Annotated in this window: 51 protein-coding genes, 4 tRNA genes and 2 pseudogenes (2 of these 57 running past the window's edge); 16 read left to right on the top strand and 41 right to left on the bottom strand. The window is 66.4% G+C overall.

The window, feature by feature from the left end; genetic code table 11:
- Positions 1–238 carry the beginning of a hypothetical protein gene (locus ACV7NQ_RS16630; RefSeq protein ID WP_463360498.1) on the bottom strand. 254 nt of this gene lie to the left of the window's left edge, so the window shows 238 of its 492 coding nt (coding positions 1–238); its start codon is at positions 236–238; the stop codon falls past the left edge of the window.
- 534 nt (positions 239–772) lie between these two features.
- On the opposite strand from ACV7NQ_RS16630, the gene ACV7NQ_RS16625 reads away from it, so the two are divergent.
- Complete coding sequence (locus ACV7NQ_RS16625) at positions 773–967, top strand: cupredoxin domain-containing protein (protein ID WP_463360497.1); 195 nt, start codon at positions 773–775, stop codon at positions 965–967.
- A gap of 125 nt (positions 968–1,092) precedes the next feature.
- On the opposite strand, the gene ACV7NQ_RS16620 is transcribed toward ACV7NQ_RS16625, so the two are convergent.
- Both ACV7NQ_RS16620 and ACV7NQ_RS16615 read right to left on the bottom strand, forming a co-directional pair.
- Positions 1,093–1,587: a DoxX family protein gene (locus ACV7NQ_RS16620; protein ID WP_463360496.1), complete on the bottom strand. Its 495-nt coding sequence runs from the start codon at positions 1,585–1,587 to the stop codon at positions 1,093–1,095.
- Complete coding sequence (locus tag ACV7NQ_RS16615) at positions 1,584–1,919, bottom strand: hypothetical protein (protein ID WP_463360495.1); 336 nt, start codon at positions 1,917–1,919, stop codon at positions 1,584–1,586. Before ACV7NQ_RS16615 ends, ACV7NQ_RS16620 begins: the two co-directional genes overlap by 4 nt.
- 488 nt (positions 1,920–2,407) lie before the next feature.
- Between ACV7NQ_RS16615 and ACV7NQ_RS16610 the strand changes: the two genes are divergently transcribed.
- Positions 2,408–2,581 (top strand): hypothetical protein, encoded by a 174-nt coding sequence (locus tag ACV7NQ_RS16610; protein ID WP_463360494.1) that lies wholly within the window; start codon positions 2,408–2,410, stop codon positions 2,579–2,581.
- Here the strand turns inward: ACV7NQ_RS16610 and ACV7NQ_RS16605 are convergent.
- From ACV7NQ_RS16605 to ACV7NQ_RS16595, 3 genes and pseudogenes are all read right to left on the bottom strand, one after another.
- Positions 2,578–3,276 (bottom strand): class F sortase, encoded by a 699-nt coding sequence (locus ACV7NQ_RS16605; RefSeq protein ID WP_463360493.1) that lies wholly within the window; start codon positions 3,274–3,276, stop codon positions 2,578–2,580. The two genes, ACV7NQ_RS16610 and ACV7NQ_RS16605, sit on opposite strands and share 4 nt — an antisense overlap.
- A 37-nt stretch (positions 3,277–3,313) precedes the next feature.
- On the bottom strand, positions 3,314–3,691 hold the full coding sequence (locus ACV7NQ_RS16600) for a hypothetical protein (RefSeq protein ID WP_463366109.1): 378 nt from the start codon (positions 3,689–3,691) through the stop codon (positions 3,314–3,316).
- 217 nt (positions 3,692–3,908) lie between these two features.
- Positions 3,909–4,367: pseudogene (locus ACV7NQ_RS16595) on the bottom strand (ice-binding family protein); the annotation flags it as partial.
- Positions 4,368–5,363: 996 nt separating this feature from the next.
- On the opposite strand from ACV7NQ_RS16595, the gene ACV7NQ_RS16590 reads away from it, so the two are divergent.
- On the top strand, positions 5,364–7,259 hold the full coding sequence (locus ACV7NQ_RS16590) for a cutinase family protein (RefSeq protein WP_463360492.1): 1,896 nt from the start codon (positions 5,364–5,366) through the stop codon (positions 7,257–7,259).
- A 607-nt stretch (positions 7,260–7,866) separates the two neighbouring features.
- On the opposite strand, the gene ACV7NQ_RS16585 is transcribed toward ACV7NQ_RS16590, so the two are convergent.
- Both ACV7NQ_RS16585 and ACV7NQ_RS16580 read right to left on the bottom strand, forming a co-directional pair.
- A complete protein-coding gene (locus ACV7NQ_RS16585; protein ID WP_463360491.1) occupies positions 7,867–8,043 on the bottom strand; it encodes a hypothetical protein in 177 nt (58 codons plus the stop codon).
- A gap of 726 nt (positions 8,044–8,769) precedes the next feature.
- A tRNA-Leu gene (locus ACV7NQ_RS16580) sits at positions 8,770–8,852 on the bottom strand.
- Positions 8,853–9,076: 224 nt separating this feature from the next.
- Between ACV7NQ_RS16580 and ACV7NQ_RS16575 the strand changes: the two genes are divergently transcribed.
- From ACV7NQ_RS16575 to ACV7NQ_RS16540, 8 genes are all read left to right on the top strand, one after another.
- Complete coding sequence (locus tag ACV7NQ_RS16575; RefSeq protein ID WP_463360490.1) at positions 9,077–10,498, top strand: DUF3662 and FHA domain-containing protein; 1,422 nt, start codon at positions 9,077–9,079, stop codon at positions 10,496–10,498.
- Between the two features lie 198 nt (positions 10,499–10,696).
- Positions 10,697–11,164, top strand: coding sequence for an FHA domain-containing protein FhaB/FipA (locus ACV7NQ_RS16570; RefSeq protein ID WP_364904974.1), 468 nt, complete (start codon positions 10,697–10,699; stop codon positions 11,162–11,164).
- Positions 11,161–12,657, top strand: a complete 1,497-nt coding sequence (locus tag ACV7NQ_RS16565; protein WP_463360489.1) for a PP2C family protein-serine/threonine phosphatase — start codon at positions 11,161–11,163, stop codon at positions 12,655–12,657. The genes ACV7NQ_RS16570 and ACV7NQ_RS16565 overlap by 4 nt, the downstream gene beginning before the upstream one ends.
- Positions 12,657–14,144 carry an FtsW/RodA/SpoVE family cell cycle protein gene (locus ACV7NQ_RS16560; RefSeq protein WP_463360488.1) on the top strand — a complete coding sequence of 496 codons (1,488 nt, stop codon included), beginning with the start codon at positions 12,657–12,659 and terminating at the stop codon, positions 14,142–14,144. Before ACV7NQ_RS16565 ends, ACV7NQ_RS16560 begins: the two co-directional genes overlap by 1 nt.
- On the top strand, positions 14,141–15,607 hold the full coding sequence (locus tag ACV7NQ_RS16555; RefSeq protein ID WP_463360487.1) for a peptidoglycan D,D-transpeptidase FtsI family protein: 1,467 nt from the start codon (positions 14,141–14,143) through the stop codon (positions 15,605–15,607). The genes ACV7NQ_RS16560 and ACV7NQ_RS16555 overlap by 4 nt, the downstream gene beginning before the upstream one ends.
- Positions 15,608–15,644: 37 nt before the next feature.
- Positions 15,645–17,165 (top strand): protein kinase domain-containing protein, encoded by a 1,521-nt coding sequence (locus tag ACV7NQ_RS16550; protein WP_463360486.1) that lies wholly within the window; start codon positions 15,645–15,647, stop codon positions 17,163–17,165.
- A complete protein-coding gene (gene pknB, locus ACV7NQ_RS16545) occupies positions 17,162–19,066 on the top strand; it encodes a Stk1 family PASTA domain-containing Ser/Thr kinase (protein ID WP_463360485.1) in 1,905 nt (634 codons plus the stop codon). The genes ACV7NQ_RS16550 and pknB overlap by 4 nt, the downstream gene beginning before the upstream one ends.
- Before the next feature lie 134 nt (positions 19,067–19,200).
- Entirely contained in the window at positions 19,201–19,620 is a 420-nt protein-coding gene (locus tag ACV7NQ_RS16540; protein WP_463360484.1) for a CBS domain-containing protein, read from the top strand.
- A gap of 7 nt (positions 19,621–19,627) precedes the next feature.
- On the opposite strand, the gene ACV7NQ_RS16535 is transcribed toward ACV7NQ_RS16540, so the two are convergent.
- From ACV7NQ_RS16535 to ACV7NQ_RS16525, 3 genes are read right to left on the bottom strand one after another with little or no spacing between them, the layout of a single operon-like run.
- Complete coding sequence (locus ACV7NQ_RS16535; RefSeq protein ID WP_463360483.1) at positions 19,628–20,086, bottom strand: deaminase; 459 nt, start codon at positions 20,084–20,086, stop codon at positions 19,628–19,630.
- Positions 20,076–20,786 (bottom strand): RibD family protein, encoded by a 711-nt coding sequence (locus tag ACV7NQ_RS16530; protein WP_463360482.1) that lies wholly within the window; start codon positions 20,784–20,786, stop codon positions 20,076–20,078. Before ACV7NQ_RS16530 ends, ACV7NQ_RS16535 begins: the two co-directional genes overlap by 11 nt.
- Positions 20,783–21,427 (bottom strand): aminodeoxychorismate/anthranilate synthase component II, encoded by a 645-nt coding sequence (locus ACV7NQ_RS16525; RefSeq protein ID WP_463365698.1) that lies wholly within the window; start codon positions 21,425–21,427, stop codon positions 20,783–20,785. Before ACV7NQ_RS16525 ends, ACV7NQ_RS16530 begins: the two co-directional genes overlap by 4 nt.
- Before the next feature lie 204 nt (positions 21,428–21,631).
- Between ACV7NQ_RS16525 and crgA the strand changes: the two genes are divergently transcribed.
- Together crgA and ACV7NQ_RS16515 are read left to right on the top strand one after the other, a co-directional pair.
- Complete coding sequence (gene crgA, locus ACV7NQ_RS16520; protein ID WP_463360481.1) at positions 21,632–21,895, top strand: cell division protein CrgA; 264 nt, start codon at positions 21,632–21,634, stop codon at positions 21,893–21,895.
- 63 nt (positions 21,896–21,958) lie between these two features.
- Entirely contained in the window at positions 21,959–22,468 is a 510-nt protein-coding gene (locus tag ACV7NQ_RS16515; protein ID WP_463360480.1) for a PH domain-containing protein, read from the top strand.
- A 62-nt stretch (positions 22,469–22,530) separates the two neighbouring features.
- Here the strand turns inward: ACV7NQ_RS16515 and ACV7NQ_RS16510 are convergent, their stop codons facing one another.
- Both ACV7NQ_RS16510 and ACV7NQ_RS16505 read right to left on the bottom strand, forming a co-directional pair.
- Complete coding sequence (locus ACV7NQ_RS16510) at positions 22,531–23,403, bottom strand: rhomboid family intramembrane serine protease (RefSeq protein ID WP_463360479.1); 873 nt, start codon at positions 23,401–23,403, stop codon at positions 22,531–22,533.
- A gap of 4 nt (positions 23,404–23,407) precedes the next feature.
- Positions 23,408–23,935, bottom strand: coding sequence for a peptidylprolyl isomerase (locus ACV7NQ_RS16505; protein ID WP_463360478.1), 528 nt, complete (start codon positions 23,933–23,935; stop codon positions 23,408–23,410).
- A gap of 96 nt (positions 23,936–24,031) precedes the next feature.
- Between ACV7NQ_RS16505 and ACV7NQ_RS16500 the strand changes: the two genes are divergently transcribed.
- Positions 24,032–24,244 carry a hypothetical protein gene (locus tag ACV7NQ_RS16500; protein ID WP_463360477.1) on the top strand — a complete coding sequence of 71 codons (213 nt, stop codon included), beginning with the start codon at positions 24,032–24,034 and terminating at the stop codon, positions 24,242–24,244.
- Between the two features lie 26 nt (positions 24,245–24,270).
- Here the strand turns inward: ACV7NQ_RS16500 and ACV7NQ_RS16495 are convergent, their stop codons facing one another.
- The 3 genes from ACV7NQ_RS16495 to ACV7NQ_RS16485 form a co-directional block, all read right to left on the bottom strand.
- Complete coding sequence (locus tag ACV7NQ_RS16495; RefSeq protein WP_463360476.1) at positions 24,271–25,125, bottom strand: ABC transporter permease; 855 nt, start codon at positions 25,123–25,125, stop codon at positions 24,271–24,273.
- The gene (locus tag ACV7NQ_RS16490) at positions 25,122–26,120 is read right to left on the bottom strand and encodes an ATP-binding cassette domain-containing protein (RefSeq protein ID WP_463360475.1); all 999 of its coding nucleotides are present in this window, start codon (positions 26,118–26,120) and stop codon (positions 25,122–25,124) included. The genes ACV7NQ_RS16495 and ACV7NQ_RS16490 overlap by 4 nt, the downstream gene beginning before the upstream one ends.
- A gap of 783 nt (positions 26,121–26,903) precedes the next feature.
- Entirely contained in the window at positions 26,904–27,683 is a 780-nt protein-coding gene (locus ACV7NQ_RS16485; RefSeq protein WP_463360474.1) for an acyl-CoA dehydrogenase middle domain-containing protein, read from the bottom strand.
- A gap of 323 nt (positions 27,684–28,006) precedes the next feature.
- On the opposite strand from ACV7NQ_RS16485, the gene ACV7NQ_RS16480 reads away from it, so the two are divergent.
- On the top strand, positions 28,007–28,705 hold the full coding sequence (locus tag ACV7NQ_RS16480) for a YoaK family protein (protein WP_463360473.1): 699 nt from the start codon (positions 28,007–28,009) through the stop codon (positions 28,703–28,705).
- A gap of 307 nt (positions 28,706–29,012) precedes the next feature.
- Here ACV7NQ_RS16480 and ACV7NQ_RS16475 read toward each other — a convergent pair.
- Positions 29,013–29,085 (bottom strand) — tRNA-Ala (locus ACV7NQ_RS16475).
- Positions 29,086–29,107: 22 nt separating this feature from the next.
- Positions 29,108–29,215, bottom strand: a complete 108-nt coding sequence (locus ACV7NQ_RS16470; RefSeq protein WP_463360472.1) for a DLW-39 family protein — start codon at positions 29,213–29,215, stop codon at positions 29,108–29,110.
- 263 nt (positions 29,216–29,478) lie between these two features.
- Between ACV7NQ_RS16470 and ACV7NQ_RS16465 the strand changes: the two are divergent.
- Positions 29,479–29,718 (top strand): annotated as a pseudogene (locus tag ACV7NQ_RS16465) (TetR/AcrR family transcriptional regulator); the annotation flags it as partial.
- Between the two features lie 462 nt (positions 29,719–30,180).
- On the opposite strand, the gene ACV7NQ_RS16460 reads toward ACV7NQ_RS16465, so the two are convergent.
- From ACV7NQ_RS16460 to ACV7NQ_RS16350, 23 genes are all read right to left on the bottom strand, one after another.
- Entirely contained in the window at positions 30,181–31,401 is a 1,221-nt protein-coding gene (locus ACV7NQ_RS16460; protein WP_463360471.1) for an acyl-CoA dehydrogenase family protein, read from the bottom strand.
- A 1-nt stretch (position 31,402) separates the two neighbouring features.
- A complete protein-coding gene (locus ACV7NQ_RS16455) occupies positions 31,403–32,464 on the bottom strand; it encodes a phosphotransferase family protein (RefSeq protein WP_463360470.1) in 1,062 nt (353 codons plus the stop codon).
- Positions 32,461–32,919, bottom strand: coding sequence for a MaoC family dehydratase (locus ACV7NQ_RS16450; RefSeq protein ID WP_463360469.1), 459 nt, complete (start codon positions 32,917–32,919; stop codon positions 32,461–32,463). The genes ACV7NQ_RS16455 and ACV7NQ_RS16450 overlap by 4 nt, the downstream gene beginning before the upstream one ends.
- 22 nt (positions 32,920–32,941) lie before the next feature.
- Positions 32,942–33,727: an SDR family oxidoreductase gene (locus tag ACV7NQ_RS16445; protein ID WP_463360468.1), complete on the bottom strand. Its 786-nt coding sequence runs from the start codon at positions 33,725–33,727 to the stop codon at positions 32,942–32,944.
- Positions 33,711–34,856: an acyl-CoA dehydrogenase family protein gene (locus ACV7NQ_RS16440; RefSeq protein WP_463360467.1), complete on the bottom strand. Its 1,146-nt coding sequence runs from the start codon at positions 34,854–34,856 to the stop codon at positions 33,711–33,713. The genes ACV7NQ_RS16445 and ACV7NQ_RS16440 overlap by 17 nt, the downstream gene beginning before the upstream one ends.
- Before the next feature lie 40 nt (positions 34,857–34,896).
- On the bottom strand, positions 34,897–35,694 hold the full coding sequence (locus ACV7NQ_RS16435) for an SDR family NAD(P)-dependent oxidoreductase (protein ID WP_463360466.1): 798 nt from the start codon (positions 35,692–35,694) through the stop codon (positions 34,897–34,899).
- The gene (locus tag ACV7NQ_RS16430) at positions 35,691–36,425 is read right to left on the bottom strand and encodes an SDR family NAD(P)-dependent oxidoreductase (RefSeq protein ID WP_463360465.1); all 735 of its coding nucleotides are present in this window, start codon (positions 36,423–36,425) and stop codon (positions 35,691–35,693) included. The genes ACV7NQ_RS16435 and ACV7NQ_RS16430 overlap by 4 nt, the downstream gene beginning before the upstream one ends.
- Positions 36,412–37,872 (bottom strand): enoyl-CoA hydratase-related protein, encoded by a 1,461-nt coding sequence (locus ACV7NQ_RS16425; RefSeq protein WP_463360464.1) that lies wholly within the window; start codon positions 37,870–37,872, stop codon positions 36,412–36,414. Before ACV7NQ_RS16425 ends, ACV7NQ_RS16430 begins: the two co-directional genes overlap by 14 nt.
- Positions 37,869–39,503 (bottom strand): AMP-binding protein, encoded by a 1,635-nt coding sequence (locus tag ACV7NQ_RS16420; RefSeq protein ID WP_463360463.1) that lies wholly within the window; start codon positions 39,501–39,503, stop codon positions 37,869–37,871. The genes ACV7NQ_RS16425 and ACV7NQ_RS16420 overlap by 4 nt, the downstream gene beginning before the upstream one ends.
- Positions 39,500–39,922 (bottom strand): Zn-ribbon domain-containing OB-fold protein, encoded by a 423-nt coding sequence (locus tag ACV7NQ_RS16415; protein WP_463360462.1) that lies wholly within the window; start codon positions 39,920–39,922, stop codon positions 39,500–39,502. Before ACV7NQ_RS16415 ends, ACV7NQ_RS16420 begins: the two co-directional genes overlap by 4 nt.
- Positions 39,919–41,109 (bottom strand): thiolase C-terminal domain-containing protein, encoded by a 1,191-nt coding sequence (locus tag ACV7NQ_RS16410; protein WP_463360461.1) that lies wholly within the window; start codon positions 41,107–41,109, stop codon positions 39,919–39,921. The genes ACV7NQ_RS16415 and ACV7NQ_RS16410 overlap by 4 nt, the downstream gene beginning before the upstream one ends.
- A gap of 72 nt (positions 41,110–41,181) precedes the next feature.
- Positions 41,182–42,351 carry an ABC transporter substrate-binding protein gene (locus ACV7NQ_RS16405; RefSeq protein WP_463360460.1) on the bottom strand — a complete coding sequence of 390 codons (1,170 nt, stop codon included), beginning with the start codon at positions 42,349–42,351 and terminating at the stop codon, positions 41,182–41,184.
- A gap of 4 nt (positions 42,352–42,355) precedes the next feature.
- Positions 42,356–43,117 carry an ABC transporter ATP-binding protein gene (locus ACV7NQ_RS16400; RefSeq protein WP_463360459.1) on the bottom strand — a complete coding sequence of 254 codons (762 nt, stop codon included), beginning with the start codon at positions 43,115–43,117 and terminating at the stop codon, positions 42,356–42,358.
- Positions 43,117–44,889, bottom strand: a complete 1,773-nt coding sequence (locus ACV7NQ_RS16395; RefSeq protein ID WP_463360458.1) for a branched-chain amino acid ABC transporter ATP-binding protein/permease — start codon at positions 44,887–44,889, stop codon at positions 43,117–43,119. Before ACV7NQ_RS16395 ends, ACV7NQ_RS16400 begins: the two co-directional genes overlap by 1 nt.
- Before the next feature lie 5 nt (positions 44,890–44,894).
- On the bottom strand, positions 44,895–45,755 hold the full coding sequence (locus tag ACV7NQ_RS16390; RefSeq protein ID WP_463360457.1) for a branched-chain amino acid ABC transporter permease: 861 nt from the start codon (positions 45,753–45,755) through the stop codon (positions 44,895–44,897).
- Entirely contained in the window at positions 45,752–46,144 is a 393-nt protein-coding gene (locus ACV7NQ_RS16385) for a hypothetical protein (protein ID WP_463360456.1), read from the bottom strand. Before ACV7NQ_RS16385 ends, ACV7NQ_RS16390 begins: the two co-directional genes overlap by 4 nt.
- Positions 46,145–46,787: 643 nt before the next feature.
- Entirely contained in the window at positions 46,788–47,030 is a 243-nt protein-coding gene (locus ACV7NQ_RS16380) for a transposase (RefSeq protein WP_463360455.1), read from the bottom strand.
- 222 nt (positions 47,031–47,252) lie between these two features.
- On the bottom strand, positions 47,253–48,644 hold the full coding sequence (locus ACV7NQ_RS16375) for an aminotransferase class I/II-fold pyridoxal phosphate-dependent enzyme (protein WP_463360454.1): 1,392 nt from the start codon (positions 48,642–48,644) through the stop codon (positions 47,253–47,255).
- The gene (locus tag ACV7NQ_RS16370) at positions 48,641–55,045 is read right to left on the bottom strand and encodes a type I polyketide synthase (protein ID WP_463360453.1); all 6,405 of its coding nucleotides are present in this window, start codon (positions 55,043–55,045) and stop codon (positions 48,641–48,643) included. The genes ACV7NQ_RS16375 and ACV7NQ_RS16370 overlap by 4 nt, the downstream gene beginning before the upstream one ends.
- Before the next feature lie 81 nt (positions 55,046–55,126).
- A complete protein-coding gene (locus tag ACV7NQ_RS16365) occupies positions 55,127–55,687 on the bottom strand; it encodes a GNAT family N-acetyltransferase (protein WP_463360452.1) in 561 nt (186 codons plus the stop codon).
- 820 nt (positions 55,688–56,507) lie between these two features.
- A tRNA-Ala gene (locus ACV7NQ_RS16360) sits at positions 56,508–56,580 on the bottom strand.
- Positions 56,581–57,295: 715 nt separating this feature from the next.
- Positions 57,296–57,369 (bottom strand) — tRNA-Ile (locus ACV7NQ_RS16355).
- A gap of 133 nt (positions 57,370–57,502) precedes the next feature.
- Positions 57,503–57,671: the 3' end of a DUF3566 domain-containing protein gene (locus tag ACV7NQ_RS16350; RefSeq protein WP_463360451.1), read on the bottom strand. The gene runs 896 nt beyond the window's last position; 169 of the gene's 1,065 nt are visible here — the last part of the coding sequence; its start codon lies beyond the right edge, outside the window; its stop codon occupies positions 57,503–57,505.

Raw genomic sequence — 57,671 nt, 5'->3', positions numbered from 1 at the left:
GGGCCTGTTGGGCCTGCTGGTTGGCCTGGCTGGCCTCGTTCTGTGCCACCTGCGCCTGGTGTTGAACCTGACGCGACTGCTGTTGCGACTGCCGGGCAAGACTCTGCGCCTGCTGAGCGTACTGACGAGCGCTCTGCGCTTCCTGCCGCGCCTCATCGATACGCAGCCGCATCATGTCGAGGTCACGCATGTCCTGGGCGCTGTCGCGCTTCACATCGGTGGCTGTTTCCTGTGCCATGTGAGTTCCCTCCAAAAAGTGGTTGATTGGGACGTACTCGCTTGACCGATCTCATTCTCACCCAAATACCAACAACACATAGCAACTTTGGCGCAAATAGTTGGAAATGTGCCCGAAACACGCCGATCCATCCTCCGGTACCCCGGATACCCCGTCGGGCCGCGGCGATTACCGGGTCGGCACAGCGCGATCAAGCTGACGCCGTCAGCCGGCCGAGCCGGGCGAATCTAGGCCCACTCGAGCTGGTCGGGGCAAGTTCCAACCGAATCCGTCTCGCTCGGCGACATCGCTCACCTGTGTGACCGCGTAGCGGCGACGGTCGTACTCCCACGGCTCCGACGATCGTCCACGTGGACATCCTCTAACACCTCTCGACGCGTGGTCTTGCGAAATCGCGGCTCCGACCTCGACGCACTAATATGCCGATGACAGCGCGCCGCTACTCTTCGGCTACCTGTTTGTAGCATAGCCACGCAGCGCGCTGTCGGCGGTGACGTCACCATTCGTGAACATCCCTCGCCCCGAAGGATTCTGGTGCCCTCGATACGAACAACCGCTGCCGAGATCGGCAGACAGGCCAGGCAGAACAGTTTCGAGCTCACCGACATCGCCGGAACACCAACAGCCGGACTGCTCAAAGACGTCGCGTTGCTCGGCTGCTACCAGACGATGGACATCGACTTCGTCGCCGACCAACCCGCTTTGTCACTGCCGCACTGTCATTCGTAACTCCACAAGGACTTCGGGTTCATGGCACTGTTCCACTGCACCTGATCAGCCACGGTTGGCGAGTAATAGCCCACCTTCGAACGTCACTGGGCATACCGCACCGTGGGGCTCCCCACGGAGCACCCTCACGACACCTCACGTATGCCGGGGTCTGCTGTGGCGCGATGGGCCATTCGTGCGTCGAGCGACCATGCACCGGGCCCGGTCAGCAGCAGGAAGATCAGTCCCAGCAGCATCGCGAAGTCGGTACGGGCATCGTGGGCCATACCCCAAAACCCTTGGACACCAAGGAAACCACCCGAGCGCAGCTCGGGGACCTTCGTGAGAATGATTGCGCCGCAGATGTCGATCAACAGCGGAATCGCCGCCAGCCGGGTCAACAGCCCGACGATGACGAGAGTCCCGCAGACGATCTCGACCACGCCGTCGAGGTTGGCGAAGAAGGTCGCTGCGGGAATCCCGATCCGGGTGAACCGCCCCGGCCCCAACTGGTTGGGATACAGGAATTTCTGGATCCCTTCGCTGAGGAACACCATTCCGACCAGCAGGCGGATACAGATCACCGCGGCTGGGCCGTCCGGTTTGAGTGCCTGGGCCCACGACCTTTTCTCGAACCTCACCAGAAACCGCCTTTCGGGATGGCTGCCGGATTGCCGGTCGTGTCATAGGAGTCGTGGCGGGCCTCGAGGGACACCACGAACATCGGCACCCCGCCCAGCAGCCGCCGCCAGATATGCGGCAAAGTATACGGCTCGGCCGCTTCCCGTTGAGCCTGTCTTCGATCACGTTGCCGTGGTCGCCGATCCGAGCAAGGGCGCGTAGCGCCGGCTGGAATGCCTGCTGGTAGTAGTTGCCAGTTACTCACCAGCCCCACCCTCACCAGTGCGGACAACGGCTCGTGCTTCGGCCAGTCGAGGTCGAGCAGCTCCACGGTCTCCAAGGGCACGTTCACCATCCGCACGCCCCGCTTGGCCTTCGGCGCCCCAACCTGAGTTGACCGGTAGTGTGTTCCACGCCTTCGTGATCCGCACCGCCCCGATGTCCCGATACACGTCACCAACGAGCAGGGCAGCGACTTCGCTGTGACGGGCATCGACGCCGGAGAGAATTCGGTCTGCGCATGCCAATACTCAGGCATCGCATCCAAGAACGCCGAGCAACTCCCCCGGTACATCCTCGATCAGGCCGACACGACGGCCGACCACACGCTTGACGTGTTCAGCTCCCGCATCACGGTGCCGGTGGAGCGGCGCATGACGTCGCTGAAATCGGTGAGCGATTACATCGACCGGGTGCCGGCGCTGACTGGGTTCGTGCATGGTGGCCGCGAGCGGTGTTCCCGGCGCGGGTACAGGCCCGCGCCGGTGATGCCCGCGCCCATTACGAGCCCGCGATCGCGACCATCGCGGTATCTGGCCGTCTCGGGATGCGTTGCGGGAGTTGGTGGTCCTGCATGAACTCGCCCATCACCTCCAACCGCCCGGCACCCCCGCACACGGACTCGAGTTCTGCCGCGTATTCCTCGACCTGCTCGGCGGCGTCATCGAACTGGAAGCGGCGTGGCTGCTGCACACCGCGTTGTTCGAATCCGGCGCCCGCACCCATTTAGGTTAGTTCTGACCTGTGGCTCCGACTGCCGGGGGTGTGATCGCGACCAGAGAAGTGTAGGCAACGACGTTGGAGAGGTAGCTGTGGGTTTCGGGATCGTATTCCCCTCCGCAGGTGACCAGTTGGAGGGCGACGTAGCCGTGCGATCCGTATACCTCCTGAGCCGGGAATTCGGTCTTCGGGTAGGTTTCCACCTTCGTGACACTGAATTGGGCGACGCTGCCGTCGGCCAAACTCACCTCCACCGAGTCTCCCTCGTGGAGCGACCCTAGCCGGTTGAACACCGCCGGGCCTTTGTCGGAGTCGACGTGCCCCAAGATCACGGCCGAACCCAGTTGGCCCGGAGACGGCCCGAACTTATACCACCCCGGCTTGTCGAAATCGGTGGGCACTTCGACTGTTTCGTCGGGATTGAGCCTGAGCGTGACGAGTGACTCGTCCACTCCTATCGTGGGGATCCGCAGCGCAACAGGCTCCGGGCCAGACGCCCCCCTGGAGGGCGTCGGCACGGTGCCTATCACAGATGGAGGTCCGAGCTGCGGACTCCCCGAAACTCGATTGCCGTGCAGGGCGAGGAAAACCGCAGCAATAAGCAGAGCAATGAGCACTAGGACTACTGCCAGTACCCGCCTGCGTCGTGCCCGGCCTATCGTTGCCTCGCAGCCCGGGTCTTCCGTTGCCTCGAGGCCCAGGTCGCTCATCCCTGCCGCCTGCGCAACCGTGCTCCCTGACCTAGCGCTACACCCGACCCGGCCAGGGCCAGTCCTGCGACGTATGGGAGGAGAACACTGCCATTGGCGTGGGGAGCAGTACCACCCGCACCCGTTTCCGGATACCCCTTGGGAATGATGTACCCGCCACCGCCAGGTCCGCCCTCACCGGGACCGCCCTGCTCACCTGGTCCACCCGGTCCACCCTGCTCACCCGGTCCACCCGGTCCACCGGGACCACCCTGCTCACCCGGTCCACCCGGTCCACCCCCACCTGGTCCACCCGGTCCACCCCATCCACCCGGAAGACCCGGTCCACCGGGACCACCCGGTCCACCCCCACCGGGACCACCGGGTACACCCGGTCCACCCCATCCACCCGGAAGACCCGGAATACCCCATCCACCCGGAGGACCAAGGGGGATCGGAATCGGAATCGGAATGGGAATCGGAACAATTGGGACGCCGTTGGCGGTGGTGGTTATCGGCGGCGCTGTCGTCGTCGTGGTCGGCGGCGCTGTCGTCGTGGTCGGCGGCGGTGAAATAGGGCAGTTGGTGGGTCGGGTGATCCTGTTGTCGTCCAGGGTGACCGCGCCGTTGCGTGCTAATACCCGTCCATCCACGGTGGCATTGGTTTGCACCGCGATCGAGGTCAACGCCATGATGGTTCCGACGAAGGTAGTCCTGACGCCCAGTGTCGCGGAGCTACCCACCTGCCAGAAGACGTTGCACATTGAGCCCCCGTTGATGACGCTGACGGTGCTGTCCGTTCCCGTGATCAACGTAGATCCCGCTTGGAAGATCCAGACCGCGTTGGGATCACCCTGCGCATCGAGGGTGACGGTCCCGGTCAGGCTCATGGCGGTAGGCGCGTTGTATACCCCCGCGACCAGAGTTAGGCCGGTCAGATCACCAACAGTGGCGTCCGGGGGCCTACCCGCGGCATCGTTATACGCAATAACCAGATCTGATTTCGCTTGGACCGCGACCGCGTCGGTCACGTGTTGCGTTCCGACCACAATTCCCGGCGGAAAGCCGGTGACCGAGGACCCCGGGAAGAGCCCTAGATCACCGGTGATCACCGAGGGGCCGGTATTGGTGACCGTCTGGCCCGCCAATATCGCGAAGGGCGCGGTCGTCCCTAACAAGACCGGGGGCGGCGGGACCGCTGACGCCACCCCATTGAATATCAGCAGGAATGTGGCGGTCACAACCGTCGCTACAGCCACGATCAATCGCCCGACCGGATGCGTCCGGGGCGAGTTGGACGGCCATGTCAATAGTTTCCCTTCGCCGTTGAACGGCAGACGTATCAATGTCACGGTCTGTCTTCGATCCAACTGGTAACAGTGGATGGGTCGGCCCGGTCGCGAATTACACACGACCCTCTGCCATTTCGAAAAGGTTGAATTCCAAACCTGAGCGAACCCCTGACAAGCCGATGCCAGAAATTAACCCATCCGGGTTCGAGCGGCCTACGAAGTACCTTCCGATGCCGATGTAACGGGCGCGAGCGATGCTCGCGCCAGTTGCTTGCTGCTGCAGCGGCGCGCGGTGTCACGGTCGAGTCTCGCCACGGAAGTATCAGCGGTTCGCAACAGTGCGCGATCCCTCCTCTGGCGGGCGACCACGCAAGCACCCTCGAGGCCTTCCTTGGGGGCACCACCAATCACCAAACAGGAAGAGGTTAAACAAACATGGGCGGTCTCCTCAGCGGTCTGCTGCCGGTCGTGGGCAACCTTCTCACCGGTGTCATCAGCGTTCTGGTCCACGCGCTGCTCTGACACGAATGCTTGGTTTGCGGCCCGACCCCCGACAGTCTCAAAACAGTCGGTCGGGGGTCGGGCCGCAAACAATTCACTACGCAGCAGCGATACAAAGATGATCAACCGAGAGGCTGTTCGAATGATCCTCCAGCCCGTAATCAACATCGTCACAGGACTTCTCACCGTCGCTGGAGACCTACTCCACGTTCTGAGCGGCGGCCTGCTCTAGGGGTTTATGACAACCGCAGCGGGATGAACGTGGAGTGCGGCAAGTCCAAGTGAACGCTCGAGTCGGTGAGAGGACGGATCGTTGTGTCGAGGAAGATAGCTCAAGCACTCGCCGTAACCGGAGTGTGTACCGTCATCGCAGCGACCGGCACCGTCGCCGCCCAACCGTCCACCGCTGCTCCGGAATTCGATCCGACCGACTGCCCGGCCCTGTACACCCTCGGTGTTCAGGGCACAGGGCAGTCCTCTCTCAGCGCATCGCCCACCGTCGACAGCGGCCTGCTGTCGGACGTTCTCGCGCCATTGCTGGCCAGCATTTCGCAGCCCGGAGCGATCGATCGCGCATACGTGCCCTATCCCGCGGCGTTCGGCGGGATCGTGCCAGGCGCTGCCACGCCGCCATACGCGCAATCGGTCTCCGCCGGACTCGACGAGCTGCGGAGCATGGCCCGCGCGATCAGCAACAAATGCGAGAACACTCGCCTGGCTTTGCTGGGGTATTCACAAGGGGCGCACGTTGTTTCGTTGTTCCTGCGAGAAGTAGGGCTCGGACACGGTGTGGTGGCACCGGACAAGATAGCCGGCGCCGCACTCTTCGGCGACCCGACCCGTGACCCGGGGGCGCCAGCGTTCCCCGGCGCGCCGGGACAGCTCACCCCCGCCCCCGCGCCCGGCACCGACCGAACAGCATTAGCGGGGCTGACACCAGTTGCACAGACGATGCCGGCGGGCGGTGGCATCGGACCGCAACAAGACATTGCCGCAGACTTCGGCGCGCTCACCGGACGCGTGGCCTCGTTATGCATTGCAGAAGACCTCACCTGCGACGCACCCACCGGCACACCGATACTGCACGCGTTGACGAACATCATCGGCCAGGCACTGCTGTCCCCCCTCCATCCATTCACCGCACTGTCCTCGATCATTCAAGCCGTTGTCGCGACAACCGTGAAGACGGCCGCCGCCGTGGCAAGCCATGACTTGGTCGGCAACACGCTCGGAACACTGACGCTGACGTCCGAAAGGACGTTGAGCCAGCGCCTTGCCGAAGCCTCGGACCCGCGGGTGCCGGTTTATGGTCCCGACGCGCAGGCGGCGTTGCTCAAAGTGGCTACCGTCGCGCTCAATATTTTGCTCGCCGTAGTAGGCGTAACACTCGAACCGAGCGAAGTCGCCGACATTCTCAGCGTCGGCGAGAATAGACCTTTGGACGGCATTGCCCTCCTCACGGAAAAAGTTACCGGCCCGCGATTCCCATCGGTGCCGATCGAACCCGCCCGGAACCTGGTGACACAAGCGTTCGACGCGGTCGCCTTTGCCGTCGCAGACAACGCCGCGCTCCTCGAACCCGCAACGTGGGTGAGATATCAGGATGTTGTCGCACGCCACGGCGCCTATGTATCGGAATCCGTCACCGAAACCGGCCAGACGCCTGCCCAGTTCGTCGCGGATTGGTTTGCAGCACTGGCCCGCAGTCTCGCCACCCCGAAAGACTCCGCCGCCGAGGCTACCGCTGCACCGAGTTCTCCCAGTCGGCCAATGGGTCCAGATCAAGCTGTAGCGCGAGGCGATGCATCTCCACCGGCGAACCAGGCCGGCGAACCAGCTACGGCCGAATCCGCGCCCGAGGCTGCTCCCGTACGGCACGCACTGCGGAAAGACGTGTCGGCTTTCGAGATATCTGTTCCCGCTGCCGTCGGGACGCTGTTGGCCTCCGCTAGAGACGGACAAGCCCTTAGCGACCGAGCCGACATCACTACGTGGGATTGCCTGTGGGTGCTCCTGACGTTCTTGGTTTCGCGTCGACTGCTTCGACATCGGCTCACCCCTGGCGATAACGCTGGTGCCCGATCCAGCTTTCTTGCCGGGTCCACGAACTCAGCCTCGAAGAGCGTCAGCTGGTATAAGTGCGCGCCGCCGATAGCCGCGGCAGTCGGAGCCGTGTCGATTATCGTGGTGTCGGTGCGCGATCTCCGGTAGAGAATGCTGTTCGCGAAGCAACGGTGTACTTCGTCGCCAGAGATACGCCTTTGACCGACCGCGCCCTGTGGCAGGGCTGGTCAGTGCGAAAGCCCGGCGGCCTGAGGAAGCGGCCGGTGGATTCATTTCATGTACCGGACCGACAAGTCACCATTTCGTATTCGGGATCGGCAGAGATGCCAGGCCCGCGGCAGCTGTCGACCTGGCTGAGCCCGACTGATGCCGCTAGCTACTAACCGGGCGGACGAACCGAGGAAGATGCGTCGGCGGTGCACCGTCGGCCTGGTTGGTGTCGATGCGGCGGTAGGTGACGTGAGCTGTGGCGTCGCCTTCGATCAAGGCTGGGCCGGTGCACCGTTCACGTGGGCGAGCCGCCCGCGCTCGGCGGCGCCGCCACCGCACCCGACCCGGTCGAGGGTGCCGAGCGTGGGGCATGAATTTCGAACAGGAAGACTCGGGCGAAGCCGGGTCTTCCTGGGTACACAGTTGTGCGCGATATGAAATCGAACCAAACGTCACCGATTCGTCGGGTGGCAATCCTGTTCTGCCGCACGGCCCGGGCGGATCTCACCGCGAGGGGGAAGCGAGCGTTGCCGCGCGAATTCCGTTAGCGTGCCAGGACGGTCGGCGGCGCGGACATGCCTTGGGCGGCACCGACCGCTGCACCGACGGTGGCGGCAGTGGCAGTGATCACCGTGTAAGCGAGGCCGGTGGCGAGCATCGGGCCCCACACGAGTCCGACCGGTGCGAACGGCAAGCCGACGACGAGGCCGACGGCCCCCATGACTGCTCCGACCACCGCGAGCGGGCTGACCACAGCCACGGCGCCGAATGCGGTGGAGCCGATAATGTCGGCGGCGATGCGGTCCGAGCGCGACGGTTCGAAGCCCGACGAATCCAGCGTTTGCGCTAGGCCCGCTTCCGCGCCCGCGACGGGGTCGTTGATCTGTTCGCCCTACTCAGGACTCAGCCAGTCCCGGCGGCCGATCACGACGGAACCGATGCGCACGCAGCGTGCCGACGGGTGCCTCGATCGGCGCCACCGCCGGAACAGGGGCGTTGGGCCGGGCAGGTGCAGGCGTTGTGGATCGACGGGCGTAAGCACGCCGGGGTCCGGGATCAGGGGAGGTGGTGGAGGTGTCGTTACGGCCAGTGGACGCGGGTCGTGCGGCCGGGTCACCGGGGGTGACGGCGTCGGGAGGCGCGCGGACCGTTGGGTCTCCCGGATGCGCAGCGCCTCGATGGCGCTGACCTTCTCGTTCCAGTCGGCGGACCGCTGGGCGGAGTCGAACCCATCGAAGGTCTCAAACGGTGGGCTTGTTCCCCGGACGGGAGGGCACCTTCCACACGGTCGAGCCGTCTTTGTGGGTGCACGGACAAGGAGTGGGAACGCAGCTCCAGGAAAGGGTGACTGCGCCGACATCCACTGGGGATGCAAGATGTTGACCGGAACGTTGACGGCTGGTCAGGAAGTTACGATGATTCTATCCCTGACCAGTCGCACTCGTTGTGGGCGAAGGGGGACTTGAACCCCCACGTCCCGAAGGACACTGGCACCTGAAGCCAGCGCGTCTGCCATTCCGCCACTCGCCCGAGCGACTGGGAGACAGTATCACGCACATCTGCGGGACACGAAATCGGCGCCGGGCGGCCATTGTGGGCGGGCTGGACACCATAGGGAACCTGCTGGGATTTCCAGGAGTTACAGGTGCGGACGATCGTGGATATCATGCAATGAACGTGGTCGATACGCGACACGCCATACTCGTGTGTCGTTGTTATGAATCAGAAGAGACGCTCACCGAAGGGAGGCCGAGATGGGCATCGTTTCACGGTTCGAGCGTCGCCTGCAGGGCGCCGTCGATGACGTGTTCGCCAGAGCCTTCGGTGGAGGCGTCATACCTCAGGAGGTGGAGGCGGCGCTGCAACGCGAAGCCGCCGATCACATCCAGGATCTGGGTAGCGGCCACCAGTTGGCGCCCAACAATTATGTGATCACCATCAACTCGGCCGACCACGAGCAACTCATCGCCGATCACGACCTCACGACACGGGCTTTTGCCAAACATCTACAGGACTACATCCGCGAGCAAGGCTGGCAGACCTACGGTGAAGTACACGTGGCATTCGCGGCATCACCTACGCTGCACACCGGACAGTTCAGGGCCAGCGGCCGGGTCGACCCCGACGTCGGTCGTCGAGCCACACCAGCTCACCGCCCCGAGCCCACGCCACAACGACCTGCAAACCCGCAACCAGGAGCTGGCCCCATGACGCAGAACTCAGGCTACGACCCAAGCCGTGAGCCCGCGGAGTCCGATCCACGCAACCGCGGGTACGCACCACCGCCCGCCGGGCGGGGCGGTCCGCAAAACGGTGCGTACCGCGAGGATTACGGCCGTGGTGGCGCGCCGTACGCCGGTGGCTCCGACTACCAGGCACCGGACTCACAGCAGGGTTACGGCGACTACCAGAACGGCTACGACTACCAGCAGGGTGGTCAAGGCGGCTACGGCCAACAGGGCTACCAGGAGCCCGGCTACGGCCAACAGGGCCAACAGGGCCAACAGGGCCAGCCGGGCTACGGCGATCGCGGCGGCTACGGCCAGCAGGGCGGCTACGCCGAGCAGGACTACGGCCAGCCCGGCTACCAGGAGCCCGGCTACGGCCAGCAAAGCTACGGCGAGCCGGGCTACGGCCAGGGCCAGCAGGGGTACGCCCAGCCCGCCTACGGCGAACCTGGGTACCAGGAACCCGGCTACGGTCAGCAGCAAGGCTATGGCCAGCAGGGGTACGCCCAGCCGGGGTACGGCGAGCCGGGCTACCAGGAACCGGGTTACGGCGAGCCGGGCTATGCCGCGCCCGCCGACCAGGGCGGCTACGGCCAGGCATACTCGCAACAGCCCGGCTACGCGGCGCCCGCGTACGGCGGTGGCGCACAGGCCGGTTCGGGCTACTCCGCCACCCTGCAGCTGGATGACGGCAGCGGCCGCACTTACCAGCTCCGGGAAGGCAGCAACATCATCGGCCGCGGCCAGGACGCCCACTTCCGGCTGCCCGACACGGGTGTCTCGCGCAGGCACATCGAGGTCCGCTGGGACGGCCAGACCGCGATGCTCTCGGATTTGGGTTCCACCAATGGCACGCTCGTCAACGGTTCCCCCGTGCAGGATTGGCAGCTCGCCGACGGAGATGTGATCCGCGCCGGGCATTCTGAGATTCTGATCCGTATCGTCTGATCCCGTAAGCTCGCGATGCAGGTCACGACATGGCCATCAGGGATTCTGCGGTCGTATCGTGATCGGAATCGGCAGACGGCCCTATGATGCTGCCAACACGCGCGGCACCAGACTCGGGGCCGGCAAGACCAGCAAGCCGGTGGGGCGAACCAGCGCCTACGGCGCCGACGTACACGGTCGAACAGGAGGTGGAATGCCGTGCAGGGATTGATCTTGCAATTGACCCGTGCGGGGTTCCTGCTGCTGTTGTGGCTGTTCGTGTGGGCGGTACTGCGGACCTTGCGCAGCGACATCTACGCGGCATCCGGCATACGGATCCAGCCCAGGGCCGCACGCGGTTCCGCGGTGCTGCCTTCCTTCAGCCGAGGCCAGAAGGGCGCCAAATATCTTGTGGTGACTCAAGGTTCACTCGCCGGCACCCGCATCTCGCTCAGCACCCAGCCAGTGCTGATCGGACGTGCGGATGACTCCACGCTGGTACTCACCGATGATTACGCCTCGACCAGGCATGCACGACTGTCCCCGCGCGGTGACGACTGGTACGTCGAAGACCTCGGCTCGACAAATGGCACCTATCTCGACCGCGCGAAAGTCACTACCGCAGTCCGAGTTCCACTCGGCACCCCCGTCCGTGTCGGCAAAACAGTGATCGAGCTGCGATCGTGACACTTGTTCTCCGCTACGCAGCGCGCAGCGACCGCGGTCTTGTCCGAGGCAACAACGAGGACTCCGTCTACGCAGGCGCACGGCTGCTCGCACTCGCCGACGGCATGGGTGGCCATGCCGCGGGCGAGGTGGCCTCCCAACTGATGATCGCGGCCCTAGCGCATCTCGACGACGACGAGCCAGGCGACGATCTGCTCGGCAAGCTCGACGCGGCCACCCATGAGGGCAACGCCGCGATCGCCGATCATGTCGAGGAAGAGCCCGAACTCGATGGCATGGGCACCACGCTCACCGCGATCCTATTCGCGGGCAAGAAACTCGGCCTCGTCCATATCGGCGACTCCCGCGCCTATCTGCTACGCGGTGGCGAGCTAGCTCAGATCACCAGGGACGACACGTTCGTGCAGTCACTGGTGGACGAGGGCCGGATCACCGCCGAGCAGGCGCACACCCACCCGCAGCGCTCACTGATCATGCGTGCCCTCACCGGCAACGAGATCGAGCCGACGCTGATCATGCGCGAGGCGCGTGCCGGGGATCGCTATCTGCTGTGCTCCGACGGCCTGTCGGATGTGGTCAGCGACGAGACGATCGCCAACACCATGCGCGAGGGCACGCAGGACGAATGTGCCGACCGGCTCATCGAACTCGCGTTGCGCAGCGGCGGACCGGACAACGTCACGGTCGTCGTCGCCGATGTCATCGATCTCGATTACGGGCAGAGCCATCCGATCGTGGCGGGCGCCGCCTCCGGTCAGGACGAGGACACCCCGCCGCCGAACACCGCGGCGGGACGCGCGGCCGCCATGCGTCCACCCCGCGCCGCCCCGCGCCGCGCCGCTCCCACCCTGCAGCCGCCGGCGAAGGGTAAGTCGCACAAGCTGCGCTGGATCCTGCTCGCGGTCGCGTTGGTGGTGGCGGTCTGTGTCGGACTTCTGGTCGGCTACAAGATGATTCGCAGCAACTACTACGTCGCCGCGGACAGCGCCCAAGTGGTGATCCTACGCGGGCTGCCCGGTTCGGTGCTCGGGTATTCGATCCACGAGGTCGATCTGGTCGGCTGTGTGAAGACCTCCGGTGAGCTGACCCTGGAGCAGCCCGGCAAGGACCTGCCCACCGGGTGCCGGGTGCTGAAGGCGGCCGACCTCAAGCCCACCGGGCGCACCCAGGTGGACAAGGGACTGCCGCCGACCTCGCTGGACAAGGCCAAGGACCAGATGAAGGTCCTCGCGCAGGACGAGCTGCTGCCGCCCTGCCCGGCACGTGAGCAGGCACCGCAGCCGGGGGTCGTCCCGCCTGCTGTGCCGCCGTCGGCGACCGGCACCCCCGCGCCGCCCACCGCCGACAACCCGCCGCCGGGCGGCGATCCGCATCCGGGTGAAGCCAGGGGTACCGACGTCAAGACGCCGACCAAGTCGGAGCCGACGGCGCCGACGGCGACCACGGCGCCGAACCCCCAGATCGCGGGGGAGACCTGCCGGGTGACGGACTGATGTCTGCACCGGCACCGCCGTCCGCTGGGGCCTTTCCCAGTCCCCCGGGCGGATTCGCTCCTGCGCCGCCGCCGTCCACCCGACGTAATACCGAACTGTTATTACTTGCCATCGCGGTGGTCATCACGACCGCATCCCTGTTTCTGGTTGAGGCCAGTCAGGAGCAGTCGATCACCTGGGAGATCGCCAAATACGGCCTGGCGTTCTTCGCCCTGTTCGGCGTGGCCCATCTGGCGGTGCGCCGCTTCGCGCCGTTCGCCGACCCACTATTACTACCGATCGTGGCCCTGCTCAACGGGCTCGGATTGGTGCTGATCCATCGGCTCGACCTCGCCGACGCACAGAGCGCCCAATACAACTCCGCGGCCGTCCCCTCCCCCGATGCCAACCAGCAGATCATGTGGACCGGTCTCGGGATGGTCGTGTTCATCGCGCTGCTCACCGTGCTTCGCGACTACCGCACGCTGGCCCGCTACAGCTACACCCTAGGCCTGATGGGCCTTGTCGCGCTGGCGATTCCGGCATTGCTGCCCAGCGCTTATTCGGAGACCAACGGTTCCAAGATCTGGGTCAGGTTGCCCGGATTCAGTGTGCAGCCAGGTGAATTCGCGAAGATCCTGCTCATCGTCTTTTTCGCCTCGGTGCTGGTGGCCAAGCGCGATCTGTTCACCGCCGCTGGTCGCCGTTTCCTCGGTATGGAGTTCCCTCGCGCCCGCGACCTCGGCCCGATACTGGTGGTCTGGATCGTCTGCATCGGCGTGCTCGTCTTCGAAAAGGACCTCGGCACTTCGCTGTTGATCTTCAGCACGGTGCTGGTGATGCTCTACATCGCCACCGAGCGGGTGGGCTGGCTGATCATCGGCGGCGGCCTGCTAGCGGTCGGGTACTTCTTCGCCTACCAGTCCTTCAGCCACGTGCGGGTGCGCACCCAGACGTGGCTGCATCCGTTCGCGGACTACAACAATACCGGCTACCAGATCTCGCAGTCGCTCTTCGGCCTGGCCACCGGCGGCCTGGCCGGGACCGGCCTCGGCAGCGGGCGACCCTCGCAGGTGCCCTTCGCCAAGACCGACTTCATCATCACCACCATCGGCGAGGAGCTCGGCCTGATCGGGCTGGCCGCGGTGCTGATGCTGTTCCTGGTGTTCATCGTGCGCGGCCTGCGCACCGCGCTCGCCGTGCGCGACAGCTTCGGCAAGCTGCTGGCCGCCGGGCTTTCGTTCACAATCGCGATCCAGCTGTTCGTCGTCGTCGGCGGCGTCACCAAACTCATTCCGCTGACCGGTCTCACCACCCCCTTCATGTCCTACGGCGGTTCGTCGCTGCTGGCCAACTACGCACTGCTGGCGTCGCTGATCAAGGTCTCCGACGCCGCCCGCGCCCCCGCGCCGATCCGCAAGAAAGAGCCCGCACCGATCGCGGATGCGCCGACGGAGATGCTGCGCAAATCTGAATCGGGCCGATCGGAAGTGGGGCCCCAGGAATGAACACACCCCTACGGCGGGTCGCGGTTGCGGTGATGTTGATGATCGTCGCCCTGCTGATCAATGCCACCTATGTACAGGTGATCAAGGCTGATGATTACCGCAACGATCCGCGCAACACCCGCGTGCTGCTCGACGAGTACGCGCGCCAGCGCGGGCAAATCTCCGCACGGGGCACGGTGCTTGCCAACTCGGTCGCCACCGCGGACCGCTACAAGTACCTGCGCCGCTACCCGACCGCTCCGGAGGCGTACGCACCGGCCACCGGCTTCTACTCGATGCAGTACGGCAGCACCGGCCTGGAGCGCGCCGAGGACTCGGTGCTCAACGGCTCCGACAGCCAGCTGTTCGGGCGCCGCCTGATCGACATGATCTCCGGTCGCGATCCGCGCGGCGGCAACGTGCTCACCACCCTCGATCCGGCCATGCAGCAGGTCGCCTACGACCAGCTGACCAGTAAGGGCTACACCGGCTCGGTGGTGGCAATCGAACCGAGCACCGGCAAGATCCTCACCATGGTCTCCACACCCAGCTACGATCCCAACTTGTTGTCCGGGCACGACGGTGCCAGCGGCACCAAGGAATGGGACATGCTGAGCACCGACCCGCGGCAGCCTTTGCTCAATCGTGCTGTCTCGCAGACCTATCCGCCGGGATCGACCTTCAAGGTGGTCGTCACGGCGGCCGCGCTGGCCAACGGGACCGCGACCCCGGAGGACCAGTTCACCGCCGCGCCAACCATCACGCTGCCCGGCACCACCACCACCCTGGAGAACTACAACGGCTCCCCCTGTGGCAGCGGTCCGACCGCGTCGCTCTACGACGCATTCCGGATGTCCTGCAACACCGCGTTCGTCGAGTTAGGACTCAAGGTCGGCGCCCCCAACCTCAAGGACGAGGCGGCCGCGTTCGGGATCGGCGCGCACCGCGGCATCCCGATGCCGGTCGCCGAAAGCACCGTCGGGACGATTCCCGACAACCCGGCGCTGGGCCAGAGCAGCATCGGACAGCGCGATGTGGCGCTTACCCCGTTGGACAACGCGGTCATCGCGGCGACCGTCGCCAACGGCGGTGTCCGGATGGAGCCGTACCTGGTCGATCAGTTGCAGGGACCGGATCTGAGCGAACTGTCCAAGACCAAGCCCGTCTCAGTAGGCCAGGCTGTCAGCGCCCAGGTAGCGTCGTCGCTGACAAACCTCATGATCGCGTCGGAGGACAACACCATCGGACACGGCCAATCCGGGTATCAGATCGCATCCAAGACCGGCACGGCCGAGCACGGCAGCAATCCGCGCAACACCCCGCCGCATGCCTGGTACATCGCTTTCGCTCCCGCGCAGAACCCGAAGATCGCGATTGCGGTCATCGTGGAGAACGGCGGAGACCGAGCGCTGGCCGCCACCGGTGGTTCGGTGGCCGCGCCCATTGCCCGCGCGGTGCTCGACGCCGGTTTGCGAGGGCGCTGAACGATATGAACGTGCGAGTGAATGTACGGGGACCCCGATGCTGAACAACGGCGCGATGATCGCCGACCGGTACCGCCTACAACGCCTGATCGCCACGGGCGGCATGGGTCAGGTCTGGGAGGCGCTCGACACCCGGCTCGACCGCAGGGTCGCGGTCAAGGTGCTCAAGTCGGAGTTCTCCGCCGACCCCACCTTCCGGCACCGGTTCCGCACCGAGGCGAAGACGACCGCGCAGCTGAATCACCCTGGTATCGCCGGGATTTACGACTACGGCGAGACCCTGGATCCCAGCGGTGGCGAAACCGCCTACCTGGTAATGGAACTGGTCCAGGGTGAGCCTCTCAATACGGTGCTGAACCGCCTCGGCCGACTCTCGGTCGTCCAGGGTCTGGACCTGCTCGAGCAAACCGGTCGCGCGCTGGAGGTCGCGCACCAGGCCGGCGTGGTGCACCGCGACGTGAAGCCGGGCAACATCCTGGTGACGCCGACCGGCCAAGTGAAGATCACCGACTTCGGCATCGCCAAGGCGGTCGACGCTTCTGCTGTGACCAAGACCGGCATGGTAATGGGCACGGCCCAGTACATCGCGCCGGAGCAGGCGGTCGGCGAGGACGCCACCGCGGCCAGTGACGTGTACTCCCTCGGCGTGGTCGGCTACGAGGCCCTCGCCGGGCAGCGGCCGTTCACCGGCGACGGCGCGATCACCGTCGCGATGAAGCATGTGCGCGAGGCCCCGCCGCCGATGCCCGCGGATCTGCCCGCCAACGTGCGCGAACTCATCGAAATCACGATGGGCAAGGAACCGGGGCGCCGCTATGCACGCGGCGGCGAGTTCGCCGACGCCGTTGCCGCGGTCCGCGCCGGGCGCAGGCCACCGCCACCGAGCAGCGCCGCTTCGGGCGGCGGACCAATGACGGCGGGTGCCACCCGGGTGCTACCGCCGGGTCCGACGGTGATGCTGCCATCCGGACAGCACAGTTACGACGATGGCCCGACGGTCCGGTACTCCACCCCCGCTGGCGGAGCTCTCGGCGCGGGGGCCGCACCCGCGACCGTCATGAGCACCAACGCCAACCGCGCCAACCCGCCGCCCGGTGATGGCAAGCGGTTCACCACAACTCAGAAGTGGCTGGCCGTTCTCGGCGTGGGCGCGCTACTGCTCGTCGGCGCCGTCCTCTGGCTGCTGTTCGGTGGCAATACCAATCCGGACACGGTCAAACCGCCGGCCACCTCGACAGTGGCGCCGACCACCGTGCTGCTGCCACCGACTCCGGTGGTCACCACCACGACGCCGAGGCCGGTTCCCCCGCCGCCGGTGGCGACCACCGAACCACCGACCACCACAACCGAACCACCGACCACCACAACCGAACCGCCGACGACGACTCCGTCGAGCACGACGACGCCGAGTAACACCAGGCCGCCGAGGACGACGGTGCCGACCACCACCGGCCGCGCGCGCATCCCGACGTTCGACCTACCATTTCCGGATGGTCCCGGTGCCCGAGGTCCCTCGTTCACCCCCGGCGCAGCCCCTCTTTCGCAAGGACAGCCATGACGACCCCGAAGAATCTCTCCTCCCGCTACGAGCTGGGCGAGATCATCGGGTTCGGCGGCATGTCCGAGGTCCACAAGGCGCGCGATCTGCGGTTGAGCCGTGACGTGGCGATCAAGGTGCTGCGCGCCGACCTGGCGCGCGACCCCACCTTCTATCTGCGTTTCAAGCGCGAGGCGCAGAACGCGGCCGCGCTGAACCATCCGGCGATCGTCGCGGTGTACGACACCGGTGAGGCCGAGGTGGACGGCGGCCCGCTGCCCTACATCGTGATGGAGTACGTCGATGGCGACACGCTGCGCGATATAGTGCGCAGCAAGGGCCCGATGGCGCCGCGCAGAGCGATGGAGGTCGTCGCCGATGTCTGTGCCGCGCTGGATTTCAGCCACAAGGCCGGGATCGTGCACCGGGACATGAAGCCTGCGAACATCATGATCAACCGCGCCGGCGCGGTGAAGGTGATGGACTTCGGCATCGCGCGCGCGATCGCCGACAGCTCCAACCCGATGACCCAGACCGCGGCCGTTATCGGTACCGCGCAATACCTTTCGCCCGAGCAGGCACGCGGCGAGACCGTCGACGCTCGCTCCGACGTCTACTCCGTCGGCTGCGTGCTGTTCGAAATCCTTACCGGCGAACCGCCTTTCACCGGTGATTCACCGGTCGCTGTGGCCTACCAGCATGTCCGGGAAGATCCGCGGCTGCCCTCGCATGTGCATTCCGGGGTGCCCCGCGAACTCGACTCGGTCATCCTCAAGGCGATGAGCAAGAATCCGGCTAACCGGTACCAGACCGCGGCCGAAATGCGCGCCGATCTGATTCGGGTGCTCGGCGGCCAGAAGCCCAGCGCGCCGATGGTGATGACCGACGAGGACCGCACCACCATCCTCGGCGCCAACGAACCCGCGCCGCGCACGTTCCGCACCGTCGAACGCAACGACGACACCGCCGAACAGGAACCCGCCGAACCCCCAAACCCGCGCCGCAACATCTACATCGCGATCGGCGCCGCCGCCGCGGTGGCGGTGGCATTCGCGCTGTTCTGGGTGCTGCTCGGGCCGGGAAGCAAACCGGATCAGATTGCGGTGCCAGATCTGTCGAACAAGTCGGCGCAGCAGGCGCAGGACGCGCTGCAGAATCTCGGCTTCACGGTGGCCAGCCAGCAGAAGCCGGACAACAAGGTCGCCATCGGCAATGTCATCGCCACCCAGCCGCTCGGCGGGTCACGGGTCGACAAGGGCAGCACCATCACCATGCAGGTGTCAACCGGCCCGGCGCAGGTGGTGGTGCCGCGGTTGGCCGGGCTCAGTCAGCAGCAGGCAGAGCAGAAGCTCAATTCCATAGGGCTGCAAGTGAGTCCCGATGTGCAACGCAAAGCGTCGAGCAGCGCCGAGAAGGACACGGTCACCGAACAGAACCCGTCACCAGGGGCGAAAATCGACGTGGACTCGCTCGTCACGATCACCGTTGGCACGGGCCCGGAAGCGGTACGAGTGCCCAACGTCATCGGGCAGACGATCGACGTCGCTCAGCCGAATATCGAAGGCATCGGCTTCAAGGTCGTCATTCAGGACACGCCGTCCTCGAAGCCCAAGGGCGAGGTGATCTCAACCAGCCCGGCCGGCGGCACTACCGCCGACAAGGGTTCGACGGTGACCGTGAATGTCTCCACCGGTGATCAGATCAGCATGCCGAGCCTCATCGGCCTGACCCCCAACCAGGCGCTGGAAAGGTTGCGTCAGAACGGCTGGACCGGCACCGCGAGTCAGATTACCCAGGCTACTCAGGGCACGTTCGACGCGGGCAATGTCGGCCGGATCCTCAGCCAGCAACCCTCCGTCGGCTCCTCGATCGCGAAAACCGGGGCGGTCACGATCAGTACCGGCGTGCTCGGCCCGCCCTGAGATCAAAGACGCTCAACTCGCCCGGATAACCCGAAAACACAGACCGGTCGGTGTTATCCGGGCGAGAATGAGGCTGCTTTCATCCCACCCAGCTGCTCCATCCACCTGCTAGCTGAGTACGAGGAGGTAGCCCCATGACCACTGCCAGGGACATCATGAAGCCCGGTGCCCAGTGGATCTCCAAGGACGAGACCGTCGGCAAGGCCGCCCGCGTGATGGCCGAACTCGGAGTCGGATCCCTGGTTATCGCCGATGACAACGAGCGTATGTGCGGGATCATCACCGATCGCGACATCGTGGTGAAGTGCATTGCCCAGGGCCGGCCCCCGGCCACCACCCCCGCCGAGGACCTCTGCGAATCGACGCCGCGCTGGGTCGACGCCGACGCCGATATCGACGAGGTGCTCGACGAAATGGAAAGCCATCGGATCAAGCGGATGCCGGTGATCGACGCCAAGCGTCTGGTCGGCATGATCAGCGAGGCAGACCTGGCCCGCCACCTCGACGACAACCAGCTCGGCGAATTCGTGACGGCGCTCTACGGCAGGCCCTGAGCGCCGGTTAAGACAGATCCAGATGCCGATTCGTCGACATGGCCGCCTCGGCCAGGTCGGACAGCTCGACCACCTCGACGCCGTGCTGCCGTAGCTTTTCCACACCGACGCAGTTGCTAACGAAGGTCGTGGGTTCCCGCCACGCGACGACGACGCGCGGAATCCCCGCTGCCAGGATCCGGTCGGTGCACGGCGGCCGCGTCGGGGTGGCGCGCTGCGAACAGGGCTCGAGGGTGCTGTAGATCGTCGCCCGCACCAGGCGGGGATCCTCCGCATCGAGCTTGTTCAGCGCGGACTCCTCGGCATGGACCTTCTCATCGGTCTCCCTGGAGTAGCCGCACGAAATCTCAACGCCGTCGACCGCGATGACAGCACCGACGGAGAAGGCGGTCGCGCTTGTCGGACACATCAGCGCCAGTTCTATTGCCCTACGCATGAATTCGCGGTCGGTGTCCTTACCGGCCATCAGCGCCGTCCTGTGCCGTATCGGTGGTTGCTTTCGGCAGGTAGATGAGCAGGGCGATATCGCCGATTCGAATGAGATCGGCCAGATGCATCCGACGCTGCGTACCGCCGGGATAGCTGGCCGGGTTGAGGAACCGCGGGGCCGCGGCGTCGCCGACCAGGATCGGGGCGACGGCCACGTGCACTTCGTCTGCCAGGTCCGCCGCCATGAAGGCAGTGTGCATGTGGGTACCGCCCTCCACCATCAGGCGGGCGATGCCGCGGCGGCCGAGGTCGTCGAGCACTGCGACGAGGTCGACCTCGCTGCCGAGGCTGACCACCTCGGCCAGTCCGGCCAAGCGGGCACCGAGGTGCGCGGCGCCGCTGTCGGTGGTGTAGACGAGCTTATCGCCGCCATGGTGCCAGAACTTCAGGTCGGGGTCCAGCTCACCGCTCGCGGTGACAGTGACCTTCAGCGGATATTCCGGTTTACCCGCCCCGGCGACCCTTTCGGCCCGCCGGTCGGGACTGTCGACCAAAAGGCGTGGATTGTCGCGGCGCAGCGTTTCGGCGCCGATCAGGATCGCATCGGATTCCGCGCGCACCTGGTCCACCCGGTCGAAGTCCGCCGCATCAGACAGCATCAAGCGTTCTGGTCCCGTGGCGTCGATATATCCGTCGAGGCTCACCGCTACCGAAAGCAGGACATACGGACGCGTCACTGTGTCACCAGTGCCACGACCTCCGCCTCGAGCATCTCCACCAATCCCTCGGCCGGACGCTTGCCGCAGACCTCGAGCCAGTTCGCCAGCATCCGATGCCCGCCCTGGGTCAGCACCGATTCGGGATGGAACTGCACGCCGTGGATCGGCAGCGTCCGGTGCCGCACGGCCATCACGATCCCGCTCTCGGTGCGGCCGATCACCTCGATCTCGTCGGGAAGGGTGTCCTCGAGCACTGTGAGTGAGTGGTACCGCGTCGCGGTGAAGGGGTTGGGCAATCCGGCAAGCACGCCCGCGCCGATGTGGAACACCGAGCTGGTCTTGCCGTGCAACAACTCCGGCGCCCTGGTGACGGTGGCGCCGAACGCCTCACCGATCGCCTGATGGCCAAGGCATACGCCGAGCAACGGGGTGCGCTGGCGGGCGCAGGCTTTCACCAGGTCGATGCTGGCACCCGCACGATCCGGGGAGCCAGGCCCCGGACTGATCAGGATGCCGTCGAATTCGGCGGCCACGGCGTCCACATCGGCCAGTTGTGGGTCATCGTTGCGCCAGACCACGGCCTCGGGGCCAAGCTGGCCGAGGTACTGCACCAGGTTGAACACGAAGCTGTCGTAATTGTCGACGACGAGTACACGCATGAGGTCGAGATTACGTGGCTGCATGGCAGCGCGTCGCATCCATTACCAGTTGAGATAGCCTAGAGGCACACCGGAGGGGACTCGAGCCTCGCCCGGACCGGTCTCGGCTGATCCCGGATCGGACACCGCGGCGAGTGGCGTTCGGCACAACTCAACCGACGCTGTCCCGCCGGTCCCGACCTGCACGCCGAACACGAGGACGTCATGCCCAAGTCGAAGGTCCGTAAGAAGACCGACTATACGATCAATCCCGCCAGCCGGACGCCGGTGAAGGTGAAGGCCGGGCCGTCGCCGGTCTGGTATGTAGTCATCATGCTCGGCTTCATGCTCGCCGGGCTGGTGTGGCTGCTCGTCTACTACCTGGCAAACGACAAGATCGGCTGGATGGCCAACCTCGGTGCCTGGAACTTCCTGATCGGCTTCGGCCTCATGGTCGTCGGCCTGATCATGACCATGCGGTGGCGCTGAGCTTTCGTACTGCCAAACCCCGGACTACAGACGTGTCATTCATTCACACCTGTGGATGACCCTGTGGACAACTCGAGCAACGATTGGGGCGAGTGGCACGTGAATCCCGAGAATCCCCAGTCCCGGATTCCCGATCCCCGCATTGCCTGGACCACGCCGACCCCAGCACTCATCGCGGTCACCGGCGGCGGGCTGATCTTGGCGTGCGCCGCGATCCTCGCCAATGATGCCGCGAGCCGCCTGCTAATCGGCGTGGCGGCCGCCGGTCTGCTGTTCCTCGCGGTGCTCGGCTTCCGACAGCGACCGCGGCTGTCGATCACCTCCGACCCGGAACCACGCCTCGTGGTGCGCAGTCTGGTCGGCCCGACGGAGTATCGCCGCGACCAGATACTGCGCGCCCGGGTGCTCGGCTATCGCCGCCTCGGACGCAAGACGCCCATGCTGGAAATCGACGTCCGGCACAACGGTGACGAACGCCTGTTGATCTTCGGCCGTTGGGACCTCGGCGCCAACCCGCACGATGTCTTCGAGGCGCTGGTAGCACACGGGCTGGCCGAGCTCCCGGCCGACTGACGGCACCGATCGGGGCGAGCTACGTTTCACGTGAAGCAAGCCGACTTCGATGCCTGTGCCGGTCAGGCCCCGAGAGATACCGCTGCGGCGCCGGTCACCGAGACCGCGGCGATGGCGAGCACGGCGAGGGCCACCCAGCCGATGATGCCCGCGGTTTCTCGGGTTTTCGCGCGCAGCCAGGCCGGGAGGAACAGGATGCCGAGAGTGGCCAGCGTGCCCGCGGTCAGACCGCCAAGATGCCCCCACAGAGAGATGCCGGGCAGCGAGAAGCTGATGAAGATGTTGATGCCGATCAGGATCAACATCTGATTGGGGTTCTGCCGCAACCGAATCAAGATCACCGTGATCGCACCGAATAGGCCATACACCGCCGCGGACGCGCCCGCGGTAGCACTGTTCTGGGCAAAGACCATCACCGCGGCGGAACCAGCGAGTAGCGAGACCAGATAGACCGCAAGATAGCGCAGCCGTCCGAGCACCAGTTCGGCATCACGGCCGACCACATACAGCGCGAACATATTGAGCAGCAAATGAATCGGGCCGTAGTGCAGGAACCCGGAGCCGATCACCCGCACCCAGTCGCCATTGGCGACGAAATGCGGAACCAGCACCCAGCGCCGGAACAGCACCGAGCCGTTGTAGTTGTCCACCAGGCTGCGCGACTGGGCTGCGGTGATCGCGAAGACGAGCACGTTCACCGCGATCAGCGCGTAGGTGACATACGGCATCGGCGTTTTGGCTGATTGCGCACCAGCGACGGTGCGCACCGGCGGCACCTCACGCTGCTCCTGGCGCAGACAGTCGACACAATGCTGGCCGACGGCGGCGGGCCGCAGGCACTCGGGGCACGCAGGCCGCCCGCAACGCGTGCAGGCCAGGCCCGTCGGACGTGCGGGGTGGCGGACGCACGTGGGTGCGGGCGGCTTGGCATTCATCGCACTACTCGATGCTGATCGTGGAGATGACGACCGCTTCCTTCGGGCGGTCGTTGCGATCGGCCGCCGCGGTCGCGATGGAATCGACGACCTTGCGCGAATCCGGATCGACGACCTCGCCGAAGATCGTGTGTTTGCGGTTGAGATGCGGCTGCGGGCCGACGGTGATGAAGAACTGCGAGCCGTTGGTGCCCGGTCCCGCGTTGGCCATCGCCAACAGGTAGCCGCGGTCGAAGCGCAGCTCCGGGTGGAACTCGTCGCCGAATTCGTAACCGGGGCCACCCCGCCCGGTGCCGGTCGGGTCACCACCCTGGATCATGAACCCGTCGATCACCCGGTGGAAGACCGCGCCGTCGTAGAACGGTCCCGAGGTCCCGCCGCTCGCGTTCGCGGTCGTGTACTCGGCAGTGCCGTCGGCCAGGCCGACGAAGTTCCGCACCGTCTTCGGGGCGTGGTTACCGAAGAGCGAGATCCTGATGTCACCGTGGTTGGTGTGCAGCGTCGCCACGGCGGTCTGATTCGGTGTGGTCACGTCGCCCATCGTGCCACGCCCGACCGGGAACCGGGCCGAGCGGGACCCTGAACTGCACCTACTGCGCGACGCGCTGGTATGTGCCAGAGTGGTCGAATGACCTTGGGGCGCCTTCACGTATCCGCACCTACTCGTAACCGGCTCATTGCCGCGATCTTCGTCGCGCTGGCGGGTGGCGTGGCCTGGGTGGTACGCAGCAAGCGGCCGCAGGCCCCGGAGCCGGCTGCGGCCCCGCCGCGAATCGGTTACTCCCGCAATGGTTCCGCGCCGACCCCGTTGGCGGAGGCCGGCGCGGAAAACGGTCACTGACCGACAATTCGGATCAACGGCCCAGCTCAGCGGCTCACGGTCCGCTTGTACTGACGCAGCGCCAGCGGAATGAACACCAGCAGGATGATCGCCACCCAGCCAAGCGTCGTCACCACTGGATGCTGCATCGACCAGGCATCCGATTTCGGCGCCATCGAGCTGGTGTTGCCGAACAACTCGCGGGTCGCCTGAGTCACCGCGGACACCGGATTCCATTCGGCGAACACGCGCAGCACCATGGGCAGGTTCTCCAGCGGCACAAAGGTGTTGGCAAGGAAGGTCAGCGGGAAGATCACCATGAAGCTGGCGTTGTTGAACACCTCCGGCGCCCGCACGAGCAGGCCGACGACGGCCATGATCCACGACACCGCGTAGGCGAACAGCAGCAACAACACATAGGCGAGCACCGCGTCGAGGAACGATCCACGGATCCGCCATCCCACGAGCAGACCGGTCAGCGACATCACCACCAGGCTGACCACGTTGATCACCACATCGCTGAGCGTCCGACCGACCAGCACGGCCGAGGGTGCCATCGGCAGCGAGCGGAATCGGTCGATGATGCCCTTCTGCATGTCCTCGGCCAGGCCGAGGCCGGTGAAGGTCGCTCCGAACACCACGCTCTGCGCGAAGATGCCCGCGATCAGGAACTCTCGATAGCCACCCGACATGCCGGGTACCTCGATCGCCGATCCGAAGATGTAGGCGAACAGCAGTACGAACATGATCGGCGAGAGCGTCGAGAAGATCAGCACGTCGGGGACGCGCTTGATCTTGATGACGTTGCGCTTGGCGATGGTCACGCTGTCGCTGAACACGATCGACAGTCGTTCGCCCAACGGCATCGTCGTTCGGTTGTCGAATGTCGTGGCCGCGGTCATCGGACCTGTCCTTCCGTTGTTTCGAGCCGGTCGCCGCTCTTACCGTTGCTGAGCTCCTCGGCTTCGTGCCCGGTCAGGGTGAGGAAGACATCGTCGAGCGAGGGCCGACGCAGACCGACATCGTGGATCTGCACATTGTGCTTGGCCAGCTCACCGATCGCGTCGACGAGCGCCTGCGAACCGTTGCTGACCGGAACGATGATCCGCCGCAGCCCGGGCTCCAGATGGATCTCCCCGTCGGCCAGGCCCTTCAGCGCCTGCTGCGCGATCCCGAGGTTGTCGGCGTGGTCGACGGTGAGTTCGATGCGGTCGCCGCCGACCAGTGTCTTGAGTTCGTCCGCGGTGCCGCGGGCGATGACCTTGCCGTGATCGATCACGGCGATGGCATCGGCAAGCCGGTCGGCCTCCTCCATGTACTGCGTGGTGAGCAGCAAGGTGGTTCCGCCCGCGACCAATTCCTCGATGACATCCCAGAGGTCCAGGCGGGCACGCGGATCCAGGCCGGTGGTCGGCTCGTCGAGGAACAGCACCGGCGGATTGGCCACCAGCGCACCGGCTAGGTCGAGCCTGCGGCGCATACCGCCCGAATAACCCTTGACGGGCCGATCGGCGGCGTCGCTCAGCCGGAACCGATCGAGCAATTCGCGGGCGCGCTCCTTACTGCGCTGTACACCCATGTGGTACAGCCGTCCCACCATCTCGAGATTTTCGAAACCGGTGAGATATTCGTCGACGGCGGCATATTGACCCGACGTTCCGATATGCGAGCGCAGCGCCTGCGGATTGCGCAGCACGTCTATTCCGGCGACGGTCGCGCGCCCCTCATCCGGTATCAGCAAGGTGGTCAGCACCCGTACCGTGGTGGTCTTACCTGCGCCGTTGGGTCCGAGCAGCGCGGTGACGGTGCCCTCGGGCACCCTTAGGTCGAGTCCATCGAGGGCGATCAGCCGGCCGTATCGTTTGACCAGACCCTCGGCGACTATTGCGTCGGGCATGATTCTCCTGACGTTCGTAATTCTCGATGTCGGATTTACTACGACGGCGGCCTACGGTGCCGATTTCGCGGGACCGGTGACTGACCGATGCTCGAGTCAGTATTGCCGTGCACAGCGACATTTTCATCCGATTTGTCAGGGCCGCTGCCGCACCCGCGCAGGCCGGACGAAAGAAAACGGCCGCATCCCGGCCCAGGCGGTGCTCAGGGGTGCCGGATCGGGATGCGACCGGCTCACTAGTCCCGCCGATCCACCTCCGCGATCGCGCGTAGCCGACTACCCGCTTCGGCCGCACCCGGCACTCAGGTCGGCACGCAGCCGACGACTCGACGGTTCCGCGCTGTCGGCAGGTCCCGATATTCACGAACACATGTTCGCATCGGGGTACGACAGATTTCGCTGCGCGACGCCAGGCTCCCGACATGCCGGGCGCCCATTCGACACGCGGCAAAACCGGCGAAATCCAAACGAAGACGACGCGCGATCCGCGCCACACAGCGACCGGTCGGCATGTTTTTCACTCTGGTTACAGCACCAGATCCGGACCGGTAGTCGTCGCGTATTTATCTGTACTACAACGTTTTTGGCTAACAACAAGCGATCATGTACAAAGCGCCTTCGCACCCCGTAGAACAGACTCGGCCGCCGGCCCTTCTGCGGGAAGTAAGTCGACCCCGAAAATCTTCGAAAGTGGCGATCCCCACGCTCACACAATCGCCGATCATCGCGTAGGATCTTTCACGTCGGCCCCTCCCCCCCGGGCCGACCTTACGCGGGCCTCGGCTAACTCCCCCCCTTCGCCGAGGCCCGCTCCCCATTTCTGGACCAGGGTCGAACACGCTCAGCCGCGGTGCTCCGCGCCGGTTCGCGCCAAGCCGCTGTCAATCGCAGGGCGCGCACCCGTCGGGCAGTCGCCAGCAACCGGCGATCACGCTCCCAACGTTCCCGCGTAATCCGATCGGCGCGCTCCCACAGCGGATCCAACTCCGCCAACAACTGCTCGAGCAATTCGAAGGCGCCACCGAGCGCGATATGGACACCCGGCGAGCTCGGCCGATCGATATCGAGGCCACGCACGGTGGCCACCGCCGCCAGCAGTCGCTGCAGTACCGCCTGCGGCCACCCTGACTCACGGCCAACCCGCACTAGCCAGCCGAGCGCCGCCGCGAGCACATGCATGTCCTCGATCGTGCGGAACGGTTTGAGGTAGTCGGTATAGCCGTCCCCCGGCAGCACTCGCGCCGCGGCATCCTCGAATGTCACTGTGGCGTGCGGAATTTCGGGGGCAAAAGGGACCGTAGGCAGATTCGTCACGTGCAAGCCCGGTTGCCAGGTATCGACAAGCGCCGCGCGCAGCAGGTTGCGGCCGCCCGCGCTGGCGATCACCACCAGCCTCTGCGCCATGATCCCCAGCGTCGTAAAGGACTTGGCGCCATGCACCGTCGCGCTACCGCCGGTCTCGGACAGCGCCGTCCGGATCGCGGACGGATGCGCACCGCCCGCCTCGCTCGCCGACATCGCAACTAGTTCGTCGGTCGGCAGATCGGGCAGCAACGCCCGCAACGCCTCCTGATAACCCGACAGGAACGCGAACCCAGTCGGTCCGCACCGAATCCGCCTGCGATCGAGGCATCGATGGTAGTGGTGAACCGCGCCGCGGCCACCCGATGCCGGGCCCAGGCCGCCGCCATGGTGTCGAGCGGCGCCGGATCGACGGCTTCGGACAGCAGGTAATCGAGCACTGAATCCACGTCTGCACGGTACCCGCGGCCGATGCACTGTCGGCCTGGCCACATACCGGCACACGCTGCGGCGATGCGGACGCCGATTCGCGAGACGAGCGGGTATCACTGTGTGGCATACCCGCTTCGAAAGGAGCCCGACCTGTGCCGAAACCGGACGAAGATCGCAGAAAAGCGCTCTATGACAGCGAAGCCAGGCTGTCGTTGGTGCTCGCCGCACTGGCCGGTCTCATCGGCGCCGCGGCGTTCATGCATACCGCCGGCTACTTCGTCACGTTCATGACAGGCAATACCGAGCGTGCGGTACTGGGGCATTTCCACGACGAGTCCGACACCGCGATCTCCGCGGCCCTACTGCTGGTCTCGTTCCTGTCCGGCGTCGTGGTTGCCTCCTGGTGCCGCAGGCGTTACTGGTCCCGGCACGCGCACGGCCCGACGCTGCTCACCACGGCCAGCCTCGCCGCGGCCTCCATCATCGATCGATCGTTCGACACACCGAACATCGACTTCGTGCCGATCCTGTTCGTAGCCTTTGGCGTCGGGGCGCTCAACACCTCGTTCGTCAAGGACGGCGAGGTGTCGGTCCCGCTGAGTTATGTGACCGGAACGCTCGTCAAAATGGCACAGGGCATCGAACGCCACATCAGCGGCGGCGACTACGCCGACTGGCTCGGCTACTGCCTGCTCTACTCGGCCTTCACCCTCGGCGCGACCCTGGGCGGGCTGCTGAGCCTGCTGGTCGCAGGCTGGGCGATGCTGATCAGCGCCACTGTCGTGTGCCTACTGGTCACCTGCTACACGTACCTGCACCTGGACCGCCACGGCCCACTGTCCACCGACTGACCGCCTCAGAACAAACGTTGCCCCACCAGTCCCGCTGCAGGGCAACGTTTTACGGCTGCTATCGGAACCGCAGCGATCAGGGCAGCGGCTACGCCACCAGCCCCCGAACCGGTCCCGATCAGATTCCCCAAACCAGTGAGCAGATTGGACGACCGGCGCTCCACCCGTCGAGCCACCCGTTCGTCGCGACAGCCTCGACAGACTACGGAGCCTCCGCAGCAGCAAGGACCGAGCCCGCGAGAACGAACCCGGCAGCCGCAACAGCAACACCGAACGGGCGAGCGCTCTCCGCGCACTCGCCTGGTTGTGGAGCCTAGGGGAATCGAACCCCTAACCCCTGCCTTGCAAAGGCAGTGCTCTGCCAATTGAGCTAAGGCCCCTGGTGTATCGGCAACCCGAGATTCAGCGGGTGGTTACCTCGTGCCACAAGTCCGCGTCGTCGCGCTTGCGCAGCTTGGTGATTCCGATGAGAACCGCGACTACGACACCGACCGTGACAAGAATCTTCATGGTTCCCACCCTACTGTGATGTTCGGGAGTGGGCCTAGGAGGACTTGAACCCCAGCCGACCCTCTTACAAAACCCCTGTTCAGCGGCTTACGTCGCAGAGCTCGTCGCACGTCAATAGGCTTTCAGAACACTTCGGTACTTTTCGCGACCGAAACTACCACTATTCTGATGACGCCGTCATCACGCAGGTCAGCGCGGTCATCGATCCGCTGTTGATGACGGCGTCATCACCTCGAACGCCCGTTCGCTGCCACGCCCCATGTGGCCGCATTACGCCGGGTTCTCAGGCCATGACAGCGGCGTTGATCCGGCAGTGGCACGACGACATCGCCGCCGGCATCAGCCACATGCAGGGCGCCGGGAAGATTGCCGCCGGGCTCGATGCCGACAGGGCGGCCCTGCTGGCCGGTACCCAGGGCGGCGTCGGCGTCATGCTCGCTACCGGCGACCTCTCGTATCTGGAGGCGGCGCTCGACTCTGGAGGCGGCGCTCGACGTCGGCATCGAGTCGTTGCGCGTCACCGCTTGACTACGCTGCGCCGAGCGCCTTATGCCGTTTCCGTCTTGCCGAGGGTGCGGCTGGATCCGGTGCACCGCGACCGGCTCTTGCCGTACCTCGGCAACCAAGCGCCGTCAGAAGAGGGGCGGGGCCACGGTGCAGCAGGGACTTACCTACCCGGGAACCCGGTAAACCAGGCCGGCCGTCCAAGGATTGCAAACCTGAGAAGCGCCCCTGCAGGCAGCTGGCCTTCCGCTACCGCAGACAACTCCAGCGGTGGAGTGGTCGCGTTCTCGAGTTTCGCGGCGGCGCCGAGCGGCGCGGATCTCGTCGTCGGCGACCTTGCCGGCAAGCAGGGTGTAGATCTGCGTCCACGGGCGAATCGCGTCCGAAAACGTGGACAACGCCGGATCAGGACAGGTAGCAGCGGTCCATCCTCCGCCAGGCCCATCGAACTCGTGGTGGGCTTACGCGCTGACCCGCTTGCGGAGCTCGTGGCGCGCCAGCGAGTTCTTGTGGGCCTCGTCCGGGCCGTCGGCGAACCGGAGCGACCTGATGTTGGCGTACGACGCCGCCAGCGGGAAGTCCTGCGAGAGCCCTCCCGCACCGTGGACCTGGATCGCCTTGTCGAGGATCCACTCGACGGTGCGCGGCGTCGCGATCTTGATCGCCTGGATCTCGGTGTGGGCGCCCTTGTTGCCGACCGTGTCCATCAACCAGGCGGTCTTGAGCACAAGCAGCCGGAGCTGTTCGATGCGCACCCGTGACTCCGCGATCCAGTCGCGGATCACGCCCTGCTGGGCCAGGGGCTTGCCGAAGGCGACGCGCTGGTTGGCCCGGTCGCACATCAGCTCCACCGCCCGCTCGGCCAAGCCGATCGAGCGCATGCAGTGGTGGATGCGGCCGGGACCGAGTCGAGCCTGTGCGATGGCGAACCCTTCACCCTCCCCGCCGATGAGGTTCTCGACGGGGACGCGTACGTCGTGGAACTCGATCTCGGCGTGGCCACCGTGCTCACGGTCCTCGTAGCCGAACACCTGCATGCCGCGCCTGAACTCGACACCGGGCGTGTCCCGCGGGACCACGATCTGGCTCTGTTGGCGGTGACGGTCCGCCTCCGGGTCGGTCTTGCCCATCACGATCAGGATCTGCGCGTCGGGGTTCATGGCACCGGTCGTCCACCACTTGCGTCCGTTGATCACGTAGCTGTCGCCGTCGCGCTGGATGCGGGTCGTGATGTTGGTCGCGTCCGAGGAGGCCACGTCGGGCTCGGTCATGGCGAACCCGGACCGGATCTGCCCTGCCAGCAGCGGCTCCAGCCACCGCTCCTTCTGGTCGGGCGTCCCGAACATCTCGAGGACCTCGATGTTGCCGGTGTCGGGCGCTGCGCAGTTCATCGCCGGTGGAGCGAGCTGCAGGCTGCGTCCGCTGATCTCGGCGAGCGGCGCGTACTGGAGGTTGGTGAGACCGGCGCCGGACTTCCCGGGGAGGAAGAGGTTCCAGAGCCCGCGCAAGCGCGCCTCCTCGCGCAGCTGGGCGATCACGGGGGTGCGCGTCCAGGCCCAGCGGTCCTCGAGCTGGTCCATCTCCGCGGCGAAGGTCTCCTCCGCCGGTTGAACCACCTCGTCCATGAACCCGTGCACCCGCGCGATGAGGTCCTTGGTCCTGCGGTCGTATGCGAAATGCATGTCAGTCGTCCTCCCGAAGTGTGCTCAGCCCGGCCTCGAGCAGCGGCTCGATCACCGCGTCGACCTTGTCCACACCCGGACCGGTGACCTGACCGCTGAGGTGGCGCTGGTGGATGCCCGCGATAATGCCCGCCAGCTTGAACGAGGCGAGTCCGAGGTAGAACCCGAACCTGTCGAGGTCGCGTGACGCGGACCGCTGGTAGCGCTCAACGATCTCCTGTTCGGTGAGGAACCCGGGCGCCGACGACGCGGTGGGCACGACGATGCCCTCGGCGATTCTCGCGGTGCGCTGGTAGACGACGAGCAGTGCCAGGTCGGTGATCGTGTCGCCGCAACTGGCCATCTCCCAGTCGATGACTGCGGTGGTGCGGTCGTCCGGCGCCACGAGCACATTGTCGAGGCGGTAGTCGCCGTGCACGATTCCCAGCAGATTGTCCGCAGGCACCCGCTCCTCCAGGCGCTGGTGCAGGGTGCGCGCCAGCGAGATCGCCGGGGTCTCGGACGCCTGGAGCTGCACCCACCAGCGGCGGACCTGCCTGGCGAGGAAGCCCTGGGGCCGCCCGAGGGTGTCGAGCCCGACGGCCCGGGCATCCACCGAGTGCAGGAGGGCGAGGGTGTCCACCAGACCCTCCGAGATCGTGCGGGTGCGGTTGGGGTGCAGCGGTTCCAGGTCGGAGGCGTCGCGGTACGTCGTACCGACCACGTGCTCCATGACGTAGAACGGAGCGCCGAGGACCGCAGGGTCGTCACAGAGCCCGAACACCCGCGGCACCGGCACGTCCGTATCAGCGAGCGCCGCGAGCACTCGGTGCTCCCGGGCGACGTCGTGGGCGGTCGCCAGCACCTCGCCCACCGGTGGCCGGCGTACCACCCAGGAGTCGGTGCCGTCGGTGACCAGGTAGGTGAGGTTCGACCGTCCTCCGGTCAGCGGTCGCGCGGTGAGCTCGCCGGATCGACCAGCGGGCAGGGTCTCGTCGAGCCAGCCGGACAGCCGGCCCAGGTCGAGGCCGGGCAGGTCGGCTGGACCCTCCGTCGGCAGCGACTCCTGACCGATGTCGCTCATCCTTCGTCCCGTGAGTAGCGCACCAGCACCTCGGCCACGCAGGCCGGCCGGTCGCCGTCCTCGATCTCGATTGTCATCGAGATGCGGGCGTGGCGGGCGGACCCCTTCGACTCGACGTCCAGCAGCTCGCCGCGGGCGCGCAGCCTGGCCCCGGAGGGCACCGGGGCGGGGAACCGCACCCGATTGACACCGTAGTTGACCACCTTGGTCGTGCCGTCCACGTGCAGCAACTCCCCGAGGAAGTGCGAGGCGTAGGACAGCGTCAGGTAGCCGTGCGCGATGGTGCGGCCGAAGGGCCCCTCGGCGGCACGGTCGGGGTCGACGTGGATCCACTGCGTGTCACGGGTGGTGCGCGCGAACGAGTCGATGTCGCCCTGGGAGACCTCGATCCAATCCGTGACGCCGAGTGGCACGCCGCTCCGCTCGCCCAGCTCCTCGAAGCTCAGCTGCAGCATGATTCCCTCCTGTGGTCGTTGGTCACATCGACAGCCCGCCGTCGACCGGGACGACGACGCCGGTGATGTAGCCCGCCTCGTCGGAGGCCAGGAACTGCACCGCGGCGCACATCTCGGACGGGTCGGCGAAGCGCCCCATCGGAATACCTGCGGTGAGCTCGGCGCGCTTGGCCTCGGGGATGGAGGCGATCATCCGGGTCTCGGCGTTGGGGGAGATCGCGTTGACGGTGACCCCGAACCGGGCGAGCTCCTTGGCCGCCGTCTTCGTCATGCCGATGATCCCGGCCTTCGCGGTCGCGTAGTTCGCCTGGCCCATGTTGCCGTGCAGGCCGGTGTACGAGGTGACGTTGACGACGCGACCGTGCTGCTGGGCCCGGAAGTGCGGCACCGCCGCCCGGAGGAACCGGTAGGTGCCCCCGACGTGGACGCCGAGGACCTGGTCCCAGTCCGCGTCGGTCAGCTTCCACAGCAAGGCGTCGCGCAGGATGCCTGCGTTGTTGACGACCACGTCGAGACGGCCGGTCTCGGCCACGACCTGCTCGACGGCAGCCTCCACCTGCTCAGTGCTGCTGACGTCCACGGCGAGTCCACGGACCCCGAGGTCGTCGGCGGCTGCTGCCACCTCGCCTGCATCCATGTCGACGAGGTAGACCGTTGCCCCCGAATCCCGGAAGGCGCGGCCGACCTCGAAGCCGATGCCCCGCGCCGCTCCGGTGACGACAACCGTCCGGCCGGTGAAGCCGAAGGTGATGTTGCCCGTCGTACCGCTCTCGCCGCGGACGGCACTACGGTCAGAGGTTGAGGTCACGGCCGATCAGCTCCTTCATGATCTCGTTGGAACCAGCCCAGATCTTGGTGACGCGGGCGTCGCGCCAGGCCCGGGCGACGCGGTACTCGTTCATATACCCGTAGCCGCCATACAGCTGCACGCACGCGTCCAGCACCTCGTTCTGCACCTGGGCCGTCCACCACTTGGCCTTGGCTGCCTCGATGGGCGTCAGGTCCCCGCGCGCGTGCGCCAGAACGCACTGGTGCACGTAGGCCTGGGTCACCTCGACGCGGGTCACCAGGTCGGCGATGAGGAACTTGTTGTGCTGGAGGCTGCCGATCGACTGACCGAACGCGGTGCGCTCGCGCGCATACTGCACGGTCTCGTCGAGGATGTGCGCGGCGTGGGCGAGGTTGGTGATCGCCGACTGCAGCCGCTCCTGCGGCAGGAAGTTCATCATGTGGATGAAGCCGTGGTCCACCTCCCCTACGACGTTCGCGTCGGGTACGCGGACTCCGTCGAAGAACAGCTCAGCCGTGTCGGACTCGTCCTGGCCGACCTTGTCCAGCTTGCGGCCGCGGGAGAAGCCGTCCCGGGTCGCCTCGACGGCGAACAGGGTGATGCCGCGGGCCTTCTTCTCGGGGCTGGTGCGGGCGGCGACCAGCACGAGGTCGGCGGAGTAGCCGTTCGTGATGAAGGTCTTGGCCCCGTTGATCACCCACTCCTTGCCATCGCGCACCGCCGTCGTGCGCAGCGCGGCGAGGTCGGAGCCGCCCGACGGCTCGGTCATGCCCACGGCCGTGAGCAGCTCGCCACTGCACACGCCGGGGAGCCAGCGCTCACGCTGCTCGGGCGTGGTCAGGCCCACGAGGTACGGCGCGACGATGTCGGCGTGGATGCCCAGGCATGAGGGCAGCGCCATGTTGACGCGCGAGAGCTCCTCGAACATCACAGCGTTGTAGCGGTAGTCGCCGGCGTCGGACCCGCCGTAGTCCTCCGGCACCTCGAGCCCCAGCAGCCCCTGCCGGCCCGCCTTCTTCCAGAGCTCGCGCGGAAAGCCCTTCGCGGTGGCGTACTCGTCGAGGTGCGGGACGACCTCGCGGGTGAGGAACTCGCCCACGGTAGCCCGGAATGCCTCGTGGTCGGCGTCGTAGATGGAAGGAAGCACCAATTCTCCTTGTCGAAAGCGTGGGGCGGACGGCCGTCGGTCAGACCGCGGTCCAGCCCCCGTCGACCGGGAGCACGGAGCCAGTCACGTAGCTGCTGGCGTCGCTGGCGAGGTAGAGCAGCGCACCGTCGAGCTCCCCGTCACGTCCACCGCGGCCCATCGGCGTCAGCTTGGCGACCCACGCCTCTCCCTTCGGGTCACCGAAGAGGGCCTCGGTCATCTCCGAGGGGAAGAAACCCGGGGCGATGGCGTTCACCCGTACGCCGCTGCGTGCCCACTGCGCCGCTAGCTCGCGCGTCAGGTTAACCACGCCGGCCTTGCTGGCCGCGTAGCTCGCCTGGGGCATCCGCCCGAGCCCGACCAGCCCGACGACCGAGGCGATGTTGACGATCGACCCCTGGCCACGCTCGGCCATCAGCGTGCCGACGCGCCGGCTCAGCGAGTACGTCGCGACCAGGTTGACCTCGACCACGTGGCGGAAGTCAGCGACGGTCTCGTCCGCGACCCGCGCCGGCTTGCTGACCCCGGCGTTGTTGACGAGTACGTCGATGGCGCCATAGCGCTCCACCGCGAACCTCACGAGCCGGGCGCAGTCGTCCTCCGAGGTGACGTCACACTCGACGGCCAGGGCGTCGGGGAGCTCAGTCGCCAGCGCGTCGATCCGGTCACGGCGGCGCGCTGCGAGGACCACACGCGCGCCCTCCCCGGCCAGCCGGCGTGCGAAGTGCGCACCGAGCCCGCTCGAGGCTCCGGTGACCACGACGACGCGGCCCTCCAGGTCGAAGAGGTTGCCTTCCACGTTGTTGCCTTTCGTTCGATGTCTGCTGGGCTCGGTCACGCGGCGGTCAGTCCGCCGTCGACCGAGAGCACGCAGCCGTTGACGTACGCCGAGTCGGGACCCGCGAGCCAGGTGATGGCCGCGCTGATCTCCTCGACCTGGGCGAACCGCCCCATCGGGTTGGCCCTGGTCATCCGCGCCATCGCGGTCTCAGGGGAGTCGGCGTCGAAGGAGCGCGCGACCGCCTGCATGATCCGGGTGTCGGTCGGGCCCGGGGCCACCGCGTTCACCCGCAGCTGCTTGCGGGCACCTTCGAGGGCCGCCGTCCTGGTCAGGCCGATAACCGCGTGCTTGGCCGCGGCGTACGGGCCGAACCTAGGGATCCCGCGAAGTCCGGCGTTGGAGGCCACGTTGACGACCGCACCTCCTGGCACGGCGTGCCGCAACGCCAGCCGGGTGCCCAGGAACGCGCTCCGGACGTTGACGTCGATGACCCGATCGAACTCCTCGACCTCGGTGTCGGCGATCCGGCCACCCACACCCTGCGCCCCGGCGTTGTTCACAACCACCCGCAACGGACCCAGGTCCTCGGCGAGAGCCAGGGCGCGCTGCCAGGTGTCCTCGCTGGTGACGTCCCCCGCGACCCAGGCCCCGTCGGACTCCCCCGTGTCGAGGTCGACGCCCACGACCGACCACCCTGCTGCCACGAACCGCTCGACCACCGAGGCGCCGATCCCCCGGGCTGCCCCGGAAACGATCGCCACGGGACGCACGTCCTCACTCACCGGCATGCTCCGATCCCTTGGAGCCTCCGCGGAAGATCGCGTCGGCCCACACCATGGAGATCTGCTCGACGACCTCCTCTATGGGAAGGGACGCGTAGCGACCCTCGACGAAGCACGCATAGGCGTACTGCTCGGTCATCCCGCCGAGAAGCATGGCGATGAAGTCGGGGTTCAGCTCCGGACCGGCGATGTCCTTCTCCTGCGACCGCCGGATCATCCGCGCGATGCGCGTGTAGAAGGCGTCGCGCGCGTCCCCCCACATCTGCCGCACCCGGGGGTCGGTCTGCGCGACCTCGATCAGCAGTGCATAGAGGTCGGCGTTGTCCCGGTAGAACTCGAGGTACTTGCGGGTGGTCACACGGACCGACCTTGCCGGGTCGGAGGCGCTCCAGCTGTCGCGCGCGAACTCGACGACGTCGCGCAGGAGGTCTTCGAGCAGCTCGTGCAATACCGCGTCCTTGTCGGTGAAGTAGCGGTAGAAAGTGCCCTGCGAGAGCTTCGCCTGCGCCGTGATGTCAGAGATGCGGGCGTTGCCGTAGCCGCTCCGGCCAAACACCGTGCGTGCCGACGCCTTCATCAGCGCCCGCGTGCGGTTGCCCTTCTGCGTGCGTGGCTGCAGCCCGTTGTCGGACGTCGCCGACCCACTGGCCAAGCCGTCGTAGTTCGGCCGCCGCTTCTCCAGGAAGGCCAGGAGACCCTCGGTGGCGTCACGGGAGGTGGTGGCGTACTCGTGCACCAGCTCGACCTCGCGGGTGAGCCCGTCGTCGAGGTGGGCCTGGCGGCCGACGTCGATCAGCTGCTTGAGCGTGTGATAGGCCAGCGGGCTGTGCTGCCCCGCCGCCGCCACCATCGCCAGCGACATGGACTCCAAGTTCTCGCTCTCGGTGACGAGGGAGACCAGCCCGACGCGCTCGGCCTCACGCGCCGAGTAGAGGCGTCCGGAGAGCATCCACTCCTTGGCCTTCTGCCAGCCGATCGCCCGGCCGAGGCGTTGGCTACCACCAGCTCCGGGCAGCTGTCCGGAGCCGAGGTGCCCGTCGCCGATCCGCGCCTCTTCCGAGATCGTGATGAAGTCACAGGCCAGCGCCAGCTCGAGGCCGCCGGCCACGCAGGCGCCGTTGACCATGGCGCACGTGACGAGGGGGCCACGCTCCAGCCGCTCGCACAGCTGCTTGAAGTCTGCGAGGAAGGCGCTGAACTGCGCGGGACGGGCGTAGAGGTCGACGTACTTGCGCAGGTCGCCGCCCGCGGAGAAGGCGGGGCCCGCGCCGGTCACGACGAAGCCCCGGACGGTCGGGTCCTGCTCAGCCTCGTCGAGGTGGCGCAGCAGGGCGCGCACGGTGTCGTGGTCGAGCGGGTTGCGCAAGTCGGCCCTGTTGAGCCGGATCAGGACGCCCTTGGTGCCATCGAGCTCCCACTCCTCGCGGACGGTGACCGGTGTCGATGCGTTCATGCGGACTGGCTCCGTTCGGTGTTGATGGATGAGGCCAGCTCCGTCTTGCGGATCTTGCCGGTGGGAGTGCGTGGCAGCTCCGAGAGCACGTGGATGTACTGCGGGAGTTTGTACTTCGCGAGTTCCTTGGCTGCCAGGTAGTCCACGACATCTGCGAGAGTCGGCGACTCCCCTGGCTCGGGTACGACACAGACGCCGACGATCTCCCCGAGACGGGTGTCCAGCACCCCGATCACGGCTACGTCGCGCACACCCGGCATCCCGGCGAGGAGGTCCTCGATCTCCCGAGGGGCGATGTTGAGGCCGCCGCGAATGATCGTCTCCTTCTTGCGTCCCGACACCGTCACGTAGCCGTCGTCGTCGACGAAGCCCAGGTCGCCCGAACGGAGCCAGCCGTCCGGCGTGAAGGTCGCGGCGGTGCGCTCGGGGTCGTCGAAGAAGCCGACGCAGACGTTCGGCCCGCGGACCATCAGCTCGCCGACCTCGCCCGCCGGGAGTTCATGGCCCTCATCGTCCCAGGCGGCGACCTCCGTGTGCTGCGGTGGGAGACCATCGGTCTCCTCGCGCTTGTCCTGCGGCGCATCCGCCTGGTTCCACGAGATGATGAGGCCCTCGGTCGAGCCGTAGATGCGCAGCACGTGGATGCCCTGTGCGGCCGCCTCGCGGACCAACTCGGCCGCAACCGGTCCCCCGCCGCACCCGAACGTGCGCATAGAACTCACGTTACGACCGTCCTCGCGCGCCGCACGCAGCAGGTCGGCGAGGAACGTCGAGGCGGCCAGCGTGTAGGTGCACCTGTTCTCCTCGATCAGCCGTGCTGCCTCGGCCGGCTGCCAGACATCCTGGAGGACGACGGTCACGCCGGCGACGAGCGCCAGCCGGACGCCGAAGTTGAAACCCGTCGAGTGCCCCACCGGCGAAGGCATCCACACGACGTCGTCGACACCGAGGCCCAGGTGCGCGATAGTGGCCTCGACGGAGTGGTTGACCGTCTCCTCGGTGTGCATCACGGCCTTGGGCAGCGACTCGGTCCCTGAGGTAAAGATCAGCTCACTGACCCGGTCCGGTTCCGACGGAGGAAAGCTGGTCAGCGGCTCGTGGACCAGCGCGTCGGTGAACGGGATGCCGCCGAACTCGTGGCCATCGTGGTCGACGACGAGGTGGAAGATCGTGCCGCCGAGCTCGGCGCACAGCTGCTCGGCGAGGGCCGCGTGGTCGAACCGCCGGTAGGTCGACGGAGTGACGAACACCCGGGCCTCGGACACGCGCAGGAAGTGCTCGAGCTCGTTGCGGCGGTAGTTCGGCAGCAGCGGGTTCAGGCAGGCGCCCACCGACAGCGCGGCGACGTCCATGACCACGGTCTCGTAGCGGTTGGGCAGCTGCACCGAAATCCCGTCACCCGGCTGGACACCGCGGTCGACGAGCCACGCGGCGACGCGGGCACTGTCCTCGGCGAGCTGCCGGTAGGTCACCCGGCGGCTGTCGGCCCCGTCCACGACGGCGATCGCGTCGGGTCGTTCCGCGGCCCAGTGCCGCACCCGCTCGCCGAGCGTGTACTGGGGCCAGTGGCCCTGGTCCCGGTAGCTGCGCCTTGCCTCGTCGCTATGGACGCCGACGGTCTTGGTGGTCACGAGACCCCACTCTCCTCCGGAACGAAGACGATGGGTGGCCGGCCCGGATCCGAGGGGTACGTTGCCCGCAGCCGCACATCGGCCTCGAGCGCTGAGAGGTCGATCCCCTCGACCCGCGCGAAGATGCGGGCGCCCTCGTCGAGTTCGACCGCGCCGACGACGTACGGCACCTGTCGCGCGAGATCCTCGTCGAAGGCGTGGTGCACCACCACCCAGGTATAGAGAGAACCGCGCCCCTCGGAGCGGACCAGCTCGGGTTCACCGGCGCACTCCGGGCACGACGGCAGCGGCAGCACGAAGCAGGTGCCGCAGCGCGTGCAGCGGCGCAGCTGCAGCCCGCCGTCGACGACGGCCGCCCAGAAGCCGTCCGCGTCCGGGTCGCTCCCCGTGAGCAGTGCCTGGGCTGGTGAGATGCTCATGCCGCCTCCCTGCGCTGACGGGCGAGGACCAGGGCGGAACCGTCGGTGAGGGCGCCCGAGGTGACCACGCAGGTCTCAGCCCCCTCCACGGTGCGTACGCTGGCCCGGCCCTGCATCTGGTAGACCGCCTCGGCGACGGTGTTCATGCCGTGGAGATAGCCCTCGGCGAGCAGGCCGCCGTTGGTGTTGACCGGGAGCCGCCCACCCGGCTGGGTGTGGCCGGCCCGGATCATGTCAGCCGCCTCGCCACGACCGGCGAGCCCGAGCCCCTCCATGGCGAGCAGCACACTGCTGGAGAAGCAGTCGTAGAGCTGGGCCATATCGACGTCGCCCGCCTTCATGCCCGCGCTGTTCCACAGCTCCTCGGCGATGATGCTCGTGTAGTTGCGGGTGAGGTCGGGCCACAGCATCGCGTCACCGGCGTCCAGGCCGGACCGCTTTCCCGTCCCGTACGCCGCACCCTCGATCACGACCGGGTCGTGGCGCAGGTCCAGGGCCTGCGAGCGCGATGTGACCAGGACAGCGCAGGCGCCGTCGGCCTCGGTGGTGCAGTCGACCGCGCGGAACGGGTCGGCCACCATCGGCGACTCGAGGTACTTCTCGATGCTCAGCGGCGTACGCCGCAGCGCCCGATCGTTGTCGACCGCCCAGGCACGCTGGGCCACCGCGACGGCACCGAGGTCGAGCTCCGACCCGCCGGTCTCGATCAGGAAGCGCCGCGCCCACATAGCGATGAACTGAGGGTACGCCGTGAGGCCGTAGGGGTAGCGGAACGCAGGCGCGAGGCCGGGAGCACGGGTGCTCCCCACGCGCTGGCCGCTACGACCGTTGAGCGCGCGGTAGACCAGCACGTTCCGGGCCATGCCCGACTCGATCGCCGCGGCCGCCTGCATGATCAAGAAGGCCGGTGCCTGTCCCCCGAGGCTCACGTCGACCAGGTAGCGCGGCGCCGGCAGCCCAAGGGAGGTGGCAACAGCCTGCGACGAGACGGAGTCGTTGTTGAAGCTGAAGCTCATCACACCGTCGATGTCGGCGAGGCCGAGGCCCGCGTCGTCCGCGGCGCCCCGGCAGGCCTCGACCGCGAGCGAGAGGACCGAGCGTCCGGACGCCTTCGTCAACGCGGTCATCCCCACGCCGGCAAGGGCCGTGCGCCCGAGAAAACTGAGGCGCCGTCTGGGGTCGGACAAGGGTTCTCCTCTCAATGGATGGGTGTTGGTGTTCCGGGTGCTCCACGCTGATGCGGGAGCACCCGGTCCACATCAGTGGGTGAGGTCGACCTGCTCGGCCTTCGCGCCGTTCATCTTGTAGGTGACGAGGTAGTCACCTTTGAACCCGTCGTGCCGGTCCTTGGTGAACTGGATCTTCGCGCCCTCCTTGCCGGAGGCCCCCTCGTACGGCTCGATGGAGTTGAGGGCGTCGGCCAGCGACTGGCCGCCCTTGCCCTTCGTCTTCTCGAGGGCGGCGGCGAGGATCATCAGCGCGTCGTAGGTCTGCGCCGGCTGCTCGGTGAGATCCTCCGCGCCGTACTTCGCCTCGTATGCCGCGATGAACGCCTTCGTGGAGGCCTTGTTCTGGTCGAGGTTCTGCAGGGAGTAGACACCGGGCAGGTCGCTGTAGGCCTTGCCCGCGATCTTGATGGCGTCGCTGACCAGAATCGGGCTGAAGCCCACCAGCGGCACGTTGAGTCCCTGCTCGAGCATGGTCTTGGCCACCAGTCCGTGGTCGCTACCGGCCGAGCCACCGATGAGCACACCGTCCGGCTTGAGCCCGGCGGCATTGGACACCTGCGCCGACACGTCGGTGCCGTTGATCGGGAACTCGATGGGGGCGCCGGCGAAGGAGAGTCCGACATCCTTGGCGTGGGCCTCGAACAGGTTCTTGAGCAGCAGGCCCGCAGCGCCCGAGTCGTTGAGCACCGCAGGCTTGGTGAGCTTCAGCGCCTTGGCCGTGTCGACGACCCCGTTGGCGTAGTCGGTCAGCAACGGCGCGATGCGGTAGGTGAACGTCGCGTCCTTGGTCACGGACTCGGCAGTGGCGGACGACGTGATGAACGGGATCTTGGAGCGCTCCGCGACCTCGCGGATCGCGAGCGCCTCGCCACTGCTCTGGGCACCGACCACGGCGACGGCACCGTCACGGGTGATGGCTCGCTGCGACTCCTTGGTGGAGTCCTCGGGGGTCAGCTTGTCGTCGTACACCTGGAGCGAGATGTTCTTGCCGTTGACACCGCCGCCCTTGTTGATCTTCTCGACGGCCAGGTTGGCAGCGTTCTCCATCTGCTTCGCTGTCTTGGCCGAGGCTCCGGTCAGGGGGATGATCAACGCCACCTTCAGGGTGTCACCGCCACCACCGCCCGAGCCGGAGGAACCACAGGCCGACAGGGCGACCATGGATGCAGCTGCCAGGGCAGCCACCAGCTTCTTGTTCATTGACCTACTCCTTTGGAGGTTTCATGTCGGTGGAACTGGCCGCTTCCTCATGACCGAAGTAGGCGGCACGGACAGCTCCTTCGTCCGTGAGCGCTCCCGGTGCGGAGAGCGTCACGGTCCCGAGACGGAGCACGTGCATCTGGTCACACAACCTGTTGAGCCGGGCGTAGTCCTGCTCGACGAGCAGCATCGACAGGCCCGTCTGCTTGAGCTGGCCGAGCGACTCGTATATCCGGTCGATCACGACCGGGGCGAGCCCCAGCGAGGGCTCGTCGAGCAGCAGGAGCCTCGGCTGGGACACCAGGGCCCGGCCGATGCTCACCATCTGCTGCTCACCTCCCGACAGCAGTCCTGCCAGCTGCTTGCGTCGCTCGTGCAGTTTCGGGAAGAGCTCGTAGACGGTCGGCAGCGTGGCCGCCAGCCGGGTCTTGACGCCGCGCGGCCAGGTGGAGATCGCGGCTAGGCGGAGGTTCTCCTCGACCGTCAGCTTGCGGATCACGCGGTGGCCCTCGGGAAGCAGGACGACCCCGCGGCGCAGCCTTGCCGCGGCGCTCTCGCTCGGGAGTTCGTTCCCGTCGAGCCGCACGGTCCCGCCACGCGCCGGCTGCAGGCCTGCGAGCACCCTGAGCAGGGAGCTCTTGCCTGCACCGTTGGCGCCGATCACGCCGATCGCCGCCCCCTGCGGGACGTCGATGTCGATCTCGTGCAGCACGTCGGTAGCTACGCCGTACCCCGCCCGGAGTCCGCGCACCTCGAGGAACGACATCACTCACCACCTCCGAAGTACGCCGCGACGACCTCAGGCCGGTCGAAGACCTCGCGGGGGGCTCCGGCAGCCAGGGTCTGGCCACCGTCCAGCACGTGAACGTGGTCCGCGACCGAAGAAACGAAGGAGACGTTGTGGTCGATGAGCAGGATCCCGATCCCGGACTGGGCGAGCCTGCGGATGATGTCGGAGAGGGTCGCGCACTCGTGCTCGTTGAGACCGGCTCCGGGCTCGTCGAGCAGCAGAAAGGACGGGGAGCCCGCCAGGGCGCGGGCGATCTCGACCAGCTTCTGGGTGGAGTACGGCTGCGCTCCGACCGGCTCCCAGAGGTCGGTGTCCACGCCGAGGGCGCGCAGCAAGCCGACCGACTCCTCGAGGCTGTGGCGCGTGTCCGCCCGCGCCGCCGGCGAGTCCAGGACCTCGCCGAGGACGGTAGCGCGGGCGCTGGAGGCGAAGCCGAGTGCCACGTTACCCACGACCGAGATCTCGGTCAGCAGCTTCGCCGTCTGGAAGGTGCGTACCACGCCCAGCCCGGCCACCTTCTCCGGACGACGACCGTCGAGCCGCTCGGAGCCCATCACCACCCGGCCCGCGGTCGGGACGACGTGACCGGTCACGCAGTTGACCAGGGTGGTCTTGCCTGCACCGTTCGGCCCGATCAGACCCAGGACGTGACCGGGCCGGACCTCGAGCGAGACGGAGTCGAGCGCGTGCACCCCGCCGAACTCCACGCCGATGCCCTCGATCCGCAGCACCTCGGTGTTCTCGACCACCGGGAAGGAGACCCGGGAAGGCTTGATCTCCGGCGGACGACGCCGCAGCCAGCGCCCCACCGTCAGGTCCAGCAGTCGGGAGACACCGCCCTGCCAATACCCGAGCAGCACCAAGATGGCGACGCCGAGGATCAGTGTGTTGTAGCCCGAGCTCGCGGCGCCCGCCTCGTCGATGAAGACGAGGGCCGCCACACCCACGACCGGTCCCAGCTGCGTGCCGGCGCCACCGATCAGCACCGCCAGGATGAGCAGGATCAGCCGGGGCAGGCCGAAGGACTCCGAGGCCACGAGCAGCGCCTGGTGGGCGAACAGCGATCCCGCGAGGCCGGCGAGCATGCCGGAGACCACGAACGCCACGAGACGCACCCGACCGGGGGAGACGCCGACCGCGGCCAGCGCGACCGGGGACTCGCGGTGGGCGATGAACTTGCGGCCCATGCCCGACGATGTGAGCCGCGCGGAGACCTCCCAGGCCAGGATCGCGGCCACGGCGGCCAACCAGTAGTAGGCCATCGAGTTGGCGGGCAGGTCGCTCCCGAACGCCGTGGCGTAGGGGATGCCGAGCAGTCCCTCGGCGCCTCCGGTCAGCGAGGTCCACTTGAGCATGAGCTCCTGCACGGTGACGGCGAGGCCGAGCGTGGCGATGGCGAGGAACAGGTCCCGCAGGTGGCGGGTGGGCAGCCACACCAAGATGGAGACGACCGCGCAGATCAACATCGCGAGCAGCGTGGCCACCAGGAACGGGAGTCCGGCCTTCATCTCGAGCAACACGGCTGCGTAGGCGCCGATGCCGTAGACGGCGATGTGCGCGAGCGAGAAGACCCCGGCGTAGCCGTAGATCAGGTTGAAGCTGACGGTCAGGATGAACGCCGTCGCCGCGGTGATGGCCAGGTAGACGTAGAAGCCGTCACCCTGCACGCACAGACCGATGAGCACGAGGACGACCGGGGCCACGAGCGTCTGCCACCAAGCACGGGGCATCGAGAAGGCACTGGACATCGGCGTCAGACCCTTTCCGCAGTGCGGGCGTTGGCGAACAGCCCCGCCGGTCGCAGTGCCAGGACCAGGAAGAGGAGCACGAAGACCATGCTCACCGAGTAGCGAGGGCTGACAAACTGGGTGAAGGCGGCCTGCACGCCGGCGACCACCAGGGCGCCCACGACCGCGTTTCTGATGCTGCCGAGACCACCCACCACGGCCGCGGCGATGCCGTAGATGACGAGCGGGAGCGCGTTGCCCATCGAGACGGCCGAGATCGAACTCTGCAGGATTCCGGCCAGCCCGATCGCGCCTCCGGCCAGCGCCCACGCGACGCAGGCCACGACACCGGTGCGGACGCCGTACATCCCGGCCAGCTCGCTGTCGGCCGCCGTCGCCTCCAGTGCGTTGCCGGCCATGGTCCGGTCGACGAAGACGAGGACGCCTGCGATGAAGACCGCCGCCAACACGACCGCGAGGACCCGCTCGGTGGCGAAGGTGGTGTCACCGATGGTGATCGTGCCGTCGATCATGGGGCCGGCCGAGTAGCCTTCGGTGGCCCAGACCCGCCCGGCGACGAAGTCCAGGACCATACCGAAGCCGAGCAGCGCGAGCGACAGCGCGACGTGGTCGAGCTTGGTGCGCTGGCCCCACCAGGTCGACGCGAAGTACGCCACCAGGCTGAGCAGCACCGCGACCAGCATCGTGACGACGATGCCGACGACGTCGGGCGACATCTCGTTGACGTAGAAGATGCCCACGATCGCCGCCATGTAGCCGGCGCCGAAGTTGAGGATGCCGCTCGAGCGGTAGACCACGTTGAGCGAGACCGCGACCAGCGCGTAGATCGCGGCGTTGGACAGGGTCGTGACGAGGAACTGGATCACCCCACTCCTCCTTCGCGACCGACCGGCGGGCGGGAGTCATAGGCGACGTATCTGGCGATGAGCCCGTCCGTGCCGACGAGTCCGACGGCGAGGTACGACAGCAGTTCAGCGCCCGACTCCTCGGTGACCCAGCCCTCCACGTAGAACCGGTCACCGACCGTGTCGAAGCGGGACTCGTGGGTCCAGGCGCGAGGACCACGTGCCTCGAAGAGGCGCTCGATGGCCTCCCGGCCCGATGCCTCCATGCGGCGCGACGTGGGGCCGGTGAGGTCCGGGTCATAGGCGGGGTGGGAGTAGAAGGCGTCTTCGGAGAAGCAGCGCGAGGCTTCTGCGAAGTGGCCCGCGGTGAGGTGCTTGAAGTACTCGATGGCGACAGTGGGCAAGCTCATCGCGTCCCCTTGGTAGTGAGTCGCGGCACCCCATGGGAGGTACTCGCCTGAGCCGTCGCGACGGCCTTTGTAACCATGGTCACATGGAACATGAATCTAACGTCACTGTCAATAAGGGAAGGAGGATGAGCCGCTCCCCGTGCAGCCTGCCTGCTTCAGAGCCGCCTCCCGAACAGATCAGGCGTGGATGACGGTGCACGTGCAACCCGCTGGCAAGCCCACCGCTGGGGCTCCGACAAACATGAAACGGGCGTCAGTTCTCTACTCGAGGTTCAGACAGGAATCGCCAGCCGCACGACGAAGGTGGCTACATCGCGACAATGGCGTACGGACCACTCCGGCTCACACGACCACGCTCCAGACACCGATGCCCGCAACTCCTAGCTAGGCTGGGGCCGGACCGATCCGGCAAACGAAGCGGCGTCCACGACGACGGTCCTGGACGCCGCTTCCCCATGCCTCTTGGCCTACATATCAGGTGGCTGGTGTCGAACGGGCTCGTTGTGTGCTCAGGTCGTGGCGGTGGGGCCGCCATCGCAGCTGGCGGTGGCGGGCGGTCGCCTGTCTTTCGGGATCGGTCGTTGCGTGCGTGGGAGGGGTTCGACGGGGCAGGTGGGGCCCTGGGTGGGTTGTCGTGGCGGGATCAGGCGGTGGCCGTGGTCCAGGTCCGGCCGGGTCCGCTGTTGATACCGGGCACGGCGAGGCGGGCGAGGTTGGTCGCGGCGGCGAGCAGGGAGAAATCGGCGGCGACCTTGTCGAGGCCGATCACGCGGGCGCGGCGTCCACCGTGTTGACGTCGCATGAGGTGGCCGATCTTGCGTTCCACTTTCGGCGGGTCGCTGTGTATTCGGTCCGCCAGGCCGGTCGGTTCGGGTGACGCGGGCACGGGTGAGTCGAGCCTCGTGGGGGCCGATGGTCACGTTGTGGCCTTTGCTGGAGCCGGTGCATTGGGCGGCCAACGGGCAACCGGCGCAAACCTTTCCGAATGAAGCCGCGCCACCACCATCAGCGCCGGGACGGATCGGGACGCTCACCTGGTTGGGGCAGGTCACGGTTCGGTTCTGCAGACGGGCAACGAGAATGATGGCAACCTTCTCGTGGGTTCCGACTAACTCTCGACGGTCGAGTCGGGGATCTTTTCCGTCTGTGCGATCGTCACAACCAGTAGATCTACGGTTTTCGTCAGCTGCTCCTCCGTATGTTCCGACGTGATGAAAAAGCGGAGGCGTTCCTGGCCTGCGGGGACTGCGGGGGACGCGATCATGCCGGCGTAAATGCCGTTCTGGAGCAGGGTCGAAGAGACGTAGCTGGCGCGGATCTCGCCTGGGACGATGACCGGGACGATGGGTGTACCTTGGGAGACACCGAGATTCACGCCGCGGTCGGTCAGCGCCGCGTGGAACTGCCGGGCATTGGCCCATAGCCGGGTCAGCCGGTCGGGTTCCTCCTCCAGCACATCCAAGGCCGCCAGGGCCGCGCCGATGGCAGACGGTGCAGGGCCGCCGGTCAGCATCGCGACGCCGGGGGCCGACGACTTCATCGCGCCGACGAGATCGGCGTCGGCCGCGACGAATCCGCCGCAGCTGCCCAGTGCCTTGGACAGCGTGGCCATCCAGATGTCGACGGCTTCGCCGGGCATGCCGTAGTGCTCGCGGATGCCGTGGCCGTGCTCGCCGAACACCGCAAAGGAATGCGCCTCGTCGACCATGACCGCGCAGTCGTATTCCCGTGCGATGGCGGCCAATTCGTCGATGCGGCCGACGGTGCCGTCCATGCTGTAGTGGCCCTCGAGCACCACTAGGCCCCGGTCGAATCCACTACGCGAGGTGCGCAGCACCGACCGCAGCGATTCGGGGTCGTTGTGGCGGAAGCTGATTCGCCGGGCGCCGGACCACTGGACACCGGAGATGACGCTGCCGTGGATGAGTGAGTCGCAGATCGCGACATCGCCATCATTCAGGAGGAATCCGATGACTCCGGCGTTGGTAAGGTAGCCGCTGGTGGTCACCATCGCGTCGCCGACGCCGTAAATATCCGCCAGGCGGCGTTCCAACTCCTGGTAGAGCGGGATCTCACCGGCCACGATGCGACTGGCCGACGCCGACGCACCGTACTGATCAAGTGCCTGCTTGGCCCCGGCGATCACCCGGGGATGGTTGGCCAGTCCCAGGTAGTTGTAGGCGCTGAAGTTGACCAGCTCGGCGTTCGCCAGTTTCGGGTCCGAAGCATGGATCACCGTGTCGTTCGGCCCGGTTCGGGGCAGGAACAACGGATTCACCAGTGGGCCCTGCTCGTACAGTGCGGAGATCATCGCCCGCTTCTGCACGGCCGCCGCCACGTCCGGGTGATCGGCGAACTGCCGCCCCGGCCCACGACGGGGGCGGGACGGTGCCGCAGGCCGGACCGGTATCCTCAGCGTCGCCGTCGATGCTGCCGCAGATTCCCCGGAGTTGTTTCCCGCCAGCAGCTTTCGTGCAAGGTCACGTGCCGACTCGGTCATGCCGACACCTCCGCCGTCACCACCGGCACCTCGGCCGGTGCGGGTGGCATTCCGATCGATCCGGCACCCTCGACGATCGCCTCCGCGGCCTTGGCACCTGCTTGCTCCAGGCTGAACGAACGCCCGAGCTTCAGCGAGATCAGCTCGACACCAAGGGTTTGCGTGACCAGCGAGCCGAATTCCACGGCCATCAGCGAGTCCAGCCCCAGTTCAGGCAACGGCACAGTCAGGTCGATCGATTCGGCGGACACACCCATCACCGACGCCAGCTGCTCGGCGAGCATGTGCGCGACCACCTCGCTGCGCTTGGCTTCATCGAGAGCGGCGAGTTCGGCCCGCAATCGGGTTGCGGCGGAATCGTTCTGCGCCGCCGCCGCGATCATGGCCTCGATCCGGCCGGTCAGGGCCAGCTGCGGCCCCGTGGCGGCGACCCGGGTCCAGTTGATCGGGAAGATGTCGACCCGGGTGACTCCGAGCCGGAGTGCCTCCTCCAGATATTGCGGCCCCTCGTCCATTTCGATCGTGTCGAAACCGGTGTTGACCAAGTAGCGGGCGAGATTCTCGTCGGCTGCCGCCATACCGGCGCCGGTCATATGGCCCCAGCCGACCGCCAGCGCGTTGATCCCCTCACGAGCAAGAGCTTCCGCGTAAGCGTTCACCGCGATGTTCGCCGCGGTGTAGGAGTAGTGACCGATACCACCGAAAATGGCGCTGCCCGAAGAGAACAGGACAAACTGGTCGAGCTGCGCACCGGCCGCGGCGACACCCGCCCGCAAGGCCCGCGCGCCATTGAGCTTCGGCCCGAACACCTTGGCCAGGCTGGCGCGATCCATCACACCGATTCGCTTGTCGTCCACGGCACCTGCGGTGTGGAAAATACCTTTCAGCGGATGCTCGGGCGAATGTGCCCGCACGATCACCGCGGTGACCGCCTCCGCATCGGTCACATCGACCAGTTCCGTGGTGATCTCGACATCCTGCTGCTCCCAGACGACCAACTGCTGCCGGGCCTGCTCGGTGGTAGCGCCGCCGCGCCCGAGCAGAGTCAGGCGCCGGGCTCCCTTGCCGACCAGCCAGCGGCCGATCGCCAGGCCGAACCCACCGAAACCACCGGTGATCAGATACTGCGCGTCGGGATCGATCACGACATCGGGGATCTGCGGACGCACCAGCGGTGCCTCCTCGTCGAGCCGCAGCGCGACACGGCCGATCCGAGTGGATCGCGCGACCTCCTCGAAGGCATGGGCGACGTCGGCGGTGCCGAACAACTCGAAGGGCAGCGGCCGGTAGGTGCCGTCGTCAAGTTTGCCGTTGACCTTACGGACGAAATCGAAGACCTGCTGCTGGCGCACCTTCATCATGCGGTCGAGGTCGAACGAGAAGTACGCCACGTTCTTGTCGAAGTGACGCAGCTCCAGTACGCCGCCGAAGTAGATGTCGGCCTTACCGACCTCGACGATGCGCCCGAATTCCGCGACCGCCTTGAAGTTCTGGACCAGGATCTCGCCAGGCGCCGAGCTGATCACCACATCCGCGCCGCGACCGTCGGTGAGCTCGAGGACGTCGTCGACGAAGTTCAGCGATCGCGAGTGCAACGCGTAGTCCGCACCTTGATCCTCCAGGACATAGGCCCGGCGCTCGCCCGTGCTGGCCGTGCCGATCACCTGTGCGCCATGGAGTTTCGCGATCTGCACGGCCGCCGAGCCGACACCGCCGGCTGCGCCGTGTACCAGAACGGTCTCCCCCGGCTGTAGCCGGGCCAACTCCAGCAGCGCGTATTCGGCGGCGGTGAACGAGGTCGAACTGCTGCACCCACCGGGTTCGAAGCCGGAGCTGACCCGCCAGACCAGATCTGTGCTGAGGGTGTTGAATCGGCCGATCATCCCCTTGCAGGCCAAGTTGACGTTGTCGCCGATCTCGACTCCGGTGACACCCGGGCCGATGCGGACGATGGTGCCAGAGCCCTCCATGCCCGGGACGGTGCCGAAGAAGGTGTCGCCGAGTTCGCGCTCGCCGAGCAGGCCGATGACCCGTAGCGAGTCCTTGTAATTGAGGCCGACAGCCTTCATTCGCACCTCGACCTCGCCGGGGCCAGGCTCACGCCGGTCGCCCCGGCGCCAGCCCAGTCGCGAGAAGGTCTTGGTCTTGGGCAGTTCCAGCCGGAAGTCGGCTTCCGGATCGGTCAGCGGTTCGGCTTCGTCCAGTACGTCCAGGCGGTTCTGCAACGTCCGGCTCACCACGGTGGTCCAGCGCGAACCGTTGTGCAGGAACACCTCGTCGACATGGTCGTGAGTGAAGGCACCCGGAACGTCCAGTTCCGCACCGAGATCCGCGTCGGCGACCTCGGCCTCGACATCGATCAGCCGCCACCGCAACCGAGGCTGCTCGTTGAGCAGCGCACGCCGGGCACCGGCCAGCGCGGCATGGCTGGGATTCGGCGCAGCGCTGCCCTCGGGGTGAGTCGAAGCGTGCTCGGTCACGACAGAGGCGTAATAGGTGCCGTCGCCCAGGACCGGCTTCTCGGCGCCTTGCTCTTGCAGCCAGGAATCGAGGAACTGCTCGGCGGTCGGATCGAGGAACTGCTCGGCGGTCAGCGCGATCCGGCGCAGGGTCCAGAGGTTGTCCATATCGTCGTAACTCGAGCCGGCGACCACCACTAGGTGCAGCCGGTCTATGCCCGGGATCGTGCGGACCGCCCGAAGTCGTTCGTCCAGTACGGATTCCAGATCCTCGCGAGACGGATCACCTGTGACGAGCAACTCGGATCGGGCAGCGATGCGGGCGATCTGCTCGGCGCGCGCGGTGGCGGCGAAGTCCATCGCGACCACCAAGGTGAACAATCCGTCCGTCGGCGGCAGCGCACCGCGATCGATGGGATCGCGCATCACCCAGCGGTCTTCGTAGAAGAAGTCGATCATGCGCTGCATTGCACCGGGTCTCGGTGCGATCGAACCGAACTTCATTCCGATGATCTGCAGGCACGTGTTGTGATCGGCGTCGAGCAGATCGATATCGGCCGTCGGCTCATCGGTGGTGTCGAGGCGGGCCACCACGGTGACCTCTTCGGGCAACGGCGCGAGCAACCGCACCGCACCAACAGCGACCGGGACCATAGCACCGTCCTGCGTACCGCCGGCGCCCTCGAGCATGGCGGCCACACTCTGCAACGCGGCGTCGACGACCGCCGGGTGTGCAGGATGCCGCCCCTGGCGAGCGATGGTGCCATCCAGGGTGCTGACGACCGTGGACCCGGAGATTCGGACCGAGGTCGCACGGCGGAACGTGGGCCCGTAATCGAGCCCACGGGCCGCGAGCCCGGCGTAGAAGTCGGCGGGGTCGATCTCGAGCATCGAATCGACCTCGGGCACATCGACCTTGGTCGGTTCGTAGACACCTTCCACGAGCCGTCCGACGGCATTGATCGTCCAGACCGAACCAGCCAGAGTGCGGGAGCGGATGGTGAATCGCCGGGTCGACTCCTCCAGATCGAATTCCATGATGGGCGTCTCGCCCTCATCGATGACCAGCGGTGCGACGAAGCGCAGGTCCTCGACTGCCACCCGCGCGGACCCGGTCCGCAGCACCGCTGCGCTGAGTGCCGCATCCACATATGCTGCGCCGGGCAAGATCCGGGATCCGCCGACCACGTGATCGGCCAGCCACGGCAGCGATTCGATGCCCAACTGAAGCTGCCAGGTCGACTTGTCGTCCGGATTCTGGTCGCCCAGCATCGGATACGCATCCGGGGTTCCGTGCCGCTTGCGCTGATACGCCGGGAGATCGTTGCGCAGGTGGGTGCGCTGCCACGGGTAGACCGGCAGCTCGATTTGCCGGGTCGGCGTGGGCAGATCGGCGAAGAGCGCGTCGATTTCGAGCACGCCCGCCGTGTACAGCCCGGCGACGGTCTGCCGGATGCTCTCGGCGTCTTGCTGCTTGCGATTGAGGGTGGCGACGGTGGTGCCGGTTTCGCCTGCGGCGATCAGTATTTCGCGAATGTTGGTGCCCAGCACCGGATGCGGGCCTACCTCCACGAAGACGCGGCTGCCATCGCGGACGAGTTCGGTGATCGCATCGGCGAAGCGCACTGCCTGGCGCACATTCCCACACCAGTACTCGGCATTCCAGTCCGCTCCGGTGACGCGATCACCGGTCACTGTGGAGTACAGCGGGATTCGCGGCTCCGACAAGTCCAGATCGGCGAGAACAGTGCGCAGCTCGTCCAGGATCGGATCCATCAAATAGCTGTGGTAGGGCACCTCGACCTGCAGGTGCCGGGCGAAAATTCCTCGTTCCGTGAGGGATTCGGCGATCTCGTCCAACCGGGCGACCTCACCGGCCAGGGTTACCGCGGACGGGCTGTTGATCGCGGCGACGTCCACCCGGGCGTCACCCGCGATGAGTTCCTGCGCGTCGGCGAGCGCCAGGCCGACGGCGAGCATGCCGCCGGAACCGGCGGTGGTGGCCTGCAGCCGGGCGCGGTGGTAGCTCACCAGCAGAGCGTCGTGCAGTGACAGCATCCCGGCTACATAGGCGGCCGACACTTCACCGACACTGTGGCCGAGGACTGCGGCGGGTTTGATGCCCAGCTCCTGCAGCATCGCGAAAAGCGCTACCTGCACAAGGAAGTTCGCGGGCTGTGCCACCGCAGTGGTAGTGACGCGAGACTCCTCTTCCGGACGCAGCAATTCCGCAACGATCGACCAGCCGGAGATTTCCTGGAATACCGTGTCGATGCGCGCGGCCTCTTCCGTGAAGGTGCCGCCTGCCTGCAGCAGGTCGCGACCCATCGCCCACCACTGCGGACCCATACCGGTGAACACGAAGACCGGCTCGGGGACCTTGCGCGAGACAGCCCGGCTGATCCGGCCCTCGCCACCGGCGAATTCGACCAGTCGGCGCACCAATTCGCTGTCATCACCGAAGGTGATCCCGGCGCGGCACAGATGGTGATTACGCCGGGTCCACGCCGCCTCGGCCAAGCGGCCTGGGTCGGCGCCATCTGCGATGCGCTCGGCGAAGCCGCGGGCAAGGTCACGCACGGCCTCCTCGCTGCGCGCCGAAATCGGCAGCACGCCGAAGTGTTTCGGCTCCCGCTCCCCTGTCTCCGGGGCGCGGTGCTCTTGCAGGATCGCATGCGCATTGGTGCCGCCGTAGCCGAATCCGTTGACCGCGATGGTCATTCGTTCGACTTCGATTCCGACATGCTCGGCCTCGAGCTGCAACCGAAGACCCAGATCCTCGAACGGAATATCCGGATTCGGGGTGTCCAGCCAGCCCTGCGGAGCGATGGTCCGTTTGGACACCGCCAGCGCCGACTTGATGACACTTGCGATTCCAGAGGCGGCCTCGGTGTGACCGAGCTGGGCCTTCACCGAACCCACCCCCAGCGGCGCGATGCGGCCCTCGACGGCGCCGTAGGCGCGGCCGATCGCCTGCAGCTCCAACGGGTCTCCCACCGGAGTGCCGGTGCCGTGCGCCTCCACGTAGTTGACCTCGTGGGGCGCAATACCCGCACGGCGGGTGACCGTCTTCGCCAGGGCCTCCTGCGAATCCGCGTTGGGCACGGTGATGGCGGTGGTCCGCCCGTCCTGATTGGAGCCGGTCGCCTTGATCACCGCGTAGATCCGGTCGCCATCGCGTTCGGCATCGGCCAGCTTCTTGAGGACAACCATGCCGGCACCCTCACCACGGCCGTAACCGTCGGCGGCGGCGTCGAACGGCTTGCTGCGGCCGTCGGCGGCGAGGAAGCCGCCTTTGCACATGGAGACGAACAGCTCCGGCTCGGCCAGCACCGTCACACCGCCCGCAATGGCGACCTCGCAGTCACCGTTGTCGATCGCCTGGCGCGCCAGATGCAGCGCGACCAGCGACGAGGAGCACGCGGTGTCGACGGTGATCGCGGGACCGAGGAGGTTGAGCGCGTACGCGATCCGGTTCGAGATCATCGTGTACGACGCGCCGGCCGCGGTATGCATGTCGACGAACGGCAATGCCGGGCCGCCCACGGAGACACCCAGCTGATCGATAGTGAATGCACCGACGTAGACGCCCAGCGGCGCACCCGTGATCTGCCCTGCGATGCCGGCGTCGTCGAATGCCTCCCAGGAAACCTCGAGGATGAGGCGCTGCTGCGGATCCATCGCCGCCGCCTCACGCGGCGAGATACCGAAGAAGTCGGGGTCGAAGGCCCACGGGTCGCCGGTCATGAAAGCCGCGCGCTTGGTATACATCCGGCCGGGGGTACGCCTGTCCGGGTCGTAGAAGCGGCGGTAGTCCCAGCGGCTGGCGGGTATCTCCACCACGCCGTCGCGCTTGCCCACCACGAACTCCCAGAAGGATTCGGGAGAATCGATACCGCCGGCATAGCGGCAGCCGATACCGATAATTGCAATGTCGGACACTACGACTCCTCGGTCGAACTCACTAACACTGGGGTTCCCCCCCCGAGGAATGGATTCGTCGAACCGCGCCGGAATGTCCGGTTACGCGTCGGCTCGTGCCGGCACTTTTGCCATCACGTTGAGCTCGGGACCGTCGCTCCCGAGCACCGTGCGCCCGACGACCTCGCAGCCGAACGCTCGGTAATAATCGATATTCCCGTCTTTACACATCAAAAAGAGCGGAACCGATTGGGTGTCGGCCTTTTTCATGAGCGAGCCGACGAGTGCGCGGCCGACGCCGGAGCGCTGCACCTGGGGATCACTACCGAGATAGACGCCGAACAAATGTGATTCCTCGGGCGCTACGCGCTCGAAGGCGGCGTCCACTGCCATCCCTCGGGTAACGGCGGTACCCATCACCCACAAGAGCCGCAGCCCCGAGACGAATTCGCGCCAGGCGTTCTTCCGGTAACCGACCGGATACCACAGCAACGCGCCCACGACTCGGCCGTCGAGAGTGGCCACCTCGGCACCGCCGACCGGCAAGAACCGGTACAGGAGCATGATCCGCATCATGCGTGGCGCCCGCCGAAGCCGGACGTCATCAGAGGGGAAGATGAACTCGTCGACCGGGTCGCCATAGGCGAAGGCGCTGCCGAGCACCTGCACTATCCCGGGAATGTCGTCTCGCGTCGCGGCGCGGACGACCAGCCTCGTCGGCTGACCCAATGCTGTTGTCCCTTACATCTTGGCGATCGACCCGAGGTCGCCTACCGAACTTTGTGTACGTTACCGGGCAGTAGATTACATGAACGCCATAAACTTGCCACCTGTGGGCAGTGCGGCGAACTACTGGAGATGAGTTTCCGGTGGGTGCGAAGAAGTGGATCTGCGGCCGCAGTGTCGCGTAGATCTCGTTGAGCAGCAACAACTCTGGTTCGGTATGGCAGCGGTGATAGCCACGGCCTGACGCACCACCGACCAGTATCGCCACCCTCGTGGCCGACCAGGTCGATCTCCACGAACCCCGGCGCGCCTGGTCCCACTCGGCCCAGGTGCGGATCGGGATCTGAGACTTCAGCAGCGATCCCGGCTTGGTCGGTGTTCTTCCCCCGAGCTGCAACCGTTTCCGATCACCGGCCAGTCGGCGGTCGATGGTGGCTGCCGACATCGAGCACAGCTTCGCCACAACGTCGTCCACCGATCTCGAGCTCACCAGGCCCGCAACCGCTCTACGATCTCACCCAGGAACGGGCCAGCCGTTACCGGCCGTAGCACCCAGCACCGCCGACACGCGGAAACACACTTGCCAGCACGCCGATCCATCCTTGCGAGTGCGTGGACGCGGTCTCGGCATGCAATCCTCCGGAGGGCTACTCGCCGAGTCGCTCATCTTCACATGTGGACCGCTGGTGTGGACCTGAAGCCAACTCCCAGTAGCCAACTCCCAGTCAATTATAGCCTTGACCTGGGACTATCTCAGTGGAGCCTAGGGGAATCGAACCCCTAACCCCTGCCTTGCAAAGGCAGTGCTCTGCCAATTGAGCTAAGGCCCCGACACCGTTGATAGCGGCGGCGTCGATGGACGCCCGGAGAACGGTACCCTCCATCCGTCCGCACGGTCAAAACACACCGCGAGCCGAACCGTGCTCTGCACCCGGCGGCACAACGTGGACCACCATCCGGACAGGCCAGCTGAAATGGCAATCGGCGGACCATCCAGCGTGCCGACGACGATGGCAACACCCGCTAGCAGGACCTAACACCGCCCCGACCGCATGCCCGCCTTGGAACAGGCAGCAGTTCCCGGCCAGGCACACAGACGAAGCCCCGCACCGCCAACCGTCAGATTAATGAACGCTGTGTGCATCGGGTCATCCTCGAGATCGCGATCCTGGCGTGGAAACGGCACACGAGGGACAGCCGTGTGACCGATTGAGGGCTCACCAAGACACCGCAGTCGATTCTCCAGGTCCAGCCCGGTAGCCAGCCGAATGCCAAGCCGAAACAATGGGGTAGGAGAACCTCAACAACCCAAATCAAAATCGGAAAAGACCAGACCAAGGGCTATTTGGCACCGTAGCCGAAGGGTAAGAGGACTCAAATGAGCACGAAAGTGTGACGCGGAGACCAACTTCCCAGCTCACAGACATCTTTTGCGATCCAGAATTGACGAGAAGCCCGCCTGCGCGGCACCACAAAATACAGAAAAAAACAGACAAAATTCTTGGTCAAAACCCTCTGACCAGCAGAGTTGGCTGGAAGTTTCGGTGGGCCTAGGAGGACTTGAACCTCCGACCTCTTCGTTATCAGCGAAGCGCTCTAACCGCCTGAGCTATAGGCCCTCATCCTGTTCGATTCCCCGCCGAAGCTGTTAACCGAACCGAGGCACGAGATTACCCTACCGGTCTGCTGATGACCAAAACGGCCGGTATCGGCCCCGCGAGGGGTCGGTACCGGCCGCGTGGAAAGCCACATCTAGTCGGGGTCGGCCAGGGTCACCTGGATGCCGCCGACGAGGTCGCAGCACTGGTTGTAGATGAATGTGCCGACGGTGCCCAGTGCGGTGAACAGCACCACGTTGATCAGGCCGATGATGCCGGCATAGCCGAAGACCGTGCCCGCGTCGATCAGCCCCATCGACCCA

The organism is Nocardia sp. Tas62D01 (genome assembly GCF_055232035.1).
This window is presented reverse-complemented; position numbering and strand designations above follow the sequence as displayed.

Excerpts from the sequence above, each read along its gene's own strand:
- ACV7NQ_RS16385 (WP_463360456.1), bottom strand. The coding sequence starts at position 46,144 with ATGAGCTTGCCCACTGTCGCCATCGAGTACTTCAAGCACCTCACCGCG.
- ACV7NQ_RS16400 (WP_463360459.1), bottom strand. The coding sequence starts at position 43,117 with ATGTCGTTCCTCGAGGTGCGCGGACTCCGGGCGGGGTACGGCGTAGCT.
- ACV7NQ_RS16395 (WP_463360458.1), bottom strand. The coding sequence starts at position 44,889 with ATGTCCAGTGCCTTCTCGATGCCCCGTGCTTGGTGGCAGACGCTCGTG.
- ACV7NQ_RS16450 (WP_463360469.1), bottom strand. The coding sequence starts at position 32,919 with ATGCTGCAGCTGAGCTTCGAGGAGCTGGGCGAGCGGAGCGGCGTGCCA.
- ACV7NQ_RS16470 (WP_463360472.1), bottom strand. The coding sequence starts at position 29,215 with ATGAAGATTCTTGTCACGGTCGGTGTCGTAGTCGCGGTTCTCATCGGA.
- ACV7NQ_RS16460 (WP_463360471.1), bottom strand. The coding sequence starts at position 31,401 with ATGCATTTCGCATACGACCGCAGGACCAAGGACCTCATCGCGCGGGTG.
- ACV7NQ_RS16535 (WP_463360483.1), bottom strand. The coding sequence starts at position 20,086 with ATGGCCGGTAAGGACACCGACCGCGAATTCATGCGTAGGGCAATAGAA.
- ACV7NQ_RS16550 (WP_463360486.1), top strand. The coding sequence starts at position 15,645 with ATGCTGAACAACGGCGCGATGATCGCCGACCGGTACCGCCTACAACGC.
- ACV7NQ_RS16430 (WP_463360465.1), bottom strand. The coding sequence starts at position 36,425 with ATGCCGGTGAGTGAGGACGTGCGTCCCGTGGCGATCGTTTCCGGGGCA.
- ACV7NQ_RS16605 (WP_463360493.1), bottom strand. The coding sequence starts at position 3,276 with ATGAGCGACCTGGGCCTCGAGGCAACGGAAGACCCGGGCTGCGAGGCA.
- ACV7NQ_RS16405 (WP_463360460.1), bottom strand. The coding sequence starts at position 42,351 with ATGAACAAGAAGCTGGTGGCTGCCCTGGCAGCTGCATCCATGGTCGCC.
- pknB (WP_463360485.1), top strand. The coding sequence starts at position 17,162 with ATGACGACCCCGAAGAATCTCTCCTCCCGCTACGAGCTGGGCGAGATC.
- ACV7NQ_RS16415 (WP_463360462.1), bottom strand. The coding sequence starts at position 39,922 with ATGAGCATCTCACCAGCCCAGGCACTGCTCACGGGGAGCGACCCGGAC.
- ACV7NQ_RS16575 (WP_463360490.1), top strand. The coding sequence starts at position 9,077 with ATGGGCATCGTTTCACGGTTCGAGCGTCGCCTGCAGGGCGCCGTCGAT.
- ACV7NQ_RS16455 (WP_463360470.1), bottom strand. The coding sequence starts at position 32,464 with ATGAGCGACATCGGTCAGGAGTCGCTGCCGACGGAGGGTCCAGCCGAC.
- ACV7NQ_RS16560 (WP_463360488.1), top strand. The coding sequence starts at position 12,657 with ATGTCTGCACCGGCACCGCCGTCCGCTGGGGCCTTTCCCAGTCCCCCG.
- ACV7NQ_RS16490 (WP_463360475.1), bottom strand. The coding sequence starts at position 26,120 with ATGCCCGACGCAATAGTCGCCGAGGGTCTGGTCAAACGATACGGCCGG.
- ACV7NQ_RS16495 (WP_463360476.1), bottom strand. The coding sequence starts at position 25,125 with ATGACCGCGGCCACGACATTCGACAACCGAACGACGATGCCGTTGGGC.
- ACV7NQ_RS16510 (WP_463360479.1), bottom strand. The coding sequence starts at position 23,403 with ATGAATGCCAAGCCGCCCGCACCCACGTGCGTCCGCCACCCCGCACGT.
- ACV7NQ_RS16375 (WP_463360454.1), bottom strand. The coding sequence starts at position 48,644 with ATGACCGAGTCGGCACGTGACCTTGCACGAAAGCTGCTGGCGGGAAAC.
- ACV7NQ_RS16585 (WP_463360491.1), bottom strand. The coding sequence starts at position 8,043 with ATGGGGGCCGTCGGCCTCGTCGTCGGCTTGCCGTTCGCACCGGTCGGA.
- ACV7NQ_RS16500 (WP_463360477.1), top strand. The coding sequence starts at position 24,032 with ATGACCTTGGGGCGCCTTCACGTATCCGCACCTACTCGTAACCGGCTC.
- ACV7NQ_RS16540 (WP_463360484.1), top strand. The coding sequence starts at position 19,201 with ATGACCACTGCCAGGGACATCATGAAGCCCGGTGCCCAGTGGATCTCC.
- ACV7NQ_RS16425 (WP_463360464.1), bottom strand. The coding sequence starts at position 37,872 with ATGAACGCATCGACACCGGTCACCGTCCGCGAGGAGTGGGAGCTCGAT.
- crgA (WP_463360481.1), top strand. The coding sequence starts at position 21,632 with ATGCCCAAGTCGAAGGTCCGTAAGAAGACCGACTATACGATCAATCCC.
- ACV7NQ_RS16555 (WP_463360487.1), top strand. The coding sequence starts at position 14,141 with ATGAACACACCCCTACGGCGGGTCGCGGTTGCGGTGATGTTGATGATC.
- ACV7NQ_RS16525 (WP_463365698.1), bottom strand. The coding sequence starts at position 21,427 with ATGCGTGTACTCGTCGTCGACAATTACGACAGCTTCGTGTTCAACCTG.